The organism is Streptomyces sp. NPDC127068 (assembly GCF_042724695.1).
In the GTDB taxonomy this organism is placed as follows: Bacteria; Actinomycetota; Actinomycetes; order Streptomycetales; family Streptomycetaceae; genus Streptomyces.
The window spans coordinates 1-57,671 of record NZ_JBHXEN010000046.1 but is presented as its reverse complement, the minus strand read 5'-3'; the positions used below and the strand labels follow the sequence as shown (position 1 = coordinate 57,671).

The 57,671-nt window shown below is 73.2% G+C and carries 43 protein-coding genes; 20 read left to right on the top strand and 23 right to left on the bottom strand.

Annotated features, from left to right (window positions below; all coding sequences use genetic code 11):
- Positions 1-96: 96 nt before the first annotated feature.
- On the bottom strand, positions 97-768 hold the full coding sequence (locus tag ACFWIA_RS26000; RefSeq protein ID WP_387009054.1) for a DUF3000 domain-containing protein: 672 nt from the start codon (positions 766-768) through the stop codon (positions 97-99).
- 103 nt (positions 769-871) lie between these two features.
- Between ACFWIA_RS26000 and hemE the strand changes: the two genes are divergently transcribed.
- Positions 872-1,948 (top strand): uroporphyrinogen decarboxylase, encoded by a 1,077-nt coding sequence (gene hemE, locus ACFWIA_RS25995; RefSeq protein WP_387009052.1) that lies wholly within the window; start codon positions 872-874, stop codon positions 1,946-1,948.
- A 109-nt stretch (positions 1,949-2,057) separates the two neighbouring features.
- Here hemE and ACFWIA_RS25990 read toward each other — a convergent pair whose 3' ends face one another.
- Positions 2,058-3,443, bottom strand: coding sequence for an FAD-dependent oxidoreductase (locus ACFWIA_RS25990; protein ID WP_387009050.1), 1,386 nt, complete (start codon positions 3,441-3,443; stop codon positions 2,058-2,060).
- A 159-nt stretch (positions 3,444-3,602) separates the two neighbouring features.
- Here ACFWIA_RS25990 and ACFWIA_RS25985 point away from each other — a divergent pair, with 159 nt between their 5' ends.
- Positions 3,603-4,793 carry an RNA-guided endonuclease InsQ/TnpB family protein gene (locus tag ACFWIA_RS25985; protein WP_387009048.1) on the top strand — a complete coding sequence of 397 codons (1,191 nt, stop codon included), beginning with the start codon at positions 3,603-3,605 and terminating at the stop codon, positions 4,791-4,793.
- 67 nt (positions 4,794-4,860) lie between these two features.
- Here ACFWIA_RS25985 and ACFWIA_RS25980 read toward each other — a convergent pair whose 3' ends face one another.
- Complete coding sequence (locus ACFWIA_RS25980; RefSeq protein WP_387009046.1) at positions 4,861-5,943, bottom strand: DUF4349 domain-containing protein; 1,083 nt, start codon at positions 5,941-5,943, stop codon at positions 4,861-4,863.
- Between the two features lie 188 nt (positions 5,944-6,131).
- Here ACFWIA_RS25980 and hemG point away from each other — a divergent pair, with 188 nt between their 5' ends.
- A complete protein-coding gene (hemG, locus tag ACFWIA_RS25975) occupies positions 6,132-7,604 on the top strand; it encodes a protoporphyrinogen oxidase (protein WP_387009044.1) in 1,473 nt (490 codons plus the stop codon).
- 5 nt (positions 7,605-7,609) lie between these two features.
- Entirely contained in the window at positions 7,610-8,329 is a 720-nt protein-coding gene (hemQ, locus tag ACFWIA_RS25970) for a hydrogen peroxide-dependent heme synthase (RefSeq protein WP_387009042.1), read from the top strand.
- A gap of 10 nt (positions 8,330-8,339) precedes the next feature.
- On the opposite strand, the gene ACFWIA_RS25965 is transcribed toward hemQ, so the two are convergent.
- The 12 genes from ACFWIA_RS25965 to zapE all read right to left on the bottom strand — a co-directional run bounded on the left by ACFWIA_RS25965 (position 8,340) and on the right by zapE (position 24,537).
- Positions 8,340-9,968: an alpha/beta fold hydrolase gene (locus ACFWIA_RS25965; protein ID WP_387009040.1), complete on the bottom strand. Its 1,629-nt coding sequence runs from the start codon at positions 9,966-9,968 to the stop codon at positions 8,340-8,342.
- 167 nt (positions 9,969-10,135) lie between these two features.
- Positions 10,136-10,963 (bottom strand): TIGR04222 domain-containing membrane protein, encoded by an 828-nt coding sequence (locus ACFWIA_RS25960; protein ID WP_387009038.1) that lies wholly within the window; start codon positions 10,961-10,963, stop codon positions 10,136-10,138.
- A gap of 202 nt (positions 10,964-11,165) precedes the next feature.
- Complete coding sequence (locus ACFWIA_RS25955; protein ID WP_387009086.1) at positions 11,166-12,536, bottom strand: DUF692 domain-containing protein; 1,371 nt, start codon at positions 12,534-12,536, stop codon at positions 11,166-11,168.
- 168 nt (positions 12,537-12,704) lie between these two features.
- A complete protein-coding gene (locus ACFWIA_RS25950; protein ID WP_387009084.1) occupies positions 12,705-13,466 on the bottom strand; it encodes a DUF4142 domain-containing protein in 762 nt (253 codons plus the stop codon).
- A 1,289-nt stretch (positions 13,467-14,755) separates the two neighbouring features.
- A complete protein-coding gene (locus tag ACFWIA_RS25945) occupies positions 14,756-15,532 on the bottom strand; it encodes a peptidyl-tRNA hydrolase (RefSeq protein WP_387009036.1) in 777 nt (258 codons plus the stop codon).
- A gap of 123 nt (positions 15,533-15,655) precedes the next feature.
- A complete protein-coding gene (locus ACFWIA_RS25940; protein ID WP_387009034.1) occupies positions 15,656-15,859 on the bottom strand; it encodes a hypothetical protein in 204 nt (67 codons plus the stop codon).
- A 52-nt stretch (positions 15,860-15,911) separates the two neighbouring features.
- The gene (locus tag ACFWIA_RS25935) at positions 15,912-16,793 is read right to left on the bottom strand and encodes a polysaccharide deacetylase family protein (RefSeq protein ID WP_387009032.1); all 882 of its coding nucleotides are present in this window, start codon (positions 16,791-16,793) and stop codon (positions 15,912-15,914) included.
- Positions 16,794-16,952: 159 nt separating this feature from the next.
- Positions 16,953-17,642, bottom strand: a complete 690-nt coding sequence (locus tag ACFWIA_RS25930; RefSeq protein WP_387009030.1) for an alpha/beta fold hydrolase — start codon at positions 17,640-17,642, stop codon at positions 16,953-16,955.
- An 815-nt stretch (positions 17,643-18,457) separates the two neighbouring features.
- The gene (locus ACFWIA_RS25925) at positions 18,458-20,017 is read right to left on the bottom strand and encodes an alkaline phosphatase PhoX (RefSeq protein ID WP_387009029.1); all 1,560 of its coding nucleotides are present in this window, start codon (positions 20,015-20,017) and stop codon (positions 18,458-18,460) included.
- A 348-nt stretch (positions 20,018-20,365) separates the two neighbouring features.
- Complete coding sequence (locus ACFWIA_RS25920) at positions 20,366-21,802, bottom strand: SulP family inorganic anion transporter (RefSeq protein WP_387009027.1); 1,437 nt, start codon at positions 21,800-21,802, stop codon at positions 20,366-20,368.
- 539 nt (positions 21,803-22,341) lie between these two features.
- Positions 22,342-22,827, bottom strand: coding sequence for a hypothetical protein (locus ACFWIA_RS25915; RefSeq protein ID WP_387009026.1), 486 nt, complete (start codon positions 22,825-22,827; stop codon positions 22,342-22,344).
- A 612-nt stretch (positions 22,828-23,439) separates the two neighbouring features.
- The gene (gene zapE / locus ACFWIA_RS25910) at positions 23,440-24,537 is read right to left on the bottom strand and encodes a cell division protein ZapE (RefSeq protein WP_387009024.1); all 1,098 of its coding nucleotides are present in this window, start codon (positions 24,535-24,537) and stop codon (positions 23,440-23,442) included.
- 37 nt (positions 24,538-24,574) lie between these two features.
- On the opposite strand from zapE, the gene ACFWIA_RS25905 reads away from it, so the two are divergent.
- The 7 genes from ACFWIA_RS25905 to ACFWIA_RS25875 all read left to right on the top strand — a co-directional run bounded on the left by ACFWIA_RS25905 (position 24,575) and on the right by ACFWIA_RS25875 (position 32,977).
- Positions 24,575-25,480, top strand: coding sequence for a pyrimidine reductase family protein (locus ACFWIA_RS25905; RefSeq protein ID WP_387009022.1), 906 nt, complete (start codon positions 24,575-24,577; stop codon positions 25,478-25,480).
- Between the two features lie 132 nt (positions 25,481-25,612).
- A complete protein-coding gene (locus ACFWIA_RS25900; RefSeq protein WP_385493389.1) occupies positions 25,613-26,086 on the top strand; it encodes an indole-3-glycerol phosphate synthase in 474 nt (157 codons plus the stop codon).
- A gap of 148 nt (positions 26,087-26,234) precedes the next feature.
- Positions 26,235-27,623: a UDP-N-acetylmuramate--L-alanine ligase gene (gene murC / locus ACFWIA_RS25895; RefSeq protein WP_387009020.1), complete on the top strand. Its 1,389-nt coding sequence runs from the start codon at positions 26,235-26,237 to the stop codon at positions 27,621-27,623.
- 76 nt (positions 27,624-27,699) lie between these two features.
- Complete coding sequence (gene msrB, locus ACFWIA_RS25890) at positions 27,700-28,107, top strand: peptide-methionine (R)-S-oxide reductase MsrB (protein ID WP_387009018.1); 408 nt, start codon at positions 27,700-27,702, stop codon at positions 28,105-28,107.
- Positions 28,108-28,337: 230 nt separating this feature from the next.
- Positions 28,338-30,614, top strand: coding sequence for a germacradienol/geosmin synthase (locus ACFWIA_RS25885; protein ID WP_387009017.1), 2,277 nt, complete (start codon positions 28,338-28,340; stop codon positions 30,612-30,614).
- Positions 30,615-30,791: 177 nt separating this feature from the next.
- Entirely contained in the window at positions 30,792-31,916 is a 1,125-nt protein-coding gene (locus ACFWIA_RS25880; RefSeq protein WP_387009015.1) for a M24 family metallopeptidase, read from the top strand.
- A gap of 32 nt (positions 31,917-31,948) precedes the next feature.
- Positions 31,949-32,977: a phosphotransferase gene (locus tag ACFWIA_RS25875; protein WP_387009014.1), complete on the top strand. Its 1,029-nt coding sequence runs from the start codon at positions 31,949-31,951 to the stop codon at positions 32,975-32,977.
- A gap of 47 nt (positions 32,978-33,024) precedes the next feature.
- Here the strand turns inward: ACFWIA_RS25875 and treZ are convergent, their stop codons facing one another.
- Positions 33,025-34,809, bottom strand: a complete 1,785-nt coding sequence (gene treZ / locus ACFWIA_RS25870; protein WP_387009012.1) for a malto-oligosyltrehalose trehalohydrolase — start codon at positions 34,807-34,809, stop codon at positions 33,025-33,027.
- Positions 34,810-35,008: 199 nt separating this feature from the next.
- Here treZ and ACFWIA_RS25865 point away from each other — a divergent pair, with 199 nt between their 5' ends.
- Positions 35,009-35,554 (top strand): FHA domain-containing protein, encoded by a 546-nt coding sequence (locus ACFWIA_RS25865; protein WP_387009082.1) that lies wholly within the window; start codon positions 35,009-35,011, stop codon positions 35,552-35,554.
- 87 nt (positions 35,555-35,641) lie between these two features.
- Here the strand turns inward: ACFWIA_RS25865 and ACFWIA_RS25860 are convergent, their stop codons facing one another.
- Complete coding sequence (locus tag ACFWIA_RS25860) at positions 35,642-36,799, bottom strand: transglycosylase family protein (protein WP_387009010.1); 1,158 nt, start codon at positions 36,797-36,799, stop codon at positions 35,642-35,644.
- Positions 36,793-38,148 (bottom strand): FG-GAP-like repeat-containing protein, encoded by a 1,356-nt coding sequence (locus ACFWIA_RS25855; RefSeq protein ID WP_387009008.1) that lies wholly within the window; start codon positions 38,146-38,148, stop codon positions 36,793-36,795. The genes ACFWIA_RS25860 and ACFWIA_RS25855 overlap by 7 nt, the downstream gene beginning before the upstream one ends.
- 474 nt (positions 38,149-38,622) lie before the next feature.
- Here ACFWIA_RS25855 and ACFWIA_RS25850 point away from each other — a divergent pair, with 474 nt between their 5' ends.
- Positions 38,623-39,588: a helix-turn-helix domain-containing protein gene (locus ACFWIA_RS25850; RefSeq protein WP_387009006.1), complete on the top strand. Its 966-nt coding sequence runs from the start codon at positions 38,623-38,625 to the stop codon at positions 39,586-39,588.
- A gap of 95 nt (positions 39,589-39,683) precedes the next feature.
- Here ACFWIA_RS25850 and ACFWIA_RS25845 read toward each other — a convergent pair whose 3' ends face one another.
- From ACFWIA_RS25845 to glgX, 3 genes are all read right to left on the bottom strand, one after another.
- Entirely contained in the window at positions 39,684-40,937 is a 1,254-nt protein-coding gene (locus ACFWIA_RS25845; RefSeq protein WP_387009005.1) for a M14 family zinc carboxypeptidase, read from the bottom strand.
- A 185-nt stretch (positions 40,938-41,122) separates the two neighbouring features.
- Positions 41,123-43,588 (bottom strand): malto-oligosyltrehalose synthase, encoded by a 2,466-nt coding sequence (gene treY, locus ACFWIA_RS25840; protein ID WP_387009003.1) that lies wholly within the window; start codon positions 43,586-43,588, stop codon positions 41,123-41,125.
- A 104-nt stretch (positions 43,589-43,692) separates the two neighbouring features.
- Entirely contained in the window at positions 43,693-45,834 is a 2,142-nt protein-coding gene (gene glgX, locus ACFWIA_RS25835) for a glycogen debranching protein GlgX (RefSeq protein WP_387009001.1), read from the bottom strand.
- Positions 45,835-46,013: 179 nt separating this feature from the next.
- Here glgX and ACFWIA_RS25830 point away from each other — a divergent pair, with 179 nt between their 5' ends.
- The 5 genes from ACFWIA_RS25830 to ACFWIA_RS25810 all read left to right on the top strand — a co-directional run bounded on the left by ACFWIA_RS25830 (position 46,014) and on the right by ACFWIA_RS25810 (position 51,878).
- The gene (locus tag ACFWIA_RS25830) at positions 46,014-46,892 is read left to right on the top strand and encodes a Tat pathway signal sequence domain protein (RefSeq protein ID WP_387009080.1); all 879 of its coding nucleotides are present in this window, start codon (positions 46,014-46,016) and stop codon (positions 46,890-46,892) included.
- Between the two features lie 40 nt (positions 46,893-46,932).
- Positions 46,933-48,234 carry a copper amine oxidase gene (locus tag ACFWIA_RS25825; RefSeq protein ID WP_387008999.1) on the top strand — a complete coding sequence of 434 codons (1,302 nt, stop codon included), beginning with the start codon at positions 46,933-46,935 and terminating at the stop codon, positions 48,232-48,234.
- Positions 48,235-48,361: 127 nt separating this feature from the next.
- A complete protein-coding gene (locus ACFWIA_RS25820; protein ID WP_387009079.1) occupies positions 48,362-49,603 on the top strand; it encodes an SAV2148 family HEPN domain-containing protein in 1,242 nt (413 codons plus the stop codon).
- A 90-nt stretch (positions 49,604-49,693) separates the two neighbouring features.
- Positions 49,694-50,425 carry a 3'-5' exonuclease gene (locus tag ACFWIA_RS25815; RefSeq protein ID WP_387008997.1) on the top strand — a complete coding sequence of 244 codons (732 nt, stop codon included), beginning with the start codon at positions 49,694-49,696 and terminating at the stop codon, positions 50,423-50,425.
- 325 nt (positions 50,426-50,750) lie between these two features.
- Complete coding sequence (locus ACFWIA_RS25810) at positions 50,751-51,878, top strand: methyltransferase (RefSeq protein WP_387008995.1); 1,128 nt, start codon at positions 50,751-50,753, stop codon at positions 51,876-51,878.
- A gap of 35 nt (positions 51,879-51,913) precedes the next feature.
- On the opposite strand, the gene ACFWIA_RS25805 is transcribed toward ACFWIA_RS25810, so the two are convergent.
- Entirely contained in the window at positions 51,914-52,792 is an 879-nt protein-coding gene (locus ACFWIA_RS25805) for a phosphotransferase enzyme family protein (RefSeq protein WP_387008993.1), read from the bottom strand.
- Between the two features lie 176 nt (positions 52,793-52,968).
- On the opposite strand from ACFWIA_RS25805, the gene mgt reads away from it, so the two are divergent.
- Complete coding sequence (gene mgt, locus ACFWIA_RS25800) at positions 52,969-54,180, top strand: macrolide-inactivating glycosyltransferase (RefSeq protein WP_387008992.1); 1,212 nt, start codon at positions 52,969-52,971, stop codon at positions 54,178-54,180.
- Between the two features lie 99 nt (positions 54,181-54,279).
- Here the strand turns inward: mgt and ACFWIA_RS25795 are convergent, their stop codons facing one another.
- Positions 54,280-56,571 carry an MMPL family transporter gene (locus tag ACFWIA_RS25795; protein WP_387008990.1) on the bottom strand — a complete coding sequence of 764 codons (2,292 nt, stop codon included), beginning with the start codon at positions 56,569-56,571 and terminating at the stop codon, positions 54,280-54,282.
- Positions 56,572-56,861: 290 nt separating this feature from the next.
- On the opposite strand from ACFWIA_RS25795, the gene ACFWIA_RS25790 reads away from it, so the two are divergent.
- Entirely contained in the window at positions 56,862-57,422 is a 561-nt protein-coding gene (locus ACFWIA_RS25790; protein WP_387008988.1) for a DUF1697 domain-containing protein, read from the top strand.
- Positions 57,423-57,671: the final 249 nt, after the last annotated feature.

Sequence of the window (57,671 nt, the reverse complement as noted above, 5' to 3'; positions counted from 1 at the left end):
TCCCCGGGGCGTGCCGAGGGCCGGTGCGTCGCGGGAAGGGCGGACGGGGTGGGCGGGGCGGGAAGAGACGGGTGCGGCGGGAGAGGGGCGGGCGCCTCAGGAGGTCTGCGGACCGCGGCGCTGCGGCAGGGTGACCACGGACGCATCGGCCGACGGCGACGGGGGGAGCCCCGCGACCTGGCCCAACAGATCGCACCAGGCCGTCAGGTGCGCGGCCGTGTCCGGCACGCCCCGATCGCCCTCCTCCGGCGTCCAGGACGCCCGGATCTCGATCTGGGACGTGGCCGGGCGGCGGGCCAGGCCGCCGAAGTAGTGGGAGCCCGCCCGGGTCACCGTGCCGCTCGGCTCCCCGTACGTGAGGCCCCGACCCTCCAGTGCGCCCGTCAACCAGGACCAGCACACCTCCGGCAGCAACGGGTCGGCGGCCATCTCGGGCTCCAACTCCGCCCGGACCAGCGTCACCAGTCGGAACGTGCCCCGCCAGCCGTCGTGGCCGGCCGGATCGTGCAGCAGCACCAGCCGCCCGTCCGCCAGGTCCTCGTCCCCGTCGACCACCGCGGCCTCCCACGCGTACGCGTGCGGGGCGAGCCGTCGGGGCGGTCGGACCGGCTCGATCTCGACACCGGGCCGCAGCCGTGCCGTGCGCACCGCGTCGACCGCCGCACGGAAGGCCGGCGGCCCGGCGTCCGCCGGGTTCCCGCCCGGCACCCCCTCGCCGTTGTCCGTCCCACCAGCGTCGTCCGACAGTCGTTCCTGAGCCGCAGCCATGCCGGGAAGAGTAAGGGGAAGCCGGCGCCGGTGCGGGGAGGGACACCCCTGTGGGCGAGGGCTGTCCGGATCGCGCCCCCACCCGCATGGGAGACTTTCCGACGTGAGTGCCAACGAGAACCCCACGGACCGGTCGACCGCGACACGAGAGGGCGTCCGGGAATCCGCGTTCCTGAAGGCGTGCCGCCGCGAACCCGTGCCGCACACCCCGGTCTGGTTCATGCGCCAGGCGGGCCGCTCCCTCCCGGAGTACCGCAAGGTCCGCGAGGGCATCGCCATGCTCGACTCGTGCATGCAGCCGGACCTGGTCACCGAGATCACCCTCCAGCCGGTCCGCAGGCACCACGTCGACGCGGCGATCTTCTTCAGCGACATCGTCGTCCCGTTGAAGGCCATCGGCGTCGGCCTCGACATCAAGCCCGGCATCGGCCCGGTCATCGAGCAGCCGATCCGCTCCCGCGCCGACCTCGACCGACTGCGCGACCTCACCCCCGAGGACGTCCCGTACGTCACGGAGGCCATCGGGCAGCTCACCGCCGAGTTGGGCGCCACGCCCCTGATCGGGTTCGCGGGCGCGCCCTTCACCCTGGCGAGCTACCTCGTGGAGGGCGGCCCGTCCCGCAACCACGAGCACACCAAGGCGCTGATGTACGGCGACCCGCAGCTGTGGGCCGACCTCCTGGACCGGCTCGCCGGCATCACCTCGGCCTTCCTCAAGGTCCAGATCGAGGCCGGCGTCAGCGCCGTCCAGCTCTTCGACTCCTGGGTCGGCGCCCTCGCCCCCGTCGACTACCGACGGTCCGTGCTCCCCGCCTCCCGCAAGGTCTTCACGTCCGTCGCCGGCTACGACGTCCCGCGCATCCACTTCGGCGTCGGCACCGGTGAGCTGCTCGGTGCGCTCGGCGAGGCCGGGGCCGACGTGGTGGGCGTGGACTGGCGGGTGCCGCTGGACGAGGCCGCCCGTCGGGTGGGTCCCGGCAAGGCGCTCCAGGGCAACCTCGACCCGGCCGTGCTCTTCGCGGGCACCGAGGCCGTGGTCGCCAAGACCGGCGAGGTGCTGGAGGCGGCCCGCGGTCTGGAGGGCCACATCTTCAACCTGGGTCACGGGGTCCTGCCCGACACCGACCCGGACGCCCTCACCCGGCTCGTGGAGGACGTGCACACCCGCACCGCACGCTGATCGCCGCGGCGGTTCCCCTTTCCGTGGGGAGCCGCCGCCAAGCGTCGGATTCCGGCCGTTCTTCGCCCGGAGGTCGGACGGGAGCGGGGGCGCGCGTCCGACGGCCCGGCTACCAGCCCGCCTCCCGGACGGCGCGCACCGCCTTGCGCGCGGCGACCAGGACCGGGTCCCACACGGGGGAGAACGGCGGCGCGTACCCGAGGTCCAGGTGCGTCATCTGCTCCACGGTCAGCTGGGCGGTCAGCGCCACCGCCGCGACGTCCACCCGCTTCGCCGCGCCCTCCCGGCCCACGATCTGCGCCCCGAGCAGCCGTCCGGTGCGGTGCTCGGCCAGCAGCTTCACCGTCATCAGCTGCGCACCCGGGTAGTACCCCGCCCGGCTGGTCGACTCGATGGTGGCGGTCACGTAGCGCAGCCCCACCGCGCGGGCGTCCTTCTCCCGCAGACCCGTCCGGGCGATCTCCAGGTCACACACCTTGGACACCGCGGTGCCGACCACCCCGGGGAAGGTCGCGTACCCGCCGCCGACGTTGGTGCCGATGATCTGGCCGTGCTTGTTGGCGTGGGTGCCCAGCGGGACGTACCGGTCCCGTCCCGACACCAGGTCCAGGACCTCCACGCAGTCGCCGCCGGCCCAGATCGCGTCCTGGCCGCGCACCCGCATCGACAGGTCCGTCAACAGTCCGCCGTGCTCGCCGAGCGGGAGGCCCGCCGCGCGGGCGAGCGAGGTCTCGGGGCGGACGCCGAGCCCGAGGATCACCACGTCGGCCGGGTACGCGTCGTCGGCGGTGGTCACCGCCCGGACCCGCCCGTCCTCCCCCGTGCGGACCCCGGTGACCTCGGTGTCGTTGACCATGGTGATGCCGAGCCAGCTCATGGCCTCGTGCACCTGCCGGCCCATGTCCGGGTCGAGCGTGGACATCGGTTCCTGACCGCGGTTGACGACCGTGACCTCGTAGCCCCGGTTGATCATCGCCTCGGCCATCTCGACGCCGATGTACCCGGCGCCGACGACGACCGCGCGGCGGCCCGCGGTGGCGTCCAGGGTGTCGAGCAGCGCCTGCCCGTCGTCCAGGGTCTGCACCCCGTGCACCCCGGGCGCGTCGATGCCCGGCAGCGGGGGGCGCACCGGACGGGCACCGGTCGCGATGACCAACTTGTCGTAGTCCGTCCACTCCTCGGAGCCGGAGTCGAGGTCCCGGCTGCGGACCCGGCGCCGCTCCGGATCGACCTCCACCACCTCGGTGCGGGTCCGCAGGTCGATCGCGCGCTCCCGGTGCTCCTCGGGCGTCCGCGCGATCAGCTCGTCCCGCTCGGCCACCTGGCCGCCCACCCAGTACGGGATGCCGCACGCCGAGTACGAGGTGAAGTGCCCCCGCTCGAACGCCACCACCTCCAGCTCCGCCGGGCCCCTGAGCCTGCGCGCCTGGGACGCGGCGGACATGCCCGCCGCGTCACCGCCGATGATGACCAGCCGCTCCCTCGAATCGTTCATCTGAGTCCTTTCGTGGATACCCCCATCTTTAGGTGGGGGAGGAAGCGAAACCCCTGCGGAGCAGGGCAGTGAGCGGGGTTTCGTCCCCTGGGTGAAAGATCGGCTCTGACCCGCAGGTTTGATTCTCACCTGTGGTACCGCTAGTTTGTGAGCGTGGCCATGAGTCATGTGAAGCGGGCGTTCAAGTACCGCTTCTACCCGACCGATGTGCAGGCGGCCGAGCTGTCGCGCACGTTCGGCTGTGTTCGCAAGGTCTACAACCTGGCGCTCGCCGCACGCACGGAGGCGTGGACGCGACAGGAGCGGGTCAACTACCACCAGACGTCCGCGATGCTGACGGCGTGGAAGAAGACCGAGGAACTCGCGTTCCTGAACGAGGTGTCCTCCGTGCCGTTGCAGCAGTGTCTGCGGCACTTGCAGGTGGCGTTCACCAACTTCTTCGGCAAGCGGGCCCAGTACCCGCGCTTCAAGTCGAGGAAGAAGTCCCGGAAGTCCGCCGAGTACACCACCAGCGGTTTCCGCTTCCGTGACGGACAGCTGACGCTGGCCAAGATGGCGGAGCCGCTGGACATCGTATGGTCGCGCCCGCTCCCCGACGGAGCGAAGCCGTCCACGGTGACCGTGTCGCAGGACAACGCGGGACGCTGGTTCGTCTCGATTCTGTGCGAGGACCCCTCCGTGAAGCCGCTCCCCGCCACCAGCGCGGAGGTCGGCATCGACGCGGGCCTGGACCACTTGCTCACCCTCTCGACCGGGGAGAAGATCGCCAACCCCCGGCACGAGCGACGCGACCGCGCCCGTCTCGCCCTGGCCCAGCGCCGTCTGGCGAAGAAGGCCAAGGGCGACGGCGCCAACCGGGCCAAGGCCCGGCGGAAGGTCGCCAAGATCCACGCCCGGATCACCGACCGCCGTCGCGACCATCTCCACAAGATCACTACTCGTCTCGTGCGTGAGACCCAAACGCTCGTGATCGAGGACCTGACCGTGCGCAACATGGTCAAGAACCACAGCCTCGCCCGCGCCATCTCCGACGCCGCATGGCACCAGATGCGCACGATGCTGGAGTACAAGGCAGCCTGGTACGGACGGAACCTCGTGGTCGTGGACCGCTGGTTCCCCTCCTCCAAGCTGTGCTCCACCTGCGGCACCCTCGCCGGGAAGATGCCGCTGAACGTCCGCACCTGGACGTGCGACTGCGGCACCACCCACGACCGGGACGTGAACGCAGCGAAGAACCTTCTGGCCGCCGGGCGGGCGGTTACAGCCTGCGGAGCTGGTGTAAGACCTCAACGGAGTTCTCCGGGCGGGCAGTCGGCGACGAAACAGGAAGTCTCACGGCGCGAGCCGTAAGAATCCCCTCCCTTTAGGGAGTGGATCGTCAAGTGAGCACGCTACGTGCGCACACACACCGGGTGGATCAGCCCGCGTCGGGCGTCCGCGGCGCCGGGGGCGCGGCGGCCGGAGCCTCGGGCGCCGCGACGCCCGTGGCACTCACCGCTGCCCGGGCGGCGGGCCCGGCCGGGGGCACCGGGCGACGCCGGCGCACCCACGGACCCAGCAGCCAACGCCACACCGCGTACAGGGCCCCGGCCAGGGCCAGGAACGGCAGTGCGGCGCCGAAGACGATCGACAGCCAGCGCAGCGTCGCGACGAACGCGCCCCAGCCGTCGCCGACCGAGTCCAGGAAGCCGGACTCCTCGTCCCGGCCCGCGTCGGGGCGCTCGGTGAGCGACAGCGTGATGGTGGCCAGCGTCGTGCGGTCCTTCAGCGACGCCTGCTGGGCGAGCAGCGACTCCAGGTCCGCCTGACGGCTGCTCAGCTCGCCCTCCAGCGCCACCACGTCGCTGATCTTCGTCGCCTCGTCCATCAGCTCCCGGATGCGGGCCACGCTCGCCCGCTGGTTCTTGAGGCGGGTCTCGACGTCGACCACCTGCTCGGTGACGTCCTCGGCGCCGGTGTTCCGGCGGAGCACCGTCCCGGTGTCGCCCAGCTCCTCCAGGACGTCGTCGTACTTCTCCTGCGGAACGCGCAGGACGACCTTGGACTGCTCCCGCCCGTCGTCGTCGCGGTCCGTCGACTCCTCGCCGACGAGCCCGCCGACCGACTCCGCGGCCGACCGTACGGTGGCCAGGGCCCGGGACACGTCCTCGACCCGCACCACCAGCTCCGCAGTGCGAATGATCTTCCGCTGGGCGAGTCGGTCCGCTCGCAGGTCGCCGTCCGATTCCGGCTTCCCCGAGTCGGCCTTCCCGTCGGACTTGCCCTCGGGGCCCGCAGCACCCTCCGCACGCAGGGCGCCCTCGGCCTCCCCGGGCGGGGCGTAACCCCGGGCGTCCGCCGCCTTGGCCCCCTTGTTCGCCGACTCCCCCTGGTCGCCGCCCGATCCGGCGCATCCGGCGAGCGTCAGCGACCCGGCGAGCAGGACGCCGGCGACCCACCGGGCCCGCCGCCGTGGCGGACGGTGACCCGGCACGGGAACGGGCTCTCGCAGAACACTCATCTTCGACTCCCCCTGGGAAGCGGTGCGCAATCCGACACTCCTTCGACGTCACCGCACCCCGCCGCGACGTCGCCAACGCATCGCGAACGCATCACGGTTCGGACTCGCCGGTCGGTCGGGGAATCCGGACCCCGCACCGGGACCAACGGCCCTGCGAACCGGCCCCCCACCTCTGACAGAGTTGGGGCATGCGCGCAGAGCACCCCGCCCCGGCACCGCCCCGTAGCTTCGTCGTGATCGGCGCCGGCATCTCCGGACTGGCCGCGGCCCACCGCCTCCTGGCGACCGGTGCCCGGGTCACGGTGCTGGAGGCGTCCGACCGCCCCGGCGGCAAGCTGCTGCCCGGCGAGATCGCGGGCGCCCGCGTCGACCTCGGTGCCGAGTCCCTGCTCGCGCGCCGGCCCGAGGCCGTGGCCCTGGCCCGCGAGGTGGGCCTCGGCGACCGCCTCTGCGCCCCGGCCACCACCACGGCGTCCCTGTGGACCCGGGGCGCCCTGCGGCCCATGCCGAAGGGGCACGTCATGGGCGTGCCCGCGCACGCGGATGCCCTCGCCGAGGTGCTGTCCCCCGAGGGCCTGCGCCGGGCGTCCGCGGAGGACGAACTCCCCCCGGTGGACCCGGCCGACCTCGGCGACGACGTGGCGGTCGGCACCTACGTCGCCGCCCGGCTCGGCCACGAGGTCGTCGACCGACTGGTGGAACCCCTGCTCGGCGGCGTCTACGCGGGCGACGCCTACCGCATCTCGCTGCGTTCCGCGGTCCCCCAGCTCTTCGAGGCGGCCCGCACCCACCCCTCCCTCACGGCGGCGGTGCGCGAGATCCAGCGCCGGGCCGCCACGAACCCCACGCCCGGCCCCGTCTTCATGGGCATCGAGGGCGGCGTCGGCAGCCTCCCGCTGGCGGTGGCCGACGCCGTGCGCGCCCGCGGCGGGGAGATCCGCCTCGCGACCCCCGCCACCGGACTGCGCCGCACCCCGGACGGCCGCTGGCGGGTCACGGCCGTCGACCTGGACCTCGACGTCGACGGCGTGGTCCTCGCCGTCCCGGCCCCGACCGCCGCCCGGCTGCTCGCCGCCGAGGCGCCGGGCGCGGCGACCGAGTTGGAGACCGTCGAGTACGCCTCCATGGCGCTGGTCACCCTGGCCTACCGGCGCACCGAGGTGAGCCTGCCGCCGGGCAGCGGCTTCCTCGTGCCGCCGGTCGACGGGCACACCATCAAGGCGTCGACGTTCGCCTCCCAGAAGTGGGGCTGGATCGCCGCCGAGGACCCCGACCTGCTCGTCGTCCGGACCTCCGTGGGCCGCTACGGCGACGAGGCCGACCTGGAGCGCGACGACGCCGACCTCGTCGCCGTCTCCCGCCGTGACCTCGGTGCCGCCGCGGGACTGACCGCGCGACCGGTCGCCAGCCGGGTCACCCGCTGGAACGACGGCCTGCCGCAGTACCCGGTCGGCCACCACTCCCGGGTGGCACGCATCCGCGACCACCTGGCGGAACTCCCCGGCCTCGCGGTCTGCGGCGCCGCTTACGACGGGGTCGGCGTGCCCGCGTGCGTGGGCGGCGGGCAGGCCGCGGCCGACCTGGTCCTGGGCGATCCGGACCGTACGGACCCTCTGATGAGCAACCCGGTGCAAAGCCGCCACGGCGGCGCAGGAGAATGAGGAACATGAGCGACGACGCCCCCGCAAGGATTCCCCACCGCGGCAAGCTGGCCAAGGACCTCAACGAGGTCATCCGCTACACGCTGTGGTCCGTCTTCACCCTTCGTGACGTACTCCCGGAGGACCGCTCCGGGTACGCCGACGAGGTCGACGAGCTGTTCGAACAGCTCGCCGCCAAGGACGTCACGGTCCGGGGCACCTACGACCTGTCGGGCCTGCGCGCCGACGCCGACCTGTTGATCTGGTGGCACGCCGAGACCGCCGACGCGCTCCAGGAGGCGTACAACCTCTTCCGCCGCACCAAGCTCGGCCGCGCCCTCGTCCCGACCTGGTCGAACATGGCGCTGCACCGGCCCGCCGAGTTCAACCGTTCCCACATCCCCGCGTTCCTCGCCGACGAGACCCCGCGCGACTACGTCAGCGTCTACCCGTTCGTCCGCTCCTACGAGTGGTACCTGCTGCCGGACGAGGAGCGCCGCAAGATGCTCGCCGACCACGGCAAGATGGCGCGCGGCTACCCCGACGTCCGGGCCAACACCGTCGCCTCGTTCTCCCTCGGCGACTACGAGTGGATCCTGGCCTTCGAGGCCGACGAGCTCCACCGGATCGTGGACCTGATGCGTCATCTGCGGGCCTCCGAGGCGCGGATGCACGTCCGTGAGGAGGTCCCCTTCTACACCGGACGCCGTCGCAGCGTGGCCGAACTGGTCGCCTCGCTCGCCTGACCGCCGACCCTCAACGCGGGCCCACCCGGTACGCCGGGTCGGGCCCGCGTTCCGTGCGGCGGGTGGCCAGCGGACGCGGCTGGGGGTGCCCCGCGCACTCCGCGTCCGCCTCGGGTACCCGTCCGGTCAGCAGGTACGCGTCCAGGTGGGCGTTGACGCAGGCGTTCGGCCCGCCGCCGACCCCGTGCTGCCCGGCGTCCCGCTCGGTCACCAGCCGCGCACCGCCCAGCCGCTCCCGCAGCTCCTGCGCCCCCCGGTACGGGGTCACGGCGTCCCGCTCGGCGGCCAGGATCAGCGTCGGCGGCAGACCGGCCGCGTCCGCCCGTACGTCGAGCGGCCGTTGCCGGGGCGCGCGCCAGTACGCGCACGGCAGATGGGTCCAGGCGTTGTCCCAGGCACCGAAGGGGGCGGTGGCGGCCAGCGCGGTGTGCTCGGCGTCCCAGTCCGCGAAGTCCGTGGGCCAGGGCGCGTCATTGCACCGCACGGCCGTGTACACGGCGTGGGCGTTCTCCGTTTCGGCGGCCACCTCCGGGATCGGCGCCGCCTGGGCGACGAGCAGTTCCGGGTCGCCGTCCTGGAAGGCGGACAGTGCGGCGGCCCGCATCGGCCAGTAGTCGTCGTAGTGGGCGGTCCGCAGATAGGCCGCGTGCAACTGTCCCGGCCCGACCTTGCCGCCCGCCGGCTCCGCGGCGACGGCCGCCCGCACCTCCTCGTACGAACGCTGCACGGCGGCGGCGGTGCGCCCCAGCCCGTAGACGTCGTCGTGCCGGGCGACCCAGGAGCGGAAGTCGGCCCAGCGCTGCTCCACGGCCGCCGCCCGGTCGAGGTCGTTGCGGTACCAGATCCGTTCCGGCCGGGGGTCGACCACCGAGTCGAAGACCATCCGCCGCACGTGCGCGGGGAACAGCGTCGCGTACACCGCGCCGAGGTACGTCCCGTAGGACGCCCCCATGAACGTCAACTGCCGTTCGTCGAGCGCGGCCCGCAGGACGTCGAGGTCCCGTGCGTTGTTCAGGGTCGTGTAGTGCTGTAGGGCGTCGCCGGCCCGGCGGGCGCAGCCCCGCGCGTACGACGTGGCCTCGGCGACGCGTTCCTTCTTGTAGGACGCGGACGGGTGGACGGGGGCCTGGGTGGGGGCCTTCACGAAGTCCCCGGGCGCCTGGCAGGACAGCGGCGCCGAACGGCCCACCCCGCGCGGGGCGTAGCCCACCAGGTCGTACGCGGCGGCGATGCGTTGCCAGGCGGGGACGCCGCCGATCAACGGGAAGTACGTGCCGTTGCCGCCCGGGCCGCCCGGGTTGAACACCAGGGCGCCCTGTCGCGGGGCGGGTCGGCCGTCCGGGTCCGTGCCCGTGGCGCCCACTCGGCTCACGGTGAGCGCGATCCGACGGTCGTCGGGGTGGGCGTAGTCGAGCGGCACCTCGACCGTGCCGCACTCCACCGGCGCCGGGAGGTCCTCCTCCTCGGCGCAGGGGCCGAAGCTGACGCCCCGTACGGCGGCCCGGGCGACGGCGCTCCGCACTCCGGCCGCCTCCCGGGCGGTCGTCGAGCCGGTGGTCGCGGAAGCGGAGAGGGGGGCCGCCCACAGCGCGGACAGGACCAGGGATCCGGCGGTGCTCCAGCGGACGACTGCTCTCATGGTGCTCCTGCTCTTCGTTCCGCCGTTCCCGCGCACGAGCTGCCGGTCGCCCGGTGGGGAGACCGAAGCCCGTACGGATCATCTGACAAAAGGGATGATTGGGGTGCGTGGGGGCGATGTAAAGCACCGGCGGACGGATGTCGGCGCAATGGCCCCGATGCGTGGCGTCAACGCTCGCGCCGCGCGGACCCCCGGTCGGTCGGCCCGGGGCGCAGCGCACCGTCCGCACCGTTGCCGTGGTCCCGGTGGGCGAACGCCGTCACCAGGCCCGGATCGTCGGCCGCGGGCACCCCGCCCACCGCCACCGCGGTCAGATACGTGCGGTCGTCCCCACCGGGCCGGGCCGAGAGGCCGCACAACAGGGCGCGCCCCGACGCCGACGCCCAGCGCGTGTACGGTCGCGCCTCGACGCGCGCGATCAGCAGGCAACTCGCCGTCAGCAACAGGGGCAGGGCGAACCAGGCGGCGTGCGTCGTCGCGGCACCGCCCGGCGCCGGCTGGGCGGCGACCCACGCCAACGCCCCGAGCCCCAGGACCACCAGGGAGGACACCCGCACCAGTAGGACGGCGGTCGTGACGGTGCCGCGGGTGTGCTCCGGGACCGCGAGGCCGGCCGCCGTCAGCCGGTCGCCGAGGGCGCGCACCGCCTCGTCACCGGCGACCGCGGCCCGTACCGAGGCGATCCGCGCCTGCCCGGCGGAGCCGATCGCGCCGAGCACCGACCGTTCCAGGGCGTCCCGGCCGCGCGGGTCGACCACGGTCGCCCACCCGGTGTGCGCGAGCACCAGTCGGCGTTGACGGGCCATCGACACCATCGCCACCTCGGCGACGCGAGGGGGACCGCCGGACAGGAACGCCGCTTCGTAGACGGTCAGTCGGTGCCCACGAGGGATGGGCGTGCCCTCCGCGACCGCCGCGCGGACGGCCGCGCGACAGAGCAGGGTGCACGAGGTGCCGGCCACCGCACAGGCCAGCAGGAGGATGAGCCAGAACATGGCGGATTTCTACGCGAACCGCCGGGGTGCCCGCCATCGTCCATCCGCGATGTGGACCAGGTGTTGCCGCGTCGTGATGCTCTCGTGGCCTCGCGTGGCCATATGCGCCGTCCGTGCCGGTCGACGCCCTGGCCGGGGGAGCGGATCGGCTACGCGGGTCCGCCCGGCCCCCACCTACGGAAGACGTACCGGGGCCGGACCGTCACCCCGGGGAACGCAGCGCACGGGCGACCCGGACCGAGCGCACCAGCCGCGACCACGGGTGCCGGGACGGCGGCCGGGACCCGGACCGGTCGACCCACCACCGCGTCAGCTCCCGCCGGGCCTCCTCGTCACCGGGGCCACCGGCGCGCAGGACGTGCCCGGCGAAGCCCAGCGCGTCGGCCCGGTAGCCGGTCGTCATCGGCCGGCGGTTCGCGTACGCGAGGAACTCCGCACGGTAGGAACTCCCCAGGATCACCGGGAGTTCCGGAGCGACCTTCGCCACCACGTCCGCCCGCTTCGCCAGCAGCGCCCGACCCTGCACGGCGAGCCGCGCCCGGTCGAAGCCCTCGGGGACCGGGGTCCCGGCGACCAGCGCGGACAGCAGCGCCGTCTGGGCGAGGGCCACCCGCTGCCGTGCGGCGGGCCCGTCGTCGGGGGTCGGCGCGGCAGCCTCGGGACTCCGACGGTGCCCGCCGTCCACGGGGGCCGGGCGGGCCGCCGGGGCGGGGCGGGCCCGGGACATGGCGGCCCTGATCGACCCCAACTCCCGCGCCAACTCGTCCGGCTCGGGGAAGTCCTCGTCCCGTTCGAGGAGCACCCCCGGCGGGTCCACCCGGGAGGTGAGGTCCGTGAGGATCTCCAGGACCGCTTCGGGCACCGGGTGCGCATGACTGTCGTGCCACACCCCGTCCCGCTCGACCCCACCCGCCACATGGACGTAGGCGATGGCCTCCACGGGCAGTTCGTCCAGGGCCCGGGCCGGGTCCTCGCCCCGGTTGACGTGGTTCGTGTGCAGGTTCGCCACGTCGATCAGCAGGCGCACCCCGGTGCGGTCCACCAGGTCGTACAGGAACTGGCCCTCCGTCATCTCCTCGTACGGCCAGGAGATCAGCGCCGCGATGTTCTCCACGGCGAGCGGGACGGGGAGGGAGTCCTGAGCGATCCGGACGTTCTCGCACAGCACGTCGAGGGCGTCGCGGGTGCGGGGCACCGGCAGCAGGTGACCGGCTTCCAGCAGCGGCGACGCGGTCAGTCCGCCCCCGGCCCTCACGAAGGCGATGTGCTCGGTGACCAGCGGCGATCCCAGGGCCTCGGCACGGGCCGCGAGTTGGGCGAGCCGGTCCTCGTCCGGCCGGTCCGCGTCGCCGAGGCCGAGCGAGACCCCGTGCGGGACGATCGTGACCCCCCGCTCGCGCAACCGCAGCAGGGACTCGGGCAGGTGCCCCGGGCAGAGGTTCTCGGCCACGGCCTCGACCCAGTCGATTCCGGGCATCCGTTCGACGGCGTCCGCGATCTCAGGACGCCAGCCGATGCCGGTGCCGAGCCGGGGCGTCCTCGGTGGTGCCGTGCGTGGCGCGGTCGTGGTCATCATGGTCCCCCTCCTCCGTGAGCCGAGCGCCGTACCGTCCCTGACCGTACGGGGTGCGCCCCGTGCCCCCGCCCGGCGGCCCGGCGGACGCGGCGTGCGCGGCGTGCGCGTTCGACGGGTTCATGGCCCCGCCGCGCCCGGCCGAATCCCGGTGGAGGATGTTCAGAGCTAGTTCTGAGGTTCCGCCCGGTCCGTGTTGACCACACCGGGCACCGTCGCCGAGGGGCGTGAGGTGGTGGAGATGTCCGCGTCGGCGGTGACGCCCGGCGCGGGCGGTGCGACACCGCTCGGCGGGGGCGGCCCGGTGGGGCTCGCGGTACCGGTGGCGGCCCCGTTGGCGATCGCGTCGAAGTCGACCATTCCGGTGTTCTCCAGCACCGTGATGTGGTCGAGGACCGTCTGGTTCGCATCGGTGGCGAGTTGCCGTACCAGGGTGTTGCGGGTGGTGTCGCGGACCTGGGCGATCAGCGCGAACACCTTGCCGTGCGCGATGCGCAGCAGGTTCGCGAAGTCCTTCTGGTACTGCACGCCCGTCGCGTCCGTGAGCTGGCGCAGCCACGCCTGTTGCTGGGCGTTGGGCTGGCTCGGCAGCGCCACGCCGAGTTGCCCGGCGACCTCCCGGACCCGTTTGTCCAGGTCGGTGTGTCCGACGACGAGGTGGTCGCCCGCGGTCTTGATCGCTTCGGTCGGCGCCCGCTCCATCGCCTGCTGACCCGCGGGGAGTTCCCACAGCCCGGCCAACCGCACCCGGACGATGAAGTCCCGGTCGGTCGCCGTGAGCGGACCCCACTGCGTGGACACCGTGCCCGCGGCGAGGTTCGCCTGCGCAGTGCCGGACCGGTCGGCGTACGACCACACCGGGAAGGCCAGCGCGGCCAGGGTGGCGGTGAGCGCGCCGATGATCAGCGCCGTGCCGTTGATGCGCCGCAGCAAGAGGGCCTCCCGTGGCGGGGGTGTCGCGCGCATCTTGGCGCGCGGGGGGTACCAGAATCAACCGCTGACTCCTCGTGGGTTCAACCCACTTCGCGGCAATGAGAGGTACGCAACCCGCCGCCGCGGTGTTCAGCGGCCCGCGGTCCGCCGGCACCGCGCCGGGTCAGCCGGACAGGCAGACACCCAGGTCGAGGAGGGACGGGAGCCCTCCGATCAGACAGTGACCGGACCCCGGGGTGGTTCCCGGGCCGGGTCGCCCGGGTCCGCCGGGTGCGGTGGACGGGCTCGGCACGCCGGGGGAGGGCGTACCTGGTCCACCGGCGCCACCGGTGCCACCTGGTCCGCCCGGTTCTTCGGTCGGGTCGGAGCCCTGACCTCCCGTACTCCCTCCGGCGCCGCCTCCCGTCGTTCCTCCGGTGCTGCCTCCGGCGCCGGAACCGGGAGCTCCGGGGTCGCTCGTGGGTTCGTCGGACCCGGTGCTCGGGGCCGTCCCGCCCGGCCGGTCGCTCCCGGGCCGGGTGGTGGAGGCGCCCGTGGAGTTCGGCCGGCCGTCACGGCTCCCCGAGCCGGTGCCCTTGGGATCGTCGCCCCCGGTGGCGCCGAGGCCCGTGTCCGGTGGGGGCGTTCCGCCCGTGGCGCTCGGCGACGCGCTCGGGACGTCGGGCGCCGCGGCCTCCCGATCGTCGCGACCCGCGTCCTGGTCGCCCCGGCCGCTCGTGGCGGGGCGCGGTTCCGGTGCGCCTCCAAGGCGCCCGCCCGACCCGCCGGCCCCGGCCCCTTCCGCGTTCCGACCGGCGCGGTCGGACGGGTCGGCGCCGCCGGGGCGCCCGGGCCCGGACAGCCCCAGGAGTGCGACGGTCGTGGTCGCCGCCACGAGCACCGTCCCCGTGACCAGGACCGTGCGTGTGCCACCGCGTGGGCGTCGGCGCAGTACGTGGGCGGCGGACGTCACCCGCCCCAGAGCACCCAATTGCCACAACAGCACCAGGAACACCAGTGCCAGTGCACCCAGCACCACTGCGATCAGCACGTCGAACACTCGGAATCCCCCACGGTCCCCGCACGCCCCCGCGCCTGCGGTCGCTGCTCCGCCGGCGCCCTTCGGATGCCGACGATCCCCTGCGGAGGGACGCCAGGGTGACGGGATGACGAATCGTCACCGATGCGTTACTCAGTGTGTCAAACAGGTGTACGGGGAGTCTCGCTCGGGTGTGATCCGGGAGCGGAGCGCAGTGTGGGAGCGGGGGTGTTGGGCGGTACGGGGCGGGGGCCGCCCGGCCGGAGGTTCAGCTGTCGAACCCGCCGAACCCGCGGTGCCCCTCGGCCACCACCGTGTCACCGGGGGCGATCTCCGTGAAGCCCGCGTCGCGCACCACCGGCAGTCCGCTCCTCACCAGCCGCTGCCACTGTTCCGGCTCGGCGGTCCGCACGGACAGCGGGAACCCGGCTGCGCGCCAGGCGGCCCGCTCCGCGTCCGACTGGTCCCACCAGGCGAGTTGCGCCCCGTGCCCGGCCTGCGCCATCGCCTTGCCCGCGGTCATGGTGGTGGACGGGCTCATCCACAACACGGGACCGCCCGGGGCGGGCGCCCCAGGAGGCTGCGGGTCCTCCAATTCGGTACCCGAGACCTGGAGCCGCGCCAGGTCCTTGGGCCAGCCGTCCAGCGGCACCGGCGGGAACACCCGGACCTCCGCGGACTTCCCGCTCACCGTGATGCCCGGCAGCGCCTCGGCCCGTCGCCACTCCGCACCGCGGGCCCGCCGCACCACCTTGCGGATGCGGGCGTCCTGCCACTGGCGCACTGCCTCGGCCCACTCGCCCTCGCCCCGGGAGCGGGGGTCGCTCAGCATGACCAGCACTGCCCGCGCCGCCGTCTCCAGCGCGTCCGTGCGTTCCGGGGGGCCGGTGCGCTCCAGGCGCACGACCATCGGAAGCACGAACTGCGGTGCCTCGTCGCGGCTGCGCTCCGCACGTGCCTCGTCGGGTGCGCCCGGCTCGGCGGCAGCGGTCCGCTCTTCGGGGCGGGGGGTCGGGCCTTCGGGTGCGGCTTCGGGGATGCTCACCCGTCCAGTCTGCCAGGACCGCCCTGAAGTGCGGGAACGGTCCGATCCAGGGCTGTGTGACGCCGTGGTGCGGTTGGTCGGTGGGGTGGCGGGGCGACGGCGGTGCCGGCCGGTCGGTGCGGTTCAGCCCGAGCAGGCGGAACGCTGGGCCTCCAGCCACTCGCAGCGAGGACAGAGCGTGATCCCGCGATGCGTCTCCGGGTACTCGGTCGGCTCCCGGCACAGTACGCACTCGGCGAACGGCCCCTGCTCCTCGGCCCCGGCCGTGGTCGCCGCCGCGCCGGGCGTCGCTCCGGCCCGCTCCGGACCCGCGCAGTACTCGTCCATGGGTCAAGGGTATGCCCGCAGATCCGTGCGGCCCCGTCCTCCCTGCTCCGGATCAGCGCTTCGAGGGCGTGGCCTCGGTCCGGCCGCGCTCGCGTGCGATGAGATCGGAGACCTTCACGAACCGGTACCCGCGCTCGCGCAGTTCCGGGACGACCTCCCGGATCACCCGCTCCGTCGTCGGGGCGGCGCTCCGGGTGCAGTGCAGGACCACCACCGATCCCGGTCGCACCCCGTCCAACACCTCCTTCGCCACGGCCTCGGCGTCCGTGGCGAAGGCGTCTCCGCCGACCACGTCCCACTGCACGGCCGTCACCCCCGCCGGTGCAAGGGCCCGGAGGGCGTGATCGTCGTAACATCCGCCGGGGAAGCGGAAGTACGGCTTCGCGTCCTTGATGCCCACCGTTTGGAAGGCGCGGAACGCCCGCTCGACGTCGGGCCGCATCAGCTCCGATCCGACGGTCGGGAGTCCGTAGCAGTCAGGGGTGAAGGCGTGGTGACTGTAGGAGTGGTTGGCGACTTCGAACAGGGGATCGTGCCCGATGGACCGTGCCTGGTCGGGGTACTCCTCCGCCCAGCGTCCCGTCATGAAGACGGTCGAGGGCACTTTCAGTTGGCGGAGCGCCGCGATCAGTTCCGGATTGTCGAACCGTTCCCCGGCCGCGGCCCGAGGGCCCTGGTCGGCAGTCATGTCGGCGTCGAAGGTGAGGGCGACGGTGCGGTCTTCGGTGCGCGGTCCGTTCTTGAAGACCGGAGTCAGGCCGGCTGGGCCGGGTGCCAGCACCGGGGCCTTCGTAGGGCTGGTCGTGGGCGCGGGTGACACGGCTGTTGCCGGTGCTCGGTCCCGTCCGAGGCGAGGGGCGACCTCCGTTCCGCACCCCGCGAGTACGACCCCCAGCAATCCGACCACGGCCACTCTCCGCACAGAAATGATCACATGGGGAACGTATAGTCATATAAGCGGCGGTTCCTTCTTTGGCTGGCCGGGGGTGTCGCCCCAGGGGCCGAACATCACCCGCTTACCGTCATGGGGCCATGGGGGGCGCGGTCGCGCCCATGGCGGCCACCACCCCGCGGCGGCTGCCTCCCCACGGGCTCAGCTCCAGCCCTCCAGTGACTTCATGAACCCGTCGAAGTCGTCACGGTGGATCGAGTGCCCGGCCCCGGCCACGGTCCGCACCTCGAACCCGCGCACTTCGAGCTCCTGGCGCAGCGGCTCCGACACGAAGTGGCTCGGGTCCGCGATCTGGACCAGTGACGGAACCACGGCCCGTTCGGGTATGCGGTTCACCGCTTCCGCCCCCGACAGGCCGAGCGCGGTCCCCGGGTCCCACAGGTGCAGCGTCGCCAGTTCGAGGTCGACGTCCTCCGCTTCCCAGCGGGGGCTGAGCGAGGCGATGTCCGTCCGGCTCGCGGATCGGAACGCCACGAGGAGAGCGGGGTCGAGTGGGGTGTCACCGAGTGCCCAGGCCGGATCGCTGTACACCGCCCGCGCCGGTGCCAGTCGCTCGACGGCCAGCGACAGGGCCAGCGCGCCCAGTGAGTGCCCCAGGGCCAGCTCGATCCCCGACGGCAGGGTCTCGACCAGGTCGTCGGCGAACAGTTGGGCTCCGTACTCGCCCCGCCCGCTGCCTCCGTGGCCGCGCAGGTCGACACCGATCACCCGGTATCCGCGCGCGGCGAGCGCAGGCCCCACCCGTCGCCAGGTCCGGTGGTCCGACATGATCCCGTGCACGAGGACGGCCGTCCGGTCACCTGTTCCCCACTCGTAGGTGTGCAACCGCATGCTGGTGACGCCCCTTTCGTCCGCGCCACGCCCTTGGACGGTGGCATGACGTGTTTCGGGCATGTCTAACACCGCTCACCCGGTCGGGGCGAGCAGTCGATGTGGGTGACGTCGGGCATCCCGTCGGCACCCGCGGCGTTCCGGATGTCGGAACGTGCGGGCACGCCCGTGAGGCGTGGCCCCGGCCCCTGCGCCGCACCCCGCCTGGTCGGGGTGCAGGCGGCTACCTCGGCGTACCAGGGCGCCGAGGTGGGGCCGTTGGGCCTCGCTCACGGAGAGGAGTCCGCGAGCCGTCTGACCCGTGGGTAGGCGTGCGTCGGGTCTCGACGCGGTGTTCGCCCACGAAGACGAGTCGCGATGGCGCCCACGGGGCGACGCTCACGGGGCGACGCTCACGGGGCGGCGCCTGCGCGATCACGCGTACGCGGTGCTCCTCATGCGTGCGTTCAAGGGGCGAGGGGGTCGTCCGGCCCGCCGGCACCGCGGTCACGGGTGTCGGCCATCCGCTCGTTCGTTCCTTGCTCGGGCCCTGCCTCCCCCCCCGTCCGTTCGGTTTCCTCCTGGACGGCCGGGTCGCGAAGCCGGCCGCCGATTGATCCGGGAGTCCGGGGGCGCCCCCGGTGTGCAGCGGTACTCGATCGCACGTCCCGTGAACCGTGCCCCGCGAACCGAGCGCCGCCCGCATCAATCAGAGGAAGAACGCGGGGCGACCCCAGCGGAGTGCCTGATTCCGCACACCTGGACCCGATTTCCCGCTGTTTCACCCGTCTGGGGGAGGTGTGTGGGACGGGTTGACGAGGGGTGCGCGTCCCGGGTCAGCGCCAGGGGCCGGTGACCGCGAAGGTCGTCCCCGGGGTGTAGCAGTTCACGTACATGGTGCCGCCGCGCGGGGAGAACGTCACTCCGGCGAACTCGCCCCAGTCGGGCTCCTGGGGCGTGCCGATGTCCTGCCTGTTGCGGGCCATCGCGTACACCTCGCCCTTGCGGGTCACTCCGTACACGTGCTGGCCGCCACCGCCGTCCTCGCAGACCATGAGGCCGCCACCGGGTGCGAGACAGATGTTGTCCGGCCGCTCGCCCGGCAGTTGGACGTCCGTGTCGGGGCCGAAGACCACGACCAGGGTGAGCCGCGCCCGCCGGGGGTCGTAACGCCAGATCTGCCCGTAGTGGTCGGCGGCCGAACCCTCGCGACTGCGGGCGTACGACGACACGAAGTACACGCAGCGCCCGCCCCAGTAGCAGCCCTCCAGCTTCTGGGCGTGGGTGATTCCCGCGGGCCCGAAGTCCTGGTGGCGGACGGGGGTCTCGGCGGCGAGCGGATCGGGAACGTCGACCCACTCCACCCCGTCGAAGCGGGCGCCCGCCTCCCGTACGGACGAGAGGTCGGGGACGTCCGGCACCCGCATCGCCTGGAGGCGTCCGCCCGCACGCAGCGAGCCGAGCCCGCCGCGGGGCCGAGCGGGCAGGAAGCGGTAGAAGAGGCCGAACGGATGGCGGAACGCGTCCTCCGTCTCGTACACGGTGCCGTCGCGCGGGTCGATCGCCACGGCCTCGTGCTGGAAGCGGCCCATCGCGGTGAGCGGCTCCGCTCCGGTCCTGCGGGGGTCCACGGGGTCCACCTCGAACACGAACCCGTGGTCCTTGGCGTAGCCGTTGGTGCCGGCCCGGTCCTCGGTCTCCTCACAGGTGAGCCAGGTACCCCACGGGGTGGGCCCGCCCGCACAGTTGACGGCCGTGCCCCCGAGGGAGACGCGTTCGTCCAGGACGGTGTGTCCGCGGTCCAGGGTGAGCGTCGTGCAGCCGCCCTTGCCCATCGGGTCGTACGTCAGTCCGGGGACCGTGGGCACCGGCAGCGCGGCGGTCGCCCGGTTCTCGTGGTTGCGGACCAGATGGGTCCGTCCGCTGTGGTGACCGCGTCCCGCGAACGCCGCCATGCCGTCGTGGTTGCCGGGGACCGGGCCCTCGCCGGAGCGCAGCGGTTCGCCCTCGCGCGACAGCACCCGGTACCGGAAGCCCCGCGGGAGGTCGAGGAGCCCCTGCGGATCGGGGACCAGCGGGCCGTAACCGTCGTTACCGAGACCCGCCGGGGTCCGTGCGCTGGCCTCGCCCGCGAAGAGTTCGGAGAGGTTGCCCGCGAACGCGATGCCCAGACCCAGGGCACCCGTACGGGCCAGTACCCGGCGCCGGTTCGGGTGCCCGTCGGCCTCCCGGCCCGGGGCAGCGGGGGCGCCGGCGCCGGGACCGGGGCGCGCCGCCGGGGCGGAACCCTCGTGCGGCGCGGGGGGAACGGACGGAGCGGAGGGGGCGGGCGGGGCGGGCGGGGGAGGGGACGAGCGACGGGCCCCGGTGGGCTCGTGTTCCTGGGCGCGTGCCATGGGGGAACCTCCTGTGGGTGGACAGGACGTGCGACGACCACGAGGAACCCTTGTGTGTAGCACGCACCCCACACCCCCGGAACCACCCCGGTCCCGTGTCCCCACCCGGGTGGCGCAACCCGGTCGCCCGCCCGCTCGCGCAGCACGGGCGCGCACCGCTCGACCCGATGCACCGGCGCGCCCTCCGTACGGGCGCGCTGCCTTGGCGAAGACAGGCGCGGGCGCGGGGGAGACCAAGGCCCCGCAGGGGCACCACGGGCCCCAGGCGGCGGCTTCCGGGGCCCGGCGCACCTGGCGCGTACGCGTTCCCGAGGGGCGCCCGCCCGGGCGCCCCTCGGGAACGTCACCTCAGGCCCGGCCCTCCACCGGGGTCACGGTGACGCGTTCGGGTCCGCCGGCGCCGTGGCGGGCGGACCAGTTCTCCAACGCGGTCCGGCAGGCGTGGTCGAGGTGGTGGAGACCCGACAGGTCCAACTCGACCGCGCGGTCGTGGGGCAGCGCCTCCAGGGTGTCCAGGATGCGCGGCAGCCGCAGGAACGTCGCATTGCCCGACAGCCGCGCCCGTACGGTCCCTTCGCCGGTGTCCTGTACCTCCAGCCGTACGTGCGACGCCTCCCAGGCGGTCTTCACCACCGCCATCGACAGCCCGATGAGCACCCCCTCGAACATGCTGATGGCCACGATCGAGACGGCGGTGACTCCGAGGATCACCACCTCGCCCCGGTGGTCGCGCCAGAGCGGAGGCAAGGCGCGCACGGGGATGAGCTTGCTCCCCGCGTGCACCAGGACACCGGCCAGCGCGGGCAGCGGGATGATCGCCAACGCCGCGGGGAACAGCGCGGCGAACAGCAGCAGCCACAGGCCGTGCAGCACCCGGGACGCCTTGGTCCTCGCGCCGGCCTGCACGTTCGCCGCGCTGCGCACGATGACCGCGGTCATCGGCAGGGCGCCGAGCAGTCCGCACACCGTGTTGCCGGCGCCCTGCGCCATCAACTCCTTGTCGTAGTGGGTGCGTCGGCCGTGGTGCATGCGGTCCACCGCCGCCGCGCTGAAGAGGGACTCCGCCGATGCGATCAGGGTGAACGCGAGGATGGTGCCGAGCAGGCCGATGTTCGCGAGGGCCGCGAAGTCCCCCGCCTCCGGCAGTCGTACGGAGTCCAGCAGCCCGGTGACCTCGACCTTCGCCACCGGGAGCGAGAACGCCACCGATGCGGTGGTGGCGAGGGCGACCGCCGCGAGCGGAGCGGGCACGAGTCGGGCCGCGTGGGGTACGCGCCGCCACAGCACCAGGACGGCGATCGTGCCCGCGCCGAGCAACAGCGACAGCCGGGCCGTTGACGTGCCGAAGGTGTCGAGGAGCATGCCGGGCAGCCCCGCGATCTTGTCGAGCCCGGCGGCGGGCGCTTCGGCGCCGGTCATCGCGTACAACTGGCCGGCGATCAGGACGAGTCCGATGCCGGCGAGCATCCCCTCGACCACGGACACCGAGATCGCCCGGAACCAACGGCCCCAGCGCAGTGCGCCCATGAGGAGTTGCAGGACACCGGTGGCCAGGACGATGACGCCCAGTGCCGCGAGCCCGTAGGCCCGCACGGCCTCCAGGACGAGCACGGTCAGACCGGCGGCGGGGCCGGACACCTGAAGGCTGCTGCCGGGGAGGGCACCTGCCACGAGTCCGCCCACGATGCCCGTGACCAGGCCGAGTTCGGCCGGGACTCCGGAGGCGACGGCGACGCCCACGCAGAGGGGGAGGGCGACGAGGAAGACGACGATCGAGGCGCTCAAGTCCGGGCGGAGCGCGGCGAATCCGGTAGGGGCGGGGGAGTCGGACGAGTCGCGTGAGCGCGGTGCCCCGGAAGACCCGGCGGACTTGGAGGGGCCAGCGGGGCCAGCGGACCCGGAGGACCCCGAGGACCCGGAAGGGCCTGAGGGGTCGGTGTGAGCGGAGGAGCTGTCGGAGCCCGGGGGGCCGGCGGAAGCGGGGCGCTTGACGCGCCTCTTGAGGGTGTTCATACGGATGCCTCCTGCGCGCTGGAACAGCGCGTGGGTGTTGCGTGTGGGGGAACGGGGGGCAGGCGTGTGGGCGGACCGGGCAAGAGGAACCGACCGGGCTCCGCGTGGGCCGAGTATGGGGGCCAGCGGCCACACCGACGACGGTCGGGCGACCACCGGACGTGGAGCCGGGGCGCTGCCGTCGACCTCGGTGGGGGCCGCTGTGCTGGCTGATCCAGGTACTGGCCGGGGCGGGGTCATGGAGGGTTTCCGTGCCCGGTGTTGAGCCTTTCGGGTGAACCGGAGCGGTCAGGAGCCGTCCGGTGGCGGGTTCAGCAGCGGAAGACCTGGAGTGTCGCCGGGCGATCGGCCGGTCTGAGCCGGGCCGAGGGCCGGTCGTCCCGCGGCTCCCGCGGGGTGGCCGGCAGCGGGGTCGTGGTGCCGAGGCGGTTCAGGAGCGGGGGACGCTGCGGCGTGTGTTCCTCGCAGCGGTGGCGGTCGCGCGCCCGCAGGATCTGCACCGCTTCCTCGACCGGGTGTTCGTGTCGCAGACGGTCATGGGCCCCGGGCCTTTCGGCCACCCGGGTGACCCGGGCCGGGACCGCCGTCGCGGTTTCCCCCGTCGACGGGCTCGTGGACGTCGCCGCCGGGGCGACGGGGCCGGGGCGTGGACCGACGGTGGCCGTGGACTGCGGGCGCACGGCCCCTTCGGAAGTGTGTGCGGTTGCCAATGGAGAAGTGGGAGTGAACAGATGGAGCGCGAACAGCAGGGCGGCGATGAGGCAGGGCGGCAGTCGTGTACCGAGGTCGTCACACATGCGTTCACCTCCCCATCGGTCCTGCGGCGCTCGATCTGGGGGCATCGGCGCGGCGGGCCACCGGTGTCTGTCGACCTCAACGGCCGGGACCGGGCATCACGTTCCCCAAGGCAATCTCCACGTTAACGGCCCGACTCGCTTATGTGGTTACCGTGACGTTGCGTGCGCGTGATCGACCGGAATCGATCATGTGGAGATCGGAGATGGCCGAATGCGGGGAGCGTGCGCTTCTGGTGCGCGCTGTTTTGTGCTCGAACGCGCTGTCTGGCCGGATGGCGCGCCGTAGCGCCGAGTCACCCGTACGGCGCAGCCGTTGCCGGGAGGCGCGCCCACCGAGGGAGGTGCCCCCACTGCCGGAGGTGCCTGCCGGCGAGGGAGGTCGCCCCGCGGGAGGTACCCCTCCGCGAGGGAGGCGACCCCTGCCCGCCGGAGGCGCGCGCCGCCGGCGGCAGCAGGGCAGCGGCAGGACGGGGTCGGAGGCGGCGCGGCGGGGGAGGGGCGGAGGAGCCGCGGCAGCGGTCATGCGGCGGCCGTGCCCCGCCGGCCCGTGCCCCGCCGGTCCGTGCCGCTCGGTCCGTGCCTCCCCGCGCAGCGGGGCAGGCGTAGGGAGCGTCAGTGCTCGACGAGCGTCCGGGCGTCGCGGGCGAGCGCGGTGAGCCGGGAGATGGCCCGGAAGTACTTCTTGCGGTAGCCGCCCTTCAGCATCTCCTCGCTGAACAACCGGTCGAAGGGGACGCCGGACGCGAGGACCGGCACCTCCCGGTCGTACAGACGGTCGGCCAGGACGACCAGCCGCAGTGCCTTCGACTGGTCCGGCACCGGCTCGACACCGGTGAGGCAGACGGCCCTGAGGTCGTCCGTCAGCGCTCCGTACCGGCTCGGGTGCACCCGGGCGAGGTGGGCAAGCAGTTGGGGGAAGTCGTCCAGCGACGCGCCGGGCGTGGCGTAGGCCGCCTTGGTGACCTGTTCGTCCGAGTGCGGTGCGGGAGCCTCGGGCAGGCCCCGGTGCCGGTAGTCCTCGCCGTCGATGCGCAGCGGGTGGAACTTCGCGGACAGGCCCTGGATCTCGCGGAGGAAGTCCGCCGCGGCGAACCGGCCCTCGCCCAGTTTGCCCGGCAGCGTGTTCGAGGTGGCGGCCAGGGCCACGCCCTCGTCGACCAGCTTCCCCAACAGGGAGGAGACGAGCACCGTGTCCCCGGGGTCGTCCAACTCGAACTCGTCGATGCACAGGAGGCGGTGGCCGCCGAGGGTCCGTACCGTCTGCTGGAAGCCCAGCGCGCCGACCAGGTTCGTCAGCTCCACGAAGGTCCCGAAGGCCTTGAGGGCGGGCGGTGCCGGGGTCGCGTGCCACAGCGAGGCGAGCAGGTGCGTCTTGCCGACGCCGTAGCCGCCGTCCAGGTAGACGCCGCGCGGGCCCGAGGGCGCCGCCGGCTTGGCCCGACCGCCGAACCACCGCCGCTTGCCGGCCCCGGTCGCGTGCGCCCCGCCCAGCCCGGCCGCGAAGCCGCTGAGCACCCGTACGGCCTCGCTCTGGCTCGGCTGGTCGGGGTCCGGGATGTACGTAGCGAAACGGACCGCGTCGAAGCGGGGCGGGGGGACCATCTCGGCGACCAGACGCTCCGCGGGCACCTGCGGCTCACGGGCGCAGAGGGACACGGGAACGACGTCGGCTATGGGGCTGGGGCCCGCGGCTGCGGTGGATGAGGACACGATTCCCCACTCTAAGGGCCGTGCGAGACTGCACGACATGCGACGCCTGTTCCCTGTGACCGACCAGACACCCGGCCGTCCGCGAGCGGTGGGCGCCACCGGCACCGGCGACGCACCCGCATCCGCCCCGGCGGCCGGCTCGCCCGCGCAGGACGCGCAGCCCGCGCCCGTCCAGGACGTGCCGCCAGCGCCCGCGTCGGACGCCCCGCCCGCGCCCGCGCAGGACCGGGAGTGGAGCCTCGACGAACTCGCGGACGCCTACGCCTACCCCGCGGGGCCCGCGGTCTGGCTGCGCGCCAACATGGTCTCCGCGCTCGACGGCGCGGCCCAGCACGAAGGCCGTTCGCAGCCCCTCTCCAACGCCACCGACATGCGGATCTTCGGCACCCTCCGCGGGCTCGCCGATGTCGTCGTGGTCGGTGCAGAAACGGTACGCCAGGAGGGCTACCGACCGGCCCGCGCCCGCGAGGCGTTCGCGGCCCGACGGTCCGCCGCCGGACAGGGGCCCGCCCCCGCCGTCGCCGTGGTGAGCGCGGGCCTCGACCTGGACTTCGGGCTGCCGCTGTTCACCGAGCCCCTGGTGCCCAGCCTCCTGGTGACCGGTGCGAGCGCCCCCGCCGACCGGCTCGCCGCGGCGCGTGCCGCGGGCGTCGAGGTGGTGATCGCCGGGGACGGTGCCGCCGTGGAGCCCGCTCGGGCGGTACGGGCCCTCGCGGACCGGGGGCTGCGCCGCCTGCTCACCGAAGGGGGGCCCCGGCTGCTCGGACAGTTCGTGGCGGCCGGCGTGCTCGACGAGCTGTGCCTGACGCTGTCGCCGATGCTCACGGCCGGGACCGCGCAGCGCATCGCGGGAGGGCCGGACCTCCCCGTGCCCGAACGGTTCTCCCTCGGGTCACTGCTCGAAGAGGACGGCTTCTTGTTCGCTCGGTACCACCGAGGCTGACATTCGGCGGAATGATCTGTTCCGCTTAGCTTCCTGCGGGCAGACTAAAGCACGCAGACCCCGTGCGATCACGGGGCAGGATGGTTTCCGCAGGGGCCGTGGACGGCCCCCGGATGGAGAAGGGCGCCCGACGTGTTCACGAGCGTACTGATGATCGAAAAGGCCCTCACGTCCGTCGACGTGGAGTTCGTCACCACCCTGCACGGTGATGAGGGCGCCACCTTCCACGTACTGCTCCAGCCCCGCGGTGACCAGGCGGACCGCCTGCTGCGCGCCATCGACGACGTGGCCCTGGGCGAGCTGGAGGAAGCGGCCCGCGAGGGGGAGACCCCCGAGGGCGACGAGGCGGCCGAACCGGCGCGCCAGGCGCTGAACGTCTCCCTGACGGCCCTGCGGGCCGCCGGGTGCCGGGCCGAGGGCCGACTGGTCGACAACCACCCCCTGGACGCCCTGAAGTCACTGGTGGACGAGGTCGGGGCCGATGAGGTCATCGTCCTCACCGACCCGCACTACGTGGAGGAGTTCTTCCACCGCGACTGGGCCTCCCGCGCCCGCCACAAGGTGGGCGTCCCGGTCCTGAAACTGTTCTCGCACAGCAAGGCATAGGCTGTGGCTCCCGGCCGCCCCACCAGCGCGTCCGGGAGCCCTCGGGCGTACGGGACCGGCTGCCGACCCGGCGCGCGGCGGGCGCAGCCCCACCCGAGCAGCCACGATCAGCAGCGCGCAGCGCCACACCACCCAGGGAGACACACGCATGGCACCCGGCCTTCCCACCGCCATGGACCGACCGCACTTCATCGGCATCGGCGGCGCCGGAATGTCGGGCATCGCGAAGATCCTCGCCCGGCGCGGTGCCAAGGTCGCCGGCAGTGACGCCAAGGAGTCCCGTACCGCCGAGGCGCTGCGGGCGCAGGGCGTCACCGTCCACATCGGCCACGCCGCCGACCACCTCGCCGACGACGCCAGCTGCGTCGTCGTCTCCTCGGCGATCCGCCCCGACAACCCGGAGCTGGCCCGGGCCGCGGTCCTCGGGGTGCCCGTGGTCCACCGCGCCGACGCCCTGGCCTCCCTGATGACGGGGCTGCGCCCCATCGCCGTCGCCGGGACGCACGGCAAGACCACCACCACCTCGATGCTCGCGGTCTCCCTGCGGACGCTCGGCCTCGACCCCTCGTACGCCATCGGCGGCGATCTCGACGCCCCCGGCTCCAACGCCGAACACGGCGGCGGTGAGATCTTCGTGGCGGAGGCCGACGAGAGCGACCGCAGCTTCCACAAGTACGCGCCCGAGGTCGCGATCGTCCTCAACGTCGAACTCGACCACCACGCCAACTACGCCTCGATGGACGAGATCTACGAGTCCTTCGAGACGTTCACCGACCGCATCGTGCCCGGCGGCACCCTGGTCGTCTCCGCCGACAACGAGGGCGCCCGGGAACTCACCCGCCGGGTGGGTTCCCGGGCGCGCGTCGTCACCTACGGCGCGTCCGCCGACGCCGACGTCCGGGTGCTCTCGGTGGTCCCGCAGGGCCTCAAGAGCGAGGTCACCGTCCTGTTGGACGGCCGTGAGCTGACCTTCACCGTTTCGGTGCCCGGCAGCCACTACGCGCACAACGCCGTCGCCGCCCTCGTCGCCGGCGTGGCGCTCGGCGTGCCCGCGGATGACCTCGCCCGGGCGCTCGGCTCCTACACCGGGGTCAAGCGCCGCCTCCAGCTCAAGGGCGAGCAGGCCGGGGTCCAGGTCATCGACTCCTACGCGCACCACCCGACCGAGATGACGGCCGACCTCGAAGCGATGCGCGCCGCCGTCGGGGACGCCCGCATCCTGGTGCTCTTCCAGCCGCACCTGTTCTCGCGCACCCAGGAACTCGGCAAGGAGATGGGCGAGGCCCTGACCCTCGCCGACTCCTCCGTGGTGCTGGACATCTACCCCGCGCGCGAGGACCCCGTTCCGGGCGTCACCAGTGCGCTGATCATCGACGCCGCACGGGCCGCGGGCGCCGAGGTGCGGGCCGTGCACGACAAGGACTCGGCTCCCGAGGTCGTGGCGGGAATGGCACGACCCGGCGACCTCGTTCTCACCATGGGCGCGGGCGACGTCACGGACCTCGGCCCGCTGATCCTGGACCGACTCGCCGAGTAGCCGGGCGGGACCCGCACCGCGGACGGTGCGGGTCCGCTCCGGACGGGCTCGGTCGACGGAAGTGAGGAACCGTTCCATGGCGTACGACATCGAGAAGCCGGACGAGCAGTGGCGTGCCGAACTGGCACCGGCGGAGTACGCGGTGCTGCGCCAGGCCGGTACGGAGCCGGCGTTCACCGGTGAGTACACGGACACCAAGACCGAGGGCGTCTACTCCTGCCGCGCGTGCGGGGCGGAGCTCTTCACCTCGGAGACCAAGTTCGACTCGCACTGCGGTTGGCCGTCCTTCTTCGATCCCAAGGACAGCGACGCGGTCGAACTGCTGGAGGACCGTTCGCACGGGATGGCCCGCACCGAGGTGCGCTGCGCCCGGTGCGGCTCCCACCTCGGGCACGTCTTCGCGGGTGAGGGGTACCAGACCCCGACGGACCAGCGGTACTGCATCAACAGCATCTCGCTGCGACTGGCGCCCGAGGAGGGCTGAGCGACCTTCGGGGGCGTCGGGCACACGTCCCGGCGCCCCCGCCCCGCCCCCGCGGAGGTCGTCCGGCACCGCACTCCCGGGGTGTGTACTCCTGTGCGGCGAACGCGTGTGCGACGGTTCTCCGGGGTCCGACCTCGGGATTCTCCGTTCGGCCGGTCGTCGTTTCACGCTATGGAGCGATCATGGGATGAGTCGCGGATGCGCGGCCGGCGCCGGGGTAGGGCGGGGCCATGACCCAGCCGTTCGAACTACCGAAGTTCTACATGCCGTACGAGGCGAACCTGAACCCCCGTCTTGAAGAGGCCCGGGCCCACACCCGCGCGTGGGCCCGCGCGATGGGGATGCTGGAAGGTTCCGGCATCTGGGACCTCGACGACCTCGAAGCCCACGACTACGCCCTGCTCTGCGCCTACACCCACCCCGACTGCGACGGCCCGGCCCTGTCGCTGATCACCGACTGGTACGTCTGGGTGTTCTTCTTCGACGACCACTTCCTGGAGACCTTCAAACGCAGCCAGGACCGGGCGGGCGGCAAGGCGTACCTGGACCGGCTCCCGCTGTTCATGCCGAGGGACCCGTCGACGCCCGTGCCCGAACCGACGAACCCGGTGGAGGCCGGACTCGCCGACCTGTGGGCCCGTACCGTGCCGTCGATGTCGTCGGCGTGGCGGATGAGATTCGCGGTCAGCACGGAACACCTGCTCAACGAGTCGCTCTGGGAACTGTCCAACATCAACGAGGGACGGATCGCCAACCCCGTCGAGTACATCGAGATGCGCCGCAAGGTGGGGGGCGCACCGTGGTCCGCCGGACTCGTCGAGTACGCCACCGCCGAGGTCCCGGCCGCCGTCGCCCGCTCCCGTCCGCTGCGCGTCCTCATGGAGACGTTCTCCGACGGCGTCCACCTGCGCAACGACCTCTTCTCCTACCAGCGCGAGGTCGAGGAGGAGGGCGAACTCAGCAACGGCGTCCTGGTCCTGGAGACGTTCTTCGACTGCACCACCCAGGAGGCCGCCGACACGGTCAACGACATCCTGACCTCGCGCCTCCACCAGTTCGAACACACCGCGCTCACGGAGACCCCCGCCCTCTGCGTCGAGGAAGGGCTCGACCCGACCCAGTGCGCCGCGGTCGCCGCCTATGTGAAGGGCCTCCAGGACTGGCAGTCCGGCGGCCACGAGTGGCACCTGCGCTCCAGCCGCTACATGAACGAGGGTGCGGTCAAGGAGAGTTCGCCGCTGGGCGGACCCACCGGCCCGGGCACCGCGTCGTCCCGGATCGCGGAACTGCTCGGCGCGGCCGGTTCCGCGCGTTTGCGCGCCCACGCTCACGTCCCCCACCAACGGGTCGGCCCGTCGATCCTCCCGGACTTCCAACTGCCGTTCACGACCACGCTCAACCCCCACCTGGCGGCGGCCCGCGAAGGGCTCGTCGACTGGTGCCGGGCCGTCGGCTTCGTCCATGAGGGGCTGTGGGACGAGGCGGCGCTACGCCGCTACGACCTGGCGCTGTGCTCCGCCGGGCTCGATCCGACGGGCACCCGGGCCGCCCTCGACCTCAGTGCGGCCTGGCTGGCCTGGGGCACCTACGGGGACGACTGGTACCCGGTGGTGTACGGGCGCTCCCGCGACCTGGCGGGGGCCAAGGCGCTCACCGAACGGCTGAAGGCGCTCATGCCGGTGGACGGTCCGCTTACCACCGCGAGGCCGGACCACGTCGGGGGAGGGCGCACCGACGCGCCCGGGGCTGCCCCGGCGAACGCCCTGGAACGGGGGCTGGTGGACCTGTGGGCGAGGACGGCGGGCCCCATGGACCGCGAGGCACGGCTGATGTTCCGCAGGGCCGTCGAGTCGATGCTGGACGCCTGGACGTGGGAGCTGACGAACCAGGTGCAGCACCGCATCCCCGACCCCGTCGACTACGTCGAGATGCGCAGGGGAACGTTCGGCTCCGACCTCACCCTGAGCCTGGCCCGGATCGCCCACGGCAAGAAGGTCCCGCCCGAGGTCTACGAGAGCGGCCCGATGCGCTCGCTGGAGAACGCCGCCATCGACTACGGGATGCTCATCAACGACGTGTTCTCCTACCAGAAGGAGATCGAGTACGAGGGCGAGGTGCACAACCTGATCCTCGTCGTCCAGAACTTCTTCGGCTGCGACTACCCGACCGGCGTCTCGATCGTCCACGACCTGATGAACGGTCGACTGCGCCAGTTCCAGCACGTCGTCGCCCATGAACTGCCGATCCTTTACGACGACTTCGACCTCGACGACGAGGCCCGGGAGCTGCTCGCCGGGTACGTCAAGGAACTGGAGAACTGGCTGGCCGGCATCCTGACCTGGCACCGCGAGTGCCGGCGGTACGCCTCCGAGCACCTGTCCCACGGCATGGGGGCGCTCCGCCCGCGCACGCCCCGTGCGCCGTTCGGTCGGGGGCCGGGCATCGTGCCGGCGAACCCGGGCCTGCCGTTCGCCTGGAGGACCGCCGCCCGGGCCACCACCGGGTGACCCGCCGCCGGCCCCTCGTCCGGCCGGGTACGGGGGGCGGCCGGACGGGGGGCGGCGCCCGTAACGGAGTCGCGTCACCCGGTGCGCCCGGGCAGGATGCTGACCGAGGGGCGAGCACGCGTCCCCGGGGCCCGCTCCCGCTGGTGCGGGAACGGGGCCGAAGGGACGGAGGCATCCATGACCAGCACCCCCGCACCGTTCACGGCGGACGACTACGCCGCGCGCCTGGCCCGCGCCGCGCACGCCGCGGCCGAGGCCGGCCTCGACGGAATCGTCGTGGCGCCCGGCCCGGACCTGGTGTGGCTCACCGGGTACCGGCCCACGGCGATCACCGAACGCCTCACCGCGCTCGTGGTGGCCCCCGGCAGCGACCCCGTGCTCGTGGTGCCGACGCTGGAGGCCCCGGACGCGGAGCAGGCGCCGGGCGCCCCGGCACTCGCCCTGCGCGACTGGACCGACGGCCAGGACCCCTACGCCGCGACGGCGCCGCTACTCGGCCCCGCCGGCCGCTTCGCGGTCAGCGACAACGCCTGGGCCATGCACCTGCTCGGACTCCAGCGGGCCCTGCCCGACACCACGTACACGGCGTTGACGACCGCCCTGCCCATGCTGCGCGCGGTCAAGGACGCGGCCGAACTCGAACGCCTGACGGCGGCCGGCGCCGCCGCGGACGCCACCTACGAGGAGATCAAGGGGGTTCCGTTCGCGGGCCGCAAGGAGACCGACGTCGCCGGCGACCTGGCGGACCTGCTCAGACGGTTCGGACACACCCAGGTCGACTTCACCGTCGTCGGCTCCGGACCCAACGGGGCCAACCCGCACCACGAGGCCGGAGACCGGGTCATCCGGGAGGGCGACACGGTGGTCCTGGACTTCGGCGGGCTCCTGCACGGCTACGGCTCCGACACCTCCCGCACGGTGCACGTGGGGGAGCCCGGGGTGGCCGAGCAGACCGTGCACGACATCGTCCGCGAGGCCCAGGAGGCCGGGGTCCGCGCGGTCCGCCCCGGCATCGCCTGCCAGGAGGTCGACCGGGCGGCCCGCGCGCACATCGAGGACGCCGGGTACGGCGAGTTCTTCATCCACCGCACCGGCCACGGCATCGGGGTGACCACCCACGAGCCGCCTTACATGATCGAGGGCGAGGAACAGCCGCTGGTCCCCGGGATGTGCTTCTCGGTGGAGCCGGGCATCTACCTTCCGGGGCGATTCGGCGTCAGGATCGAGGACATCGTGACCGTCACCGAGGACGGCGGTCGTCGACTCAACAACACCGCGCGCGACATGGCGATCGTGCACTGAGCCGCGCGACGGACCGGCCCTGGAATCGAGAGATGCAGCGACCTCCCACCGATGACCGGCGACGCCTCGACCCCGCCCCGCCCCCCGGCCACCAGCCGTCGGGCGGCCCGCCCCCGGACCGCGCCCCGCGCCCCACCGACGACGAGGTGCGGCACCTGGCCCGCACGCTCCTGCACGAAACCCCGACCGAGCCGACCGACCGTGCCACGGCCGCCGCACCCGACGACGCCCCCCGGGTGCGGGCCGTCACCGAGGGCGGCGAGTTCTTCACCTGGTGGGTGGGCACCCGTCACGTGCTGCGGATGGCACCCGACCGCACGACGTCCGCGCGACTGACGCGCGAACTGCGGCTGCGCGAACTGGTCCGCCGGCACGTGGGCGTGCCGGTGCCTGCCAGCGCCGCCTCCGGCACCTGGAACGGCGTCCTGGCCCACACCCTCGACCACCGGCTGCTCGGAGCCTCGGGCGAGGACGCGCCCGTCTCGGCTGCCGGCGAGTCGGACCTCGCGGCCCTGCTGTCCGGACTGCGGGAGGCGTCCGCGAAGGACGCCCACGCCCTGGGCCTGCCCCGGACACCGCCCCGCCCACTGGACGAGCTGCGCGCCGGCGCGCGGCACGCCGCCTGGCTGCTCGTCCCCGACCGGGAGTTCGACGTGGCGGGGCTCGCCCGGCTGACCCCCCGCGCGGTGGCACAACTCGCCCCGCGCAGCGCCGAGGTGGTGATCCACGGCGACCTCAAGGGGGAGCACCTGCGGGTCACCGGGGACGGGCACATCTGCGGGGTCCTCGACTGGACCGACGCCTTCGTCGGTGACCCGGCGGAGGACATCGGCGGGCTGTGCATCTCGGTGGGGGCCCCGGCCGCGGTCCGTGCGGCGACCCTCGCGGGCTACGGCGCCCGCGAGTGCCTGCGGGGCCTCTGGCTCGCCCGCTGCGACACCGTGATCCGGCTCGCGGACCGCCTGCACGGCACCGACGACAGTCCGGTGCCGCTGCTGCGCACCCAACTCGCCCGTGCCTGGGAACCGATCCTGTTGGAGCTGCTCAGCGACGACGACTGAGGGCGCGCCGGCCGTCGGACCTGCGCGTCCGACGGCCGAGGCGGCGCTCAGGGCTGGAGGAGGACCGCACAGGACTCGCCCGGTACGGTGAGCAGCCCCTCGACGCCCGGCGGCGAGAGGGGGTCCCAGGAGGCCAGTACGCGCGCGGGACGGCTGCCGAACGGGACGGAGACGGCCTGCGGGCCGGCGTTGACGACCACCCGCACGTCACCGCGGCGGAACGCGATCCACCGGGCCCGTTCGTCGCACATCACCCGGACCGCCGACAGGTCCGTGTCGGTGAGGTCGGGCTGCTGGTGGCGCAGGGCGATCAGCTCCCGGTACCAGGCCAGCACCCGGGCGTGGGGCGCGTCCGCCACCTCCGACCACCGCAGGCAGGACCGTTCGCGGGTCGCCGGGTCCTGCGGGTCGGGCACGTCCCCCGCGGCCCAGCCGTGCGCGGCGAACTCCCGTTGCCGGCCGGCCCGGACGGCCTCGGCGAGGTCCGGGTCCGGGTGGTCGGTGAAGTACTGCCACGGGGTCGAGGCCGCCCACTCCTCCCCCATGAACAGCATCGGGGTGAACGGCCCGGTGAGGGTCAGGGTCGCCGCGCACGCGAGGAGCCCCGGGGACAGCGTCGCCGACAGCCGGTCGCCACGGGCCCGGTTGCCGACCTGGTCGTGGGTCTGCGCGTACCCCAGCAACCGGTGCCCGGAGACGCGGGCGCGGTCCAAGGGGCGGCCGTGTCGGCGTCCGCGGAACGAGGAGTACGTGCCGTCGTGGAAGTAGCCGCCCGTCAGCGTCTTGGCGAGCGCCGCGAAGGGTGCTTCGGCGAAGTCCGCGTAGTAGCCCCCGGCCTCCCCGGTGAGCGCGGTGTGCACCGCGTGGTGGAAGTCGTCGTTCCACTGGGCGTGCAACCCGAGCCCGTGGTGGCGGCGCGGGGTGATCAGCCGGGGGTCGTTGAGGTCGGACTCCGCGACGAGGAACAACGGCCGTCCCGACTCCTCGGCGAGCGCGTCGACGGCCGCCGACAGCTCCTCCAGGAACGGGTACGCGCGGGTGTCCCGCAGTGCGTGCACGGCGTCCAGCCGCAGTCCGTCCAACCGGTAGTCCCGCAGCCACGCCAGCGCACTGTCCCGGAAGTACGCCCGGACCTCGTCGGAGCCGGGCGCGTCCAGGTTCACGGCCTCGCCCCACGGAGTGCGGTGGGCGTCGGTGAAGTACGGGCCGAACGCGGACAGCCGGTTGCCGGACGGACCCAGGTGGTTGTGCACCACGTCGAGCACCACGCCCAGGCCCAGCTCATGGGACCGGTCCACGAACCGCCGCAGACCGGCCGGCCCCCCGTACGGCTCGTGCACGGCCCACGGCGACACCCCGTCGTAGCCCCAGCCGTGCCGGCCGGGGAAGGGGCACACGGGCATCAGCTCCACATGGGTGACCCCCAGTCGGGCCAGGTGCTCCAGCCGGGTGGCCGCCGCGTCGAAGGTGCCCTCCCGGGTGAAGGTGCCGAGGTGCAGCTCGTACAGCACCGCGCCGGTCAGCTCCCGGCCCGACCAGGGGACGCGCCAGGGACGGGCGCCGTGGTCGACGACCGCGCTGAGCCCCTCCGGGCCGTCCGGTTGGCGGCGGGAACGCGGATCGGGCAGGACCGGCCCGCCGTCCAGCCGGAAACCGTACCGGGTGCCGTCGACGGCCTCGGCCTCGCCCGCCCACCAACCGGGGCGCTCCGGGTCCCGGCCCAGGGCGCGCCCGCCCCCGCCGGCGGTGCCTTCCACGTCGACCGTGCCGTCCGTTCCGTCGACGTACAGGACGACTTCTCCGGCCTCTGGTGCCCACACCTCGAACAGCACGGACGACTACCTCTCGTCTTCTCCGGTCCCCGTGGTCCATGGTGCGGCAAGCACGCCGCACGACGACCGAGGCGCCGCCGTTCGAGGAGATCCCGTGTCCCGGCCCGCTTGTGGACACCTCGGGGCGCGCTGTCCGACAATCGGTCCTGTGACGTCGTCCTCCGAGTCCTTCCCGCGACCAGTGCCGTCCGTGTCCGCGGTGCCCGCCGAGCCGTTCTCCCCCGTCGCCCGGGTCTCCGACACCGACCGCGACCGGGCGTTGACCGCCCTGCGGGACGGGGTCGCCCAGGGCCGGCTGTCCCAGGACACCTACCTGCGGCGGATGGAGCTCGCCCTCGTCGCCCGGCACGCCGAAGAACTCGTCGCCCTCACCGCCGACTTGCGGAGCGAGCGCCGCTGGACGCAGGCGGTGCTCGGCGGGGTGTCGGCCGTCTCGGGGTTCACCGAGCGGATGCGCAGGGCGTGGCAGGGCGAGCGGCTGCCCAAGCTGCTCCTGCCGGGGTACTCGGGCGGTCAGCCGTTGCGGATAGGCAGGGACCCCGGCAACGGGCTGCGGCTGAACCACGAGACGGTGTCCCGCGTGCACGCGGAGCTGGTCCACCGCAGCGGGCTGTGGGTGCTGCACGACCTGGGGTCGACCAACGGGACCACCGTGAACGGGCGGCGGGTCGTCGGCTCCGCCGTGGTGCGGGACGGGGACCACGTCGGCTTCGGGCACCTGACCTACCGGGTGACCGCCGGCTGACCGCGGTGCCCCGGCCCTCGGCAGGGCTCGGGGCACCGGGACCCGTGCGGACCGGGCCCGCACGGGGGCGAACTCCTCGGGAACGGGCTACCAGTTGGTGCCGATCTGCACGCGGGTGCTGCCGCCGAACCCGGGGCCGGTGTAGCGGTACAGCTTGTCGGTGACGGGGTCGACGGCGAGGAGGTCGGGGACGCCGTCGCCGGTGAGGTCGCCGATGCCGGTGAGGTTCGTCATGGAGTCCCAGTTGGTGCCGATCTTGACCTTGGTGCTGCCGCCGAACCCGGGTCCCGAGTACCGGAAGAGCTCTCCGGTCTCCGCGTGGACCGCGAGGAGGTCCGCGACGCCGTCGCCGGTGAGGTCGCCCGGGCCCACCAGGGTGCCGTAGGCGTTCCAGCCGTGGCCGATCTTCACCCGGGTGCCGCCCCCGAAGCCGGGGCCGGAGTAGCGGTACAGGTCACCGCTGGACGCCTCCACCGCGATCAGGTCGGGCACCCCGTCCCCGGTCCGGTCGCCCACCGGGGTCGGGTTCGTCATGGAGTCCCAGTTGGTACCGATCCGCACCTTGGTGCTGCCCCCGTAACGGGGACCCGAGTACCGGTACAGGTCCCCGGTCCGTGCGTCCACGGCGAGGAGGTCCGCCAGACCGTCGCCGGTGAGGTCACCGGGGCTGAGGACGCGGCTCATGCCGTTCCACCCGTAGCCGAGTTTCGCCCGGGTGCCGCCGCCGAAGCCGGGGGCGGAGTAGCGGTACAGGTCCCCGGTCCGCTTCTCCACCGCGAGCATGTCGACGGCACCGTCGCCGGTGAGGTCGCCGACGGGGGTCAGCTGCGCCATCTTCGACTGCGGGGCCGGCGGTTCGGCGGGGTACGGTTCGGCGTCGTCGTTGCCGAGCCCGGCCCGGGCGCCGCACACCGGCCAGGCGCCGGGCCCCTGGGTGGCGAGGATCTTCTCGCCGACGCGGATCTGCTGCTCCTTGGTCGCCTGGTGCGGGTAGCCGCTGTACTGCGTCCCGCCGAAGTCGTCCCAGGTGGCCTTGTGGATCTGGAGCCCGCCGTAGTAGCCGTTGCCGGTGTTGATGCTCCAGTTGCCGCCGCTCTCGCAGGCGGCGACCTTGTCCCAGGTGGCGACGGATGCGGCGGTCGCCGTCGGCGCGGTGAACGGGGTCAGGGCGAGCACGGTCAGCAGACCCGCGAGGCCGGCCGGCCGTCCGTACGCCCGCACGCCACGGCCGCGGCGGGCTACCACTTGGTGCCGATCTGCACGCGGGTGCTGCCGCCGAACCCGGGGCCGGTGTAGCGGTACAGCTTCTGGGTGGCCGCGTCGACGGCGAGGAGGTCGGGGACGCCGTCGCCGGTGAGGTCGCCGATGCCGGTGAGGTTCGTCATGGAGTCCCAGTTGGTGCCGATCTTGACCTTGGTGCTGCCGCCGTACCCGGGTCCCGAGTACCGGAAGAGCTCTCCGGTCTCCGCGTGGACCGCGAGGAGGTCCGCGACGCCGTCGCCGGTGAGGTCGCCCGGGCCCACCAGCGTGTGGTACGTGTTCCACCCGTGGCCGATCTTCACCCGGGTGCCGCCTCCGAAGCCGGGCCCGCTGTAGCGGTACAGGTCGCCGCTGGAGCGTTCGACCGCGATGAGGTCGGGGTGCCCGTCGCCGGTCACGTCACCGATCGGGGTCAGCTGCGCCATCGAGTCCCAGTTGGTGCCGATCTTCACCTTGGTGCTGCCGCCGAACCCGGGTCCCGAGTACCGGTACAGGTCCCCGGTTTCCGCCTCCACGGCAAGGGCGTCCGCGGTGCCGTCGCCCGTCAGGTCACCGATCCCGACGATGTCGCTGATGGAGTTCCAGCCGTGCCCGATCTTCGTACGGGTGCTGCCCCCGTACCCCGGGCCCAGGTACCGGAAGAGATCACCGGTCGCCGTCTCGACCGCGATCACGTCGGGCGCGCCGTCGCCGTTCACGTCACCGACCGGGGTGATGTTGGTCATCCCCTTGTCCGGTACGGGAACGGGGCTCTCGGTGACCTTGTGGTAGCGGTACGGCCTGAACCCCTGGGCCTGGATGTAGGACCGGGTGTACTGGCCTCGGCGCGCCACGGTGCCGGGTCGGGCGTGCTCGATGATGTTCGCGGTGGTCCGGGCGCTGTTGGTCCAGCCGACGAAGAGCACCACATGGCTGTTCACGTCGTTCAACGCGTCCCCGGGCTGGAGGTCGTCCAGGTCACCGAGTCGGCTGGAGTAGTCGGGCAGGGTCCAGGTGGTGGCGCTGGTACCGAGGTGCCAGGCCATCGAGACGAGGCCGGAACAGTCCGTGCGGTAAGGGCGGCCCTGGGGGTCCCGGTAGTAGTTGGTCTGGCTGTAGGGCACCTGCTGGGCGACCCAGTACTCGGCCCGGCTGACGATCTCCGCCCGGCTGATCGCTCCGCCGACGGTCGACGTGGCGGTCGCGCCTGCCGCAGCGACCGCGGCGGGTGCTCCGCCGGACGCGGGGGACGCCTGGGACGGGGCCGTCAGACCGAGGACGGCCGAGGCGAGCGCGAGGGTGACCGCCGCCGAACGGACGGCGGTGCGCGGGAAACGCTGTACTGACCACAACATGGGCGAACTCCACGGTGAGAAGGAGTTGGCGGGCGTCGGGGGAGGACCCCCGCGCCCGGGGCGCGCGGTCGGTCCGGACGGTGCCGGGCGGGACGCCCGTGCCTCCGAAGCCGCCCTGCGCGCCACGCGTCGTGCGTACGAAAACGGACTGTGGGGGGGGCCGGTACCGAGGACGCGGTGCGCCGTTCGCGCTCGGTCCGCGTCCCGGGCGATCCACAGGCTATGACCGTGGCCTGACGGGGAGTTGACGAAGCGTGCAGGCATTCTTGACCTCACGTGCCGGGCGCCCGTCCAAGCGTTTCTGATGCTCCGTCAGGAAGGCGAGCCGTCGGGCACGAGCCCGAACACCGTCCGGAGGTCTCGTCGGGCCGGCAACCATGCCCGGCGGGCCCACGAACCGACGGGAAGAACGAGCCGTGGGGCGGCTGCCGGCGTCGTAGTCCTTGGAAGGCACACCGACAGAGGAGGACCGTCATGTGGGCATGGGTGTCAACCGACGGCATCGCCCGGCAGGACCGGGCCGACTGGTACCACGAGGCGGTGGCCCGCACCGTGGCGCCCCATCGGCTGAAGATCGCCAATCCCGCTGCCTTCCGCGCCCGGATCGGAGTGTTGCGCCTGCGCGGGATCGAGGTGTCCAGCCACACCCACGCGGTCGACTCCTGGCGAACACCCCGGTTGATCCGGCAGAGCGACCCGGAGCAGTACCTCCTCGGCTTCGTCTCCGGTGGCTCGATGGGGATATCCCTGCTCCGCGAGAACTCCCGCATCGACACCGGAGGCGCGGTCTTCTTCGACACCTCCCACCCCTACTTCGCGGGCCCCCCGGACCGGGCGGGCGCCGTGATCACCCTCCTGCACATCCCCCGGACGGCGCTCGCCCTGCCCGCTGACCGGCTCGGCACGGCGATCGGTTGCGGTCTGCCGGCGCACCACGGCCTCGGCGGGGTCCTCCACCAGTTCCTCTTGTCCCTGAAGACGCACGCCGTCGAGTGCAGCCCCCAGGAACTCCGTCTCCTGGAGCGGACGGCACTCGACCTGGCGTCCGGCTTCCTGGCCCAGCAACTCGCCCTCCAGGACCGGCTTCCCGCCGAGACCCGGGAACAGATCACGCTGCGGACGATCGACGCCTTCATCGACCACCACCTCGCCGACCCCGCCCTCACCCCGCGGGCGATCGCCGCTCGCCACCACATCTCCCTGCGGACCCTCCAACACCTCTTCCGCAAGCGCGGCGAGACCGTGTCCGCCGTCATCCGCCGCCGCCGTCTGGAACGTTGTCACGCCGACCTCGTCGATCCGGCCCAGCAGAACCGGCCGATCCACGCCATCGCCAGTGGCTGGGGCCTCACGGGGGCGACGGTCTTCAGCCGGATGTTCCGCGACGCCTACGGGATGTCGCCCCGCACCGTGCGCCAGCAGGCCCGTGACCGGAGGTGAAGCGACCCCGGGCCTTGCGGGAGCGGTCGGCCCCGGCCGCTCCCGCTCCGGGGCCGACCGCGCCGCCGCGGCCGTGCACACCCACCGGCGAGGAACTACCGGGACCGGATCGCGCGGGCGTGCCGGGCCGCGGCGAGCACCGTGCGCGTCTGGTGCTCCACCTGGTGCTCCACCGGCACCCACCGGGCCCGGAACCGCTCAGCGAACGTCTCGCACCAGTGGGCGACCACCTGTTCCAGCCGCGGCGCCGCCCGGTCGTCGAGGCCCTTCAGGACGCGCAGCAGCATCGCGGCGGCCCGGAGCGGCACCCGCCGGCCGAAGGCGTCGACGCTCCCCACGTACGCGGCGCCGGCGTTCCTCGGCGGCGGCCCCGACCAGTCGTCGGCCAGTCCCGGCACGAGCCCCAGCGCCCACCGCGCCGCCCGCAACAGGGCGCCGTCCGAGCGGGGCAGCCGGGGCGCCGCCTCCCGCAGGAACCCCTCCACCACCCGGGCGTCGGCGCGCAGCCGCAGGGACAGCCGGCGCAGCTCCCGCCCGGGCGCCGGGTGCGGAGCGGGGTCCCCCACGAGTTCGCTCGCCCACATGGGCACCTCGACGACCGCGGTGAGGCCGCCGTACCGGTGCGCCCGGTGCCAGGTGCTGAGCCGGACGTCGTCGGGCATGCTGGGGAACACCGGGTGCGAGCCCGGCGGGGGCATCACATGGACGCCCGGGCCGGAGGCCGGCCAGCCCGCCGCGTCCGAGGGGCCGGCCTCCACCGGGATGTGCAGGTCCGCGGCGGACTTGACGAAGGGCTCCGCCAGTCCGGGCACGTCCCGGGTGAGCTGCACCCAGCTGCCCCCCAGGTCCGTGCCGTGCAGGGACACCTGGAGGTAGGGGCGCACCTCGTCGATGACCGCCGTCAGGGTGCGGGTCTCCGGGGGCAGCCGGTCGGGCGGCAGCAGGGAGGGCGCCCACTCCGGCTGTTCGGGGCCGGCCGGGCGGAAGAAGTGCCGGTGGTACTCCCACAGGGAGCGCGGCGCGGGGGTGCGGTGCAGTCGGGCCCCGTCCGGGTCGGCGCAGAGCAGGAAGTGCCAGGCGGTGTCGGCGCGCAACGACGGGTCGCGCAGGGTCAGTTCGGCCAGCCGCAGCACGGTCGAGCCGCCGGTCGGCTCATTGGCGTGGGCTCCCGCGACCACGAGCACCGCCGGGCCCGCGCCGCCCACCGACAGCAGATGGATCGGTCGTCCTGCGCGCGAGGCGCCGACCTGCCGCAACCTGCTCACTTCCGGCCGACCGGCCGCCATGCTCCGGGCCGCCGCGACCACTTCCGCGACCGTGGGGTAGCGCTGCTCCGTCAGGTGACTCACCCCCGTTTGGTCCTCCTGCCGACGCATGCGCAGTAGTCCACGGGTCCCGTCCGCTGTCAAGGAGTCGGGGCGGGCGACCGGTCAATGCACTCCTTCGACCGTACGGGCGTGCTCCGCGGTTGGGCGTAGTCCCGCCGTACGGAGGGGGCGTGCCCGCACGGCCCCGTCACCGGGCGGGCGGGCCGTCAGACGGCGGGGTCCGTCCCGCGGGCGAGCAGGGCCACCGGTAGTTCCGACAGCAGGGCCGCCACCGGGACGGTCCCGGTGAACTCGCGCCCCGGAACCAGCAGATCGCGCCAGGCGCCGCCCGGGAGCGCCACCTCGCTGGCGCCCCAGCCACCCGCTCCGGCGAGCCGTGCGGACAGCCGGGTGACGGCCACCAGCACCTGCTGGGCGCCCCCGGAGCGCACGAAGGCGACCCAGTGCTCCGCGGCGTCCCCCGTGGCGTGCAGGGGCGTGTACGAGGCCCCCTCGCCGAAGGCGTCCGGGTGCCGTCGGCGCAGCCGCAGTGCCGTCGCCGTCAGGGAGGCCTTCTCGGCGGACAGTCCGGGCCCGACCACCCCGGCGCCGACCGCCGGCAGTTCGGCCGGCGCGAAGTGCGCCGGGTTCCGGTTGTCGGGGTCGACCAGGGCCAGGTACTCCCGTTCGGTGCCCTGGTAGAGGTCCGGTACGCCCGGCATGGTCAGGTGCAGCAGCGCGGCGCCCAGGACGTTGACGCGTACCTGCGGCGCCAGCTCGGTCAGCAGGGCGGTGACCCGTTCGGGCGCCCCGCCGCCGGGCCCCGCCGCCACGAAGTCCTCCACCGCCCGCTCGTAGACCGGGTCCGGCTCCGTCCACGAGGTGTGCAGCCCCGCCTCGCGCACGTGTTTGAGCACGGCCCCCGCCAGGCGGCCGTCGCTGGGGAAGCCGAGCCCGACGGCCGACTGCCACGCCACCCATGCGACCTGAGGGTCGGGCGCCGGGCGGCCCGGGGGGCGCGTGGAGTGTTCCGTCAGCTCGGCGAGCAGGTCCGCCCACCGTTCCGGGCGCTCGGTCAGGGCCGCGATCCGGAGCCGGACGTCCGCGCTCCGCTTGGTGTCGTGGGTGGACAGCACCGTCCCGGTGAGGGGCCAGTCGCGTTGCAGGCGGGCGGCGTGCGCGTGGAAGGCGCCGACCGGCAGTGCGGGCGTGTCCGGGGCGCCCCCCACCTCGGTGGCCGACAGCAGGGCGGCGAACCGGTAGAAGGCGGTGTCCTCGACCGACTTGGCGTGCAGCGCGGACGCGGTCTGCGCGAACCTCGCCCGGAACGCCGACCGTTCGGACTGCTCGGCGCCCGCCGGCCGTTCGGGCCGCTCGGGGGTGTTGTCGTCGGGCCCACCCGCCAGCAGGGACCGCACGGCGTCCACGGCCGCCGCCTCCTGAGGCACCGCGAACGCCGCCCTGGCCTCCCGCACGGACTCCTCGGACAGCACCCGCGCCAGGTCCGCGCCCCCGTAGGGCCGGTACGCGCGCAGCCGGACCAACAGTTCCCGGATCGCCGTGCGCAGGGCCCACGGGGCGTGGTCGCGCAGCACCGGGTCCGCCGCGCACAGCCGGGCGCAGGCGCGGGTGAGGCGCTCCACCTCGGTGGCCAGCTCCCGGCTGACCACCCGGTGGGCGGCCCTGCGGACGGTGTCCTCCCAGTGGCCGCCCCGGTCGGCCGGCGGCGCGACGAACCTGCGGTACTGGCGCAGGAGTTCCCGGGACCCGGCCGGGTCGGTGAACAGGCCGTCCACCTGCCGCAGCGAGTCGTACCCGGTGGTCCCGGCGACCGGCCAGGACGCCGGCAGCCGCTCGCCCGCGGTGAGGATCTTCTCCACGACCGTCCACCGTCCCGCGGTCGCCTCGTGCAGCCGGCCCAGGTACGTTCCGGGGTCGGCGAGCCCGTCCGGGTGGTCGACGCGCAGGCCCTCCAGCACCCCTTCGCGGACCAGGTCGAGCACCTTGGCGTGGGTCGCGCGGAACACCTCGGGGTCCTCGACCCGGACCGCGATCAGGTCCGCGACGGTGAAGAAGCGGCGGTAGTTCAGTTCGGTGCGGGCCAGCCGCCACCACCCGAGCCGGTACCACTGGGCGTCCAACAGCCGCTCCAGCGGCAGTCCCTCGGTGCCGGGGCGCAACGGGAAGGCGTGCTCGTGGTAGCGCAGGACGCCCCCGTCGACGTGGAGCGAGTCCAGCTCGTCACCGATCCTGCGGCCCAGCACCGGGAGGAGCACGCGTCCGTCCTGGGCCTCCCAGTCGATGTCGAACCAGCCGGCGAAGGGGGACGCCGGGCCGTCGCGCAGGGTCTCCCACAGCGGCCGGTTCAGCCGGGGGAGCGCCGCCATGTGGTTGGGCACGATGTCGGCGACCAGCCCCAGCCCGTGCCCCCGTGCGGTGTGCGCCAGCTTCCGCAGCCCGTCCTCGCCGCCCAGTTCGTCGCGCACGCGCCCGTGGTCCACGACGTCGTACCCGTGGGTGGACCCCGGCACGGCCTCCAGGACCGGGGACAGGTGCAGGTGGGAGACGCCGAGCGCGGCCAGATGGGGCACGGCGGCCTCGGCCGCGGCGAACGGGAACGAGGGCTGGAGCTGGAGGCGGTACGTGGCGGTCGGCGGTGCGGGGACACGGGGCTCGTCGGGCTGAGGCGTCATGGGGACGTACGTACCCGCCCGGGCGGGCTCCCTGTCACCCCGGCCGGTCAGGTGGCGCAGCGGTACGCCGTCCGGTCCGCGGTCCCGGCGCGGGCGGGGCCGGGTCAGACGGCCCGCTGGAGCACCACCAGGCTCCGGTCCAGCAGGGTCAGCCGGTCCCCGGCCTTGACCCCGTCCGCGCCCCGCGGGGGGACGCCCGACGGGTGGGCGGTGTCGACCACGGTGCGCCACCGGTGTCCGTGGTCGGACGGGACCACGAAGTCCAGGGGTTCGGGGGAGGCGTTGAACATCAGCAGGAACGAATCGTCACGGACGGGTTCCCCCCGGGGGCCGGGCTCGGAGATCGCGTCGCCGTTCAGGAACACGCTCAACGCACGGGCCTGGGCCGCGCTCCAGTCGCGCTGGCGCATCACCTCACCCTCCGGGGTGAACCAGACCAGGTCCGACAACTCGTCGCGGGCGTCCGGGGCCGGGCGCCCGCGGAAGAACCGTCGTCTGCGGAAGACCGGATGGTCGCGCCGCAGCCACACCATGGCCCGGGTGAAGGCGAGCTGACGGGCGGCGAGCTCGTCCTCCGGGTCCCCTTCCCCGCCGGTGCCGGCGGGCCACCGCACCCAGGAAAGCTCGCCGTCCTGGCAGTAGGCGTTGTTGTTGCCCCGCTGGGTCCGGGCGAACTCGTCGCCGTGGCTGAGCATCGGCACGCCCTGGGACAGCATCAGGGTGGCGACCAGGTTGCGCATCTGCCGTTCCCGCAGGGCGCGCACCCCCGGGTCGTCACTCTCGCCCTCCGCCCCGCAGTTCCAGGAACGGTTGTGGTTCTCGCCGTCGCGGTTGTCCTCGCCGTTGTCCTCGTTGTGCTTCTCGTCGTACGAGACCAGGTCGCGCAGGGTGAAGCCGTCGTGGCAGGTGACGAAGTTGATGGAGGCCAGCGGTCGGCGGCCGTCGTCCTGGTAGAGGTCGGAGGAGCCGGTCAGCCGCGACGCGAACTCGGCGAGCCGCCGCGGCTCGCCGCGCCACAGGTCGCGCACCGTGTCGCGGTACTTGCCGTTCCACTCCGTCCACAGCGGGGGGAACTTGCCGACCTGGTAGCCGCCCTCGCCCAGGTCCCAGGGTTCGGCGATCAGCTTCGCCCGGGAGACCACCGGGTCCTGTTGGACCAGGTCGAAGAAGGACGACAACCGGTCCACCTCGTGGAACTGTCGGGCCAGCGTCGCGGCCAGGTCGAAGCGGAAGCCGTCGACGTGCATCTCGGTGACCCAGTACCGCAGCGAGTCCATGATCAGCTGGAGGACGTGCGGGGAGCGCATCAGCAGCGAGTTCCCGGTGCCCGTGGTGTCGGTGTAGTGGCGCCGGCTCTCACCGAGACGGTAGTAGGACGCGTTGTCGAGGCCGCGGAAGGAGAGCGTCGGGCCGAGGTGGTTGCCCTCCGCCGTGTGGTTGTAGACCACGTCCAGGATCACCTCGATCCCCGCCCCGTGCAGGGCCCGCACCGCCGATTTGAACTCCAGCACCTGCTGGCCCCGGTCCCCCCAGGAGGCGTAGGCGTTGTGGGGGGCGAAGAAGCCGATGGTGTTGTAGCCCCAGTAGTTGCCCAGACCCATGTCGACGAGCCGGTGGTCGTTGACGAACTGGTGCACCGGCATCAGCTCCAGTGCGGTCACCCCCAGCTCGGTCAGGTGCTCCAGGACCGCCGGGTGGGCCAGCGCCGCGTACGTCCCGCGCAGCTCGTCCGGCAGGGCCGGATGGCTCATCGTCAGGCCCTTCACATGGGCCTCGTAGATGACCGTGCGGTGGTACTCCGTACGGGGCGGACGGTCGTCCCCCCAGTCGAAGTAGGGGTTCACCACCACCGAGGCCATCGTGTGCCGGGCCGAATCGAGGTCGTTGCGCCGGTCCGGCGCCCCGAAGCGGTAGCCGTATACCTCCTCGCCCCAGTCGACCGCCCCGCTCACCGCCCGCGCGTACGGGTCGAGGAGCAGCTTCGCCGGGTTGCAGCGCACCCCCCGTTCGGGTGCGTAGGGGCCGTGCGCGCGGAACCCGTAGCGCTGTCCCGGCATCACTCCGGGCAGGTAGGCGTGGCGCACGAACGCATCGGTCTCGCGCAGCTCCACCGCCGTCTCGGAACCGTCGTCGTGCAGCAGGCACAGTTCGATGCGGTGCGCGGCCTCCGAGAAGACCGCGAAGTTCGTGCCGGCGCCGTCGTACGCGGCACCCAGCGGATACGCCTGTCCGGGCCAGACCTGCATGGGGGAGCCTCTTCCCCTTCCTGGTTCCTGGCCCTTCGTCCTCGGGGCCACCGGGGGCAGAGTCTTCCCGAGATCCAGGCAACCTCCTAGGACCCCGGTCCGTCCTACCGGGTGACCGCAAACCCGGTCGACAGACGGGTTCACACACGGGGGAGTTGGGGGAAACAGTGCGTCAATTGGTGAGACGCCACGTCGGGAAGGTCATGGCGGGCGGAGCGATCGCCGTCGCGGGGACGGCCGTGATGGTGGCCGTCACCCTTCCCGGAATGGCCGGCGCGGACGAGGCGGCCGACGACCGTCCCGCCCAGAGCCAGGAGCAGGGCCGGGCATCGGGTCAGGACGGCGGCGCCGACGCGGCGGCGAACGGGGACCGCAACGGGGCGGCGGACGGCTCGCAGGCGCCGGCGGACTCGGGGAGCACGACGCCCCCGCCGCCCGCCGACGTGGTGCCGGCTCCCGCCGAGGGGGAGAAGGGCATCGGCAGCGACCCGCTGACCGACGACGAGCTCAAGCAGGCCGAGCAGCTCGCCGCGACCGGCGACCTCCAGCGGTCCGCCCGCAACGTCGAGGGGGCCAAGGGACCGGAGCACCTGTACACCAACCTCCAGGAGCCCGACCCGAACGCACCGGCCACCGAGAGCAAGCGCAGGGCCGAGGTCGTGTTCTACGACTACGAGAAGGAAGCCACCGTCACCAAGACGGTGGACCTGTCCTCCGGCAAGGTCGTGGACACCGTCACCGCGAAGGGCGCGCAGCCGCCGCCGAGCCGGGACGAGCTGGCGGAGGCGGCACGCGTGCTGATCGCCCACCCGCTCGGCAAGGACCTGAAGAAGGACTTCCGCCACGCCACCGGCAAGGAACTGACCGAGCCCGGCCAGGCCGAACTCAGCGGCATGATCTTCACGAAGCAGACCACGATGAAGGTCCCGGCCGTACTGAAGGACTGCGGCAAGGACCGCTGCATCAGCGTCGTCTTCAAGGTCAAGGACGGGCCCTGGTTCGACACCCGCGCGAGCGTCGTCAACCTGAGCGCGCGCACCGTCGGCCGCCTCGGCTGACCCTCTTCCTGCCTCCCTCTCGACGAGGAGTTTCTTCCCGATGCTCGACCACAGAATCTCGCGTGCCCAGAAGGGCGCCGGACTGGCCCTCGCCGTGACCGCGCTCATGGGCAGCGCCACCGCGGGCACCGCCCAGGCCGCCCCGCAGGCACCGCGCAACGCACCGGCTCCGGCCGCCGACTGTAGCGCCGCCTACCGCATCGAGCAGAAGCTCGACGGCGGCACCACCTGGCGCATGTGCTGGCGCTACGACCCGCTGGCCGGCGTCGTCCTGGACAAGGTCACGTACCAGCCCAAGGGCGAGGCGCGTCCCATCCGGGTGCTCAACAGCGCCCGGCTCGCCCAGATCCACGTGCCGTACGACGACGGCAAGACCGAGTACGAGGACGTGACCGCCACGACCTTCGGTTACGACCTCCAGAACCTCAAGACCGGCGAGTGCCCCGGCGGCACCATCCGCACCGTCAAGGTCCCCGACCGCGGCGACGTCAAGGGCCTGTGCACCACCACTCGCGCCCGGGGCCACGCCTACCGCCTCGCCAACGACTCGGGCAGCAAGGTCTGGCAGGCCCAGGGCAAGGACCTGCTGGTCTACTCGATCAACAAGGCGTCCTGGTACGAGTACATCACCGAGTGGCGCTTCTCCTCCGACGGCACCATCTCCTCCAACGTCGGCGCCACCGGCATGCTCTCCCCGTTCGACTACGACGGGGGCGACAGCCAGGGCTGGCCCATCGGCAAGAACGCCTCCGCGTACGCCGAGAACCACAACCACAACGTGTTCTGGCGCATCGACAGCGCGCTCGACGGCAACACCAAGAACAAGGTCGAGCAGTACGACTCCACGGTGACCCCGGCGAGCGGCGGTCGCAGCCCGGTCACCAAGACCAAGCGCACCGCCGTCACCAAGGAACTCGCCGGTGACGCCAAGAGCATGCGCTGGTGGCGGCTGGTCAGCACCACCGGCAAGAACAAGGACGGCCACCCGCGCAGCTACGAGATCGTGCCGGGCCGCACCGACAAGTTCCCCGGCCGGTCGTTCACCAAGCACGACGTGTACTTCACGGAGTACAAGAAGTGCGAGAAGTACGCGAGCGGCAACCCGAGCTGCCCGACCGGCACGCCCAACAGCGTCGACAAGTGGACCAACGGTCAGGCCCTCAAGAACCCCGTCACCTGGGTCAACATCGGCTTCCACCACATAGCCAGGGACGAGGACCAGGAGCCCATGCCGGTCCACTGGCAGGGCTTCTCGCTCGCGCCGCGTGACGTGACCGCCATGAACCCGCTCACCCCGGACGACCTCAAGAACCGCAACGGCAACGTCGGCCCGCTCCCCTAGCCGTCAACCCGTCCGCACGGGAATCCACCACCCTTCCCATCGGGCTGCACCGCCGACCGCTCCCGGAGTACCCTTCCTTGATCGTTGACCAGGGGGGTCACAAGGGGTGCGGAAGGCGGTGCGGCAGGTGAGCTCGGGCGGGCGGGAGCTGCCTCCTGGAGACGGCGGTCAACAGGAGGGCTCCGCAGAGGTCCCACCCGGAGCGGTGTCCCTGGCCCGTCCGATGGAGACGGGATCACAGATCGGACCCGAACTGGACTGGGGCGCCGAGCAGTGGAGCGAGGTCCGCACCCGCGCCCAGCGCGCGGGGCGGGCCTACATCTGGTTGAACCTGGTGGAACAGCGGCTGCGCGCGGTCGTGGCCGCCGTGCTGCGCCCCGTCTACGAGCCCGTGCACGGGGACGACTGGGTCGTCGCCGCAGCCGGGCCCGCCGGCCAGGAGTGGGTGCAGCGCGCCGTCGCCGTACGGGAGGTCAGCCGCCGCAAGGGCTATCTGCTGGACCCCGCCGACGACAATGTGCTGAGCTTTCTTACGCTTCCGCAGCTACGCGAGCTGATGGTCCAGCACTGGCCCTGCTTCGAGCCGTACTTCGACGACCGCCGCGACGTCGAACTCGCCCTCGACGAGCTGGAGGTCACCCGCAACGTGGTCTCCCGCAACCGGGCCCTGTCGGAGGCGGTCCTCGCCCAGGCCGAGCGCGCCTCGGCGCGCCTCCTGGAGATGCTCGGCGCGGGCGCCGACACCCCCTCCCGCCACCGGCTGCCGGTGGACGCCGTCGAGGACCTCGTCGGCGACCGCTACGCGGACGTGGTCGCGGTCCACTCGGACCGGGTGCGACTGCTGCGCCGGTTCCCCGCCGAGGACATCTTCGGCGGTGCCCGCCGTCTGGACGCGATAGGCATCGGGCTCAACCTGTTGGTGCAGAACTTCTCCGGACGGCGGCTGGTGCGGCTCGCCGAGTCGGGGTGCCGGGTGCGGCTGCTCTTCCTGAACCCCGCCTCCAGCGCCATCAAGCGCCGTGAACGGGAGCTGGGACTCAAGCGGGGCGAGCTCAGCCGCTCCGTGGAGATGAACATCCTGCACATGCGCCGCGTGCGGTCCCGGCTGCGGGACCCGGGGGCCTTCGAGATCCAGGTCTTCGACGAGACCCCGCGGTTCACGTCCTATCTGGTGAACGGTGACGGCGCGGACGGCGTCGGGGTCGTGCAGAGCTATCTGCGGCGGGCCCGCGGCATGGAGGCGCCGGTGCTCGTCCTCCGGGGCGGCGGTCGCCTACTGAAGCCGGATGAATCGGACGAAGGCTCTCTGTTCGAGACGTACCGCGAGGAGTTCGACCTGGCGTGGACCGACTCCCGGCCGGTCTCCTGACTGTCGGGACCCCGACCTGGGCACCTGGTTGTCAGTGGCCCGTGCGAGGGTGAGGCCACTGGGGGAAAGCACCACGAAGGAGGGGGTCCCATGAGCTGGCACCAAGGGCTACTGATCGGCTTCGACCTGGAGACGACCGGGACGGACCCGCGCACCTCGCGCATCGTCACGGCGGCGGTGATCGAGGTGAAGGAGGGCCGGGCACTCGGACGTCGCGAGTGGTTGGCCGATCCCGGCGTACCGATACCGGCGGAAGCCGTCGCCGTGCACGGGATAACGCAGGAGCGGGCGGCGACCGAGGGCCGGCCCGCCGACCAGGTCGCCGACGCCATCGCCGACGTCCTCGCCGGGTACTGGCAGACGGGCGTGCCGGTCGTCGCCTACAACGCGGCGTTCGACCTCACCCTGCTCTCCGCCGAACTGCACCGGTACGGCCTGCCCTCCCTGCGCAGCAGGCTCGGCGACCGCGATCCCGCCCCGGTGATCGACCCGTACGCCATCGACCGGACCGTCGACCGCTACCGCCGGGGCAAGCGGAACCTGGAGGCCGTCTGCGCCGAGTACGGCGTTGCGCTCGACACGGCCCACGAGGCCGGCGCCGACGCCCTGGCCGCCGCCCGGCTGGCCCGGGCGATCGCGGTCCGGCACCCCAAGGTCGCGGAGCTGGCCCCGGCGGAACTGCACGGCCGACAGATCCAGTGGTACGCGGAATGGGCCGCCGACTTCCAGGACTTCCTCCGGCGCAAGGGCGACCGGGCGGCGTTCATCGATCCGATCTGGCCGCTGCGGGACCTGGTCGACGAGGCACCCGGCGTCGTCTAGGCGCGCGGCGCCCACCGGCGCACCGCGAGCAGCTCCGGAAGGCACCGACGGGCCGCGGACCGGGGCGGTTTGCCCCCGCCGGAGCCCCTGTGCCAGGCTCGTTCCCCTCCTCTGACGAATCCTCCGACGAAGACGAAAGGGCTCACCGTGACGCTCGGCATGGTCCTCATCGATCGCACCCCCCGCGCCTCGACGCGGGAGCGGTAGCCCCACCAGCCCTCACACCTGGGCCCGCGCCATGGCGCGGGCCGTGGTTCGCGCATGCTCCCGCTCCTCGTCGAAGCGCTCTTCGTGCCCCCGCACGTTCGATCACGAGGAGTTCGTGGTGTCCACGATCCACTGGACCGAGCCCGGCGCGCCCGCACCCCGCAGCGCCCCCTGGCATTCCGAGAACGCCACCCCGCCACCGCGGCGCGTCATCGCCGTCGACGACCGGCTGACGGCCGCCACCGCACACCGACTGGCCTGCGAGGGGACCGCCCTGCTGTGGCGGGGTGACTACCCCCACGCACAGCAGCTCCTCCGGGCGATGAGCCGCCGGGTCGACCGCAAGCCTCCCCGGCCGGGCGACGGCCCGGCGGAGTCCTTCCACCTGTACCGCCGGTTCCGCAACCACCGCGCCCGGGTACGGGGTCGCCTGCTCGTCCTCCTGGAGGGCGAACACGGACTCCGACTGCCCAGGGCTCCCGATGTGCGCCGGGCGTGCACCGAGGCGTACGGCCGGCGGTCCGAGCCGATGGCGGTCTCCTTCATCGAACTGCTGGGGGTGATCGGAGCGCACCAGTGGCGCACCGAGGGAGTGCAGGTGCCGGCGCTGGGCGCGCGCATCCATCCGCACTACGGCGTCTTCTCCCCGGTCCGGGGCGAGTACGTCGAGCTGGTCGCCCGTGCCCCGCTCCCCCCGCGGACGGGCCGCCGGACCGCCTTCGACCTCGGTACCGGAACGGGCGTGCTCGCCGCCGTCCTCGCCGGCCGGGGCGTCGACCGCGTCGTGGCCACCGACGTCAGCCCGCGCGCCCTGGACTGCGCCCGGGAGAACCTGCGCCGACTGCACCCCGCCGGGCACGTCGACGTCATGGGCCCCGCCCTCTTCCCCGACGGCCGCGCGGACCTCGTCGTCTGCAACCCGCCCTGGGTTCCGGCCCGGCCCACCTCGGTGCTGGAGCAGGGCGTCTACGATCCCGGCGGCCGGATGCTCCGCGACTTCCTGTACGGACTGACCGCGCACCTGCGGCCGGGCGGCGAGGGCTGGCTGGTCCTGTCGGACCTGGCCGAACACCTGGGGCTGCGCACGCGCGGCGCGTTGCTGGCCGACGTGGCGGCGGCGGGCCTGCGCGTGGTGGACAGGCTCGACACCGAGCCGCGGCACCCGCGGGCCCGGGACACCGCCGATCCGCTGCACGTCGCGCGTGCGGCGGAGGTCACCTCGCTGTGGCGCCTGGCGCCGGCCTGACGTCCGCCGCCGACCCGCCGGAGCCGTACGGCCCGTCAGAACGGGTGCCAGCGGACCGTCGCGTCGCCGTCCCGGAGCGAGGCCACCCGACGACGGAACTCCACGAGCGCCTGCGGGTTGCCCGGGGCGTGCTGCGCCACCCAGGCGCAGCTCGCGGTCTCCCGGGCGCCCCGGAGGACCGCGCAGCCGTCCCAGGACCGCACGTCCCAGCCGTACGCGTCGGTGAAGGCGGCGTACGCCTGTGCGGACAGGCCGTACCGGTCGTGCGACAGCGCCATGACGACCAGGTCGTGCTCACGGAGGTCGCAGGAGAAGGTCTCCAGATCGACCAGCACCGGCCCGTCGGGTCCGACGTGGACGTTGCGGGGGAGGGCGTCGCCATGGATCGGCCCGGGGGCGAGTCGGGGGGTGAGGGCCGCGGCGGCGGAGGCGAAGCCGTCGCGGCGCTCCCGGAGGAAGGCGGCGTCGGCCGGGTCGATCGCGTCACCGGCGAGCCGTAGCCAACGCTCCACCCCGCCGAGGAGGTCGCGCCGGGGCAGCGGCACGTCCGGCGCGGAAAGGGCGTGCACTCCGCGCAGCAGGACCGCCAGGTCCTCGCCGCGAGCCGGGCGGACCGCCTCCGGCAGTCGGTGCCACACCGTCACCGGGTGGCCCTCCACCAACCGGGCGTCCGCCTGCGCGGCGCGGACCGCGGGAACGCCCGCCGAGGCCAGCCAGGCGGCGACGGCCAACTCCCGCCGGGCCCGTTCCAGCACCTCCGGGCCGCGGCCGACCTTCACCACCAGGTCGCCCACCGCGAACACGGCGTTCTCCCCGAGGGCCAGCAGTTCCGCGTCCGCCCCCGCCGGGGTGCTCGTTCCCGCGAACGGCAGCCGTGCAGCGTCCAGGACCCCGCGCGCCCGTGCCTCGTCCATCCCCAGCCCTCCGCCGATCCCGCCGCACACTCCGGTCCGCCCGCCGTCCCGGTGGGGGGTCCCGTCGCGCGTCAGTGTCGCATCCTGCCCGGTCAGAGGGACGCACGGGCCCGGTGCAGGGCGGCGAGGGGGGAATCTAGTTGCACGAGACGTATCGTCTCGTCTATGGTGGCGTCATGACCACCCCCCGCCGTGCCCACATCGCCATGTTCTCCATCGCCGCCCACGGCCATGTGAACCCCAGCCTCGAAGTGATCAGGGAGTTGGTGGCCCGCGGTCACCGGGTCACCTACGCCATCCCGCCCGCCTTCGCGGACAAGGTCGCCGAGGTCGGCGCGGAGCCCAAGCTCTGGACCTCGACCCTGCCCACCGACGACGATCCGGACGCCTGGGGAACCGAACTGATCGACAACCTCGCGCCGTTCTTCGAGGACGCCCGCCAGGCACTGCCCCAACTCCGCGCGGCCTACCAGGGGGACGAGCCGGACCTCGTGCTCCAGGACATCACCTCGTACCCCGCACGGGTCCTCGCCCACCACTGGAACGTCCCCCTCGTCCAGCTCTCCCCGGGCATGGTGGCCTGGGAGGGGTACGAGGAGGAGGTGGCCCGCCCCCTGTTCGAACCGCTGAAGCAGACCCCGCGGGGCAGGGCGTACTACGAGGCGTTCGGCGACTGGCTCGCGGAGAACGGCATCGACCTGTCCGTGGAGCACTTCGGCGGGCGGCCCGACCGCTGTCTCGTCCTCATTCCGCGCGCCCTCCAGCCGCACGCGGACCGGGTCGACACGTCCCGGTACGACTTCGTCGGCGCCTGCCAGGGCCAGCGCGGCGAGGCCGGAACGTGGCAGCGCCCGGCCGGTGCCCAGAAGGTGGTGCTGGTGTCGCTCGGGTCGACCTTCACCAAGCAGCCCGACTTCTACCGGGAGTGCGTGAAGGCGTTCGGGGACCTGCCAGGTTGGCACCTGGTCCTCCAGATCGGCAGGTTCGTGACGCCGGAGGAACTCGGCGAACTCCCCGCCAACGTGGAGGTCCACTCCTGGGTGCCGCAGCTCGCGATCCTGCGGCAGGCGGACGCCTTCGTCACCCATGCGGGAGCCGGCGGCAGCCAGGAGGGCCTGGCGACCGCGACCCCGATGGTCGCCGTCCCGCAGGCCGTCGACCAGTTCGGCAACGCCGATGTGCTCCAGGGCCTCGGGGTGGCCCGGCACCTCCCCACGACGGAGGCCACGGCCGACGCCCTGCGGTCCGCCGTGCTCGACCTGGTGGGCGACCCGGAGGTGGCGCGACGCCTCGCCGACATTCAGCGGAGCATGGCCGCCGAGGGCGGGACGCGCCGCGCGGCCGACCTGATCGAGGCGGAACTGCCCGACGCCGTGCGCCCGAGCTGACCCCGCCCCGACACGGCTGTGCGGGACAGGCCCCGTGCCCTGTCCCGCACCCCCGCTCGCCGGTCCCGGGCCCGTCGCCGGCCCCCGGGCCGGTGTCCGCTAGACCGGTACCCGCACCCCCTCGTCGAGGGCCCCGGCCGCCCCGGGCCGTGTCACCGGGGGCGCCGCGATCGGCTCCGGCGTCTCGTCGTGCGTCATGTCGGGCAGCCAGCGCAGCCACTTCGGGAAGTACCAGTTGGCCTCCCCCAGCAGAGCCATCACGGCGGGCAGCAGCACACCCCGGATGATCGTCGCGTCGATCAGCACGGCCGCCGCGAGACCCACGCCCATCTGCTTCATCGACTGCATCGACAGCGTGCCGAAGATGGCGAACACCGCGACCATGATGACTGCCGCACTGGTCACCACACCGGCCGTGGTGACCACCCCGTGGGTGATGGCGTCCCGGGTGGCGTAACCGAGGGTCTTCGCCTCGCGGATCCGGGAGACCACGAACACGTGGTAGTCCATCGACAGCCCGAACAGGATCACGAAGAGGAACAGCGGCAGCCAGGTGACGATCGCGCCGACGCCCTCCGCGCCCACCAGGGAAGCGCCCCAGCCGTGCTGGAAGACGGCGACCAGGATGCCGTACGCCGCGCTCACCGACAGCAGGTTGAGGACGATCGAGGTGACGGCGATGGTCAGCGAACGGAAGCACAGCAGCATCAGCAGGAAGGCGAAGACCACCACGAAGGCGAAGACCGGGGCGACGGAACCCGTCATCTGGTCGTTGAAGTCCTTGGACCCGGCGACCTGACCCGTCACCGGCGCTTCGACCCCGTCGACCGCACCGAGCGTGGCGGGCCGCACCTCGTCCCGGATGACGGCGAGGCTCTGCTCGGCCCGGTCCTGGTCGGAGCCGCCGACCAGCGGCACCGAGACCACGGCGACGTTCTCCGCGGCGTGGACCTTGACGTCGACCGGGCCGCGCGAGGCACCGGAACTCACGACACGCTTCTGGAAGTCGGCCAGGGCGGCCTTCACCTCGGGGGCGTCGACGTCCTTCGCCCGGACGACCACCTGGGCCGGGTCGGAACCGCCGGGGAACGCCTCGTTCAGCCGGTCGTAGGTGGCGACGATCGGCACGGAGTCGCCGAACTCCTGGTCCAGGGTGAGTTCCTGGGTGCGCATGCCCAGCGCCGGCGCGGCGACGGCGAGCAGCGCCCCGCCGGCCAGCACCAGGGACAGCCCGGGCTTGGCCAGGACGACCTTCAGGACCGCCTTCCAGAACCGGGACTCGGCGTCCGCACCGGACCGCCCCGTCCGCTTGCGCCGCTTGTCGGGGTGGAGGAAGGGGATGCGGCCCGTCTCGACCCGCTCGCCGAGCAGGGACAGCAGCGCGGGCAGCACGGTCACGGAGCCGACCATCGCGACCGCGACGACCATGAGCGAGGCGAGTCCCATCGCCTGGAAGTCCGCGAGGCCGGTGAACATCATGCCGGCCATCGCCACGCACACCGTCACACCGGAGACGATCACGGCCCGGCCGCTGGTCGCCGCGGCGATCTGCAGCGCCGTCGCGGCGTCCCGCCCGGCGGCCCGCTCCTCGCGCTCCCGCCGCAGGTAGAACAGGCAGTAGTCGACGCCGACCGCCAGGCCCACCAGCAGCATCACCGAGTTGGCGGTGTCGCTCATCGGCTGGAGATGGCTGGCGACCCCCATCAGCCCCATGGTCGCCATGATGGCGGTGATGGCGAGCGCGACCGGCAGCAGCGCGGCGACCAGCGCGCCGAACGCGATCAGCAGGATGCCCAGGGCCACCGGCACGGCCGAGTACTCGGCCTGCTTGAAGTCGTCACCGAAGGCGTCGTCGAACGTCTTCTTCATGCTGGCGCCGCCGATCTCCTCGATCCGCAGCGCGTCGTGGTCCTTCTGCACCTCGGCCACGGCCTTGAGGACCGGTTCGACCCGCTCGCCGGCCGTCTCGCTCTCCCCGCGCATGTCGAACTGGACGAGTGCGGTGCGACCGTCCTTGGAGATGCTCTGCGTGTCGTAGGGCGAGGTCACCGCGGTGACCTCGCCGGTCGCCCGGACGGCCGCCATCACCTGGGCCACCGCGGCGCGGAACCCCTCGTCGGTGGCCTTGCCGCCGGGCGCCTTGGCCTGGACGAGCACCGACTCGCTGGCCGGCTCCTCGATGCCCGCGTCCTCGATGATGCGGGCGGCCTGACTGGTCTCGCCCTTCAGCTGGTCACTGGACGACACCTCGACCCGGCCCGCCGCGGAACCGGCCGCCATGGACAGGACCACGAACAGCACCCAGATGCCGACGGCCGCCCATCTGTGCCGGGCGCTCCATCCGCCGGCCCGCGCGGCGAATCCCCGCACGCGTACGTCTCTGTGTCCCATGTCGGGATGTGCCCCCTCGTCCGCGGCGGGGCCGTGCGCCGCCGCCTCCCACGAAGTTATGGCGGGGACAGGGGGGTTGACGTCGTACTACCCGGTGAACGGCGGAGCCCTGCTGTCCACCCCACGATCTGGGGGGCCTCAGCACGGCGGAGTACGGGAGACCCCTAGCCCCCTCAGGGGCGCAGGGACTCGTTCTCGGGGGTGGTGCCGTCCCCCAACCGGCCGCGACCGTGCGCTGCTTGGCCCGTGGCGACCCTGAGACCGACCCTGAGGACCTCTAGGGTTGCCGCATGACGACGTATGCGGCCCTCCTGCGCGGGATCAACGTGGGAGGTCACCGGAAGGTTCCCATGGCCGAGTTGCGCCGGCTCATCGAAGGGCTCGGCCACGGGGACGTGCGCACCCACCTCCAGAGCGGCAACGCGGTGTTCTCCGCAGCCGGGCGGAACGCCGCCGAGGCCACCACCGAGAGCCTGGCCGCCTCACTCGGTCGGGCCATCGAGGAGCACTTCGGGTTCACCGTGCCGGTCCTGGTCCGCGACCACGCCTACCTCAGCGCCGTCGTCGAGGACTGCCCCTTCCCGGCGGCCGGGCTGGAAGGTCGCCAACTGCACGTCACCTACCTCTCGGAGCCGGTCGACGCGGCCCGGTTCGTCGCACTGGACCGGTCGACGTTCCTCCCGGACGAGTTCCGCATCGGGGATCGGGCGCTCTACCTGTACGTTCCCGACGGCCTCGGTCGCTCCCGGCTCGCCGAGGCGCTCGGCCGGCCCGCGCTCTGGCGGGACACCGTGGCCACCAGTCGCAACTGGAACACCGTCACCCGCCTGGTGGAGATGACCCGTGACTGACGACGACCCGGCCGCCGCAGCAGCGCACCGTGCAGGACCTCGAAGTCGCGACGGGTCGCCCAGGACCCCCTCGGCGTACGGGCGTTCCGCGGTGGCGGTGTCAAGGACCTCCGCACGCCCCCGAGGGGGAACGGCCGAGGGCCGCGCACCCCGGGCGGGTCAGACGAACCGGAGATCACATGAGCACCCCCCTCCCCCGCACCCGACGCGTCGTCACCGTCCCGCTCGGCTTGGCCCTCGCCTCCACCC

Coding starts and splice junctions, on each gene's coding strand:
- ACFWIA_RS25905 (WP_387009022.1), top strand. CDS start 24,575: ATGCGACGCCTGTTCCCTGTGACCGACCAGACACCCGGCCGTCCGCGA.
- ACFWIA_RS25940 (WP_387009034.1), bottom strand. CDS start 15,859: ATGGACGAGTACTGCGCGGGTCCGGAGCGGGCCGGAGCGACGCCCGGC.
- ACFWIA_RS25990 (WP_387009050.1), bottom strand. CDS start 3,443: ATGAACGATTCGAGGGAGCGGCTGGTCATCATCGGCGGTGACGCGGCG.
- ACFWIA_RS25885 (WP_387009017.1), top strand. CDS start 28,338: ATGACCCAGCCGTTCGAACTACCGAAGTTCTACATGCCGTACGAGGCG.
- ACFWIA_RS25850 (WP_387009006.1), top strand. CDS start 38,623: ATGTGGGCATGGGTGTCAACCGACGGCATCGCCCGGCAGGACCGGGCC.
- ACFWIA_RS25985 (WP_387009048.1), top strand. CDS start 3,603: ATGAGTCATGTGAAGCGGGCGTTCAAGTACCGCTTCTACCCGACCGAT.
- treY (WP_387009003.1), bottom strand. CDS start 43,588: ATGACGCCTCAGCCCGACGAGCCCCGTGTCCCCGCACCGCCGACCGCC.
- ACFWIA_RS25955 (WP_387009086.1), bottom strand. CDS start 12,536: ATGACCACGACCGCGCCACGCACGGCACCACCGAGGACGCCCCGGCTC.
- hemQ (WP_387009042.1), top strand. CDS start 7,610: ATGAGCGACGACGCCCCCGCAAGGATTCCCCACCGCGGCAAGCTGGCC.
- ACFWIA_RS25825 (WP_387008999.1), top strand. CDS start 46,933: ATGCTCGACCACAGAATCTCGCGTGCCCAGAAGGGCGCCGGACTGGCC.
- glgX (WP_387009001.1), bottom strand. CDS start 45,834: ATGCAGGTCTGGCCCGGACAGGCGTATCCGCTGGGTGCCGCGTACGAC.
- ACFWIA_RS25980 (WP_387009046.1), bottom strand. CDS start 5,943: ATGAGTGTTCTGCGAGAGCCCGTTCCCGTGCCGGGTCACCGTCCGCCA.
- hemG (WP_387009044.1), top strand. CDS start 6,132: ATGCGCGCAGAGCACCCCGCCCCGGCACCGCCCCGTAGCTTCGTCGTG.
- ACFWIA_RS25925 (WP_387009029.1), bottom strand. CDS start 20,017: ATGGCACGCGCCCAGGAACACGAGCCCACCGGGGCCCGTCGCTCGTCC.
- ACFWIA_RS25855 (WP_387009008.1), bottom strand. CDS start 38,148: ATGTTGTGGTCAGTACAGCGTTTCCCGCGCACCGCCGTCCGTTCGGCG.
- ACFWIA_RS25965 (WP_387009040.1), bottom strand. CDS start 9,968: ATGAGAGCAGTCGTCCGCTGGAGCACCGCCGGATCCCTGGTCCTGTCC.
- ACFWIA_RS26000 (WP_387009054.1), bottom strand. CDS start 768: ATGGCTGCGGCTCAGGAACGACTGTCGGACGACGCTGGTGGGACGGAC.
- mgt (WP_387008992.1), top strand. CDS start 52,969: ATGACCACCCCCCGCCGTGCCCACATCGCCATGTTCTCCATCGCCGCC.
- ACFWIA_RS25915 (WP_387009026.1), bottom strand. CDS start 22,827: ATGTGTGACGACCTCGGTACACGACTGCCGCCCTGCCTCATCGCCGCC.
- murC (WP_387009020.1), top strand. CDS start 26,235: ATGGCACCCGGCCTTCCCACCGCCATGGACCGACCGCACTTCATCGGC.
- ACFWIA_RS25880 (WP_387009015.1), top strand. CDS start 30,792: ATGACCAGCACCCCCGCACCGTTCACGGCGGACGACTACGCCGCGCGC.
- ACFWIA_RS25795 (WP_387008990.1), bottom strand. CDS start 56,571: ATGGGACACAGAGACGTACGCGTGCGGGGATTCGCCGCGCGGGCCGGC.
- ACFWIA_RS25815 (WP_387008997.1), top strand. CDS start 49,694: ATGAGCTGGCACCAAGGGCTACTGATCGGCTTCGACCTGGAGACGACC.
- msrB (WP_387009018.1), top strand. CDS start 27,700: ATGGCGTACGACATCGAGAAGCCGGACGAGCAGTGGCGTGCCGAACTG.
- ACFWIA_RS25960 (WP_387009038.1), bottom strand. CDS start 10,963: ATGTTCTGGCTCATCCTCCTGCTGGCCTGTGCGGTGGCCGGCACCTCG.
- ACFWIA_RS25930 (WP_387009030.1), bottom strand. CDS start 17,642: ATGCGGTTGCACACCTACGAGTGGGGAACAGGTGACCGGACGGCCGTC.
- ACFWIA_RS25875 (WP_387009014.1), top strand. CDS start 31,949: ATGCAGCGACCTCCCACCGATGACCGGCGACGCCTCGACCCCGCCCCG.
- ACFWIA_RS25790 (WP_387008988.1), top strand. CDS start 56,862: ATGACGACGTATGCGGCCCTCCTGCGCGGGATCAACGTGGGAGGTCAC.
- ACFWIA_RS25805 (WP_387008993.1), bottom strand. CDS start 52,792: ATGGACGAGGCACGGGCGCGCGGGGTCCTGGACGCTGCACGGCTGCCG.